50 protein-coding genes and 3 pseudogenes (2 of these 53 running past the window's edge) are annotated in these 56,878 nt (G+C 66.6%); 28 read left to right on the top strand and 25 right to left on the bottom strand.

Annotated features, from left to right (window positions below):
• The 9 genes and pseudogenes from P8627_RS16545 to P8627_RS16505 all read right to left on the bottom strand — a co-directional run.
• Positions 1-472 carry the beginning of a restriction endonuclease subunit S gene (locus tag P8627_RS16545; RefSeq protein ID WP_279965351.1) on the bottom strand. 845 nt of this gene lie to the left of the window's left edge, so only the first 472 of its 1,317 coding nucleotides appear in the window; the start codon lies at positions 470-472; the stop codon falls past the left edge of the window.
• 17 nt (positions 473-489) lie between these two features.
• The gene (locus tag P8627_RS16540) at positions 490-2,670 is read right to left on the bottom strand and encodes a type I restriction-modification system subunit M (protein ID WP_279965350.1); all 2,181 of its coding nucleotides are present in this window, start codon (positions 2,668-2,670) and stop codon (positions 490-492) included.
• A 156-nt stretch (positions 2,671-2,826) separates the two neighbouring features.
• Positions 2,827-3,207 carry a hypothetical protein gene (locus P8627_RS16535; protein ID WP_279965349.1) on the bottom strand — a complete coding sequence of 127 codons (381 nt, stop codon included), beginning with the start codon at positions 3,205-3,207 and terminating at the stop codon, positions 2,827-2,829.
• Positions 3,204-4,526 carry a recombinase family protein gene (locus P8627_RS16530; protein WP_279965348.1) on the bottom strand — a complete coding sequence of 441 codons (1,323 nt, stop codon included), beginning with the start codon at positions 4,524-4,526 and terminating at the stop codon, positions 3,204-3,206. Before P8627_RS16530 ends, P8627_RS16535 begins: the two co-directional genes overlap by 4 nt.
• The gene (locus tag P8627_RS16525) at positions 4,523-4,981 is read right to left on the bottom strand and encodes a DUF2924 domain-containing protein (protein WP_279965347.1); all 459 of its coding nucleotides are present in this window, start codon (positions 4,979-4,981) and stop codon (positions 4,523-4,525) included. Before P8627_RS16525 ends, P8627_RS16530 begins: the two co-directional genes overlap by 4 nt.
• Before the next feature lie 214 nt (positions 4,982-5,195).
• Entirely contained in the window at positions 5,196-5,399 is a 204-nt protein-coding gene (locus P8627_RS16520) for a helix-turn-helix domain-containing protein (protein ID WP_279965346.1), read from the bottom strand.
• A gap of 205 nt (positions 5,400-5,604) precedes the next feature.
• Positions 5,605-7,482, bottom strand: a complete 1,878-nt coding sequence (locus P8627_RS16515; RefSeq protein WP_279965345.1) for an adenine nucleotide alpha hydrolase family protein — start codon at positions 7,480-7,482, stop codon at positions 5,605-5,607.
• Positions 7,475-8,257 (bottom strand): hypothetical protein, encoded by a 783-nt coding sequence (locus tag P8627_RS16510; RefSeq protein ID WP_279965344.1) that lies wholly within the window; start codon positions 8,255-8,257, stop codon positions 7,475-7,477. Before P8627_RS16510 ends, P8627_RS16515 begins: the two co-directional genes overlap by 8 nt.
• A gap of 1,033 nt (positions 8,258-9,290) precedes the next feature.
• Positions 9,291-10,223: pseudogene (locus P8627_RS16505) on the bottom strand (IS5 family transposase).
• Positions 10,224-10,732: 509 nt separating this feature from the next.
• On the opposite strand from P8627_RS16505, the gene P8627_RS16500 reads away from it, so the two are divergent.
• Positions 10,733-11,161, top strand: coding sequence for a hypothetical protein (locus P8627_RS16500; RefSeq protein ID WP_279965343.1), 429 nt, complete (start codon positions 10,733-10,735; stop codon positions 11,159-11,161).
• Between the two features lie 223 nt (positions 11,162-11,384).
• On the opposite strand, the gene P8627_RS16495 is transcribed toward P8627_RS16500, so the two are convergent.
• Complete coding sequence (locus tag P8627_RS16495) at positions 11,385-13,610, bottom strand: calcium-binding protein (protein WP_279965342.1); 2,226 nt, start codon at positions 13,608-13,610, stop codon at positions 11,385-11,387.
• A gap of 963 nt (positions 13,611-14,573) precedes the next feature.
• On the opposite strand from P8627_RS16495, the gene P8627_RS16490 reads away from it, so the two are divergent.
• From P8627_RS16490 to P8627_RS16465, 7 genes and pseudogenes are all read left to right on the top strand, one after another.
• Complete coding sequence (locus P8627_RS16490) at positions 14,574-14,900, top strand: hypothetical protein (RefSeq protein ID WP_279965341.1); 327 nt, start codon at positions 14,574-14,576, stop codon at positions 14,898-14,900.
• 206 nt (positions 14,901-15,106) lie between these two features.
• The gene (locus P8627_RS16485) at positions 15,107-16,078 is read left to right on the top strand and encodes an MBL fold metallo-hydrolase (protein WP_279965340.1); all 972 of its coding nucleotides are present in this window, start codon (positions 15,107-15,109) and stop codon (positions 16,076-16,078) included.
• 986 nt (positions 16,079-17,064) lie between these two features.
• Positions 17,065-18,231 (top strand): site-specific DNA-methyltransferase, encoded by a 1,167-nt coding sequence (locus tag P8627_RS16480; protein WP_279967504.1) that lies wholly within the window; start codon positions 17,065-17,067, stop codon positions 18,229-18,231.
• Between the two features lie 208 nt (positions 18,232-18,439).
• Complete coding sequence (locus P8627_RS16475; RefSeq protein ID WP_279965339.1) at positions 18,440-18,940, top strand: phage terminase small subunit P27 family; 501 nt, start codon at positions 18,440-18,442, stop codon at positions 18,938-18,940.
• Between the two features lie 174 nt (positions 18,941-19,114).
• The gene (locus P8627_RS16470) at positions 19,115-19,627 is read left to right on the top strand and encodes a recombinase family protein (RefSeq protein WP_279965338.1); all 513 of its coding nucleotides are present in this window, start codon (positions 19,115-19,117) and stop codon (positions 19,625-19,627) included.
• Entirely contained in the window at positions 19,605-19,724 is a 120-nt protein-coding gene (locus P8627_RS17040) for a recombinase family protein (RefSeq protein WP_347882281.1), read from the top strand. Before P8627_RS16470 ends, P8627_RS17040 begins: the two co-directional genes overlap by 23 nt.
• Before the next feature lie 24 nt (positions 19,725-19,748).
• A pseudogene (locus P8627_RS16465) lies at positions 19,749-19,922 on the top strand (IS6 family transposase); the annotation flags it as partial.
• Positions 19,923-20,062: 140 nt separating this feature from the next.
• Here P8627_RS16465 and P8627_RS16460 read toward each other — a convergent pair.
• A complete protein-coding gene (locus P8627_RS16460; protein ID WP_279965337.1) occupies positions 20,063-21,916 on the bottom strand; it encodes a sigma 54-interacting transcriptional regulator in 1,854 nt (617 codons plus the stop codon).
• 202 nt (positions 21,917-22,118) lie between these two features.
• On the opposite strand from P8627_RS16460, the gene P8627_RS16455 reads away from it, so the two are divergent.
• The 6 genes from P8627_RS16455 to P8627_RS16430 all read left to right on the top strand — a co-directional run bounded on the left by P8627_RS16455 (position 22,119) and on the right by P8627_RS16430 (position 27,333).
• Positions 22,119-23,501, top strand: a complete 1,383-nt coding sequence (locus P8627_RS16455; RefSeq protein ID WP_279965336.1) for a CmpA/NrtA family ABC transporter substrate-binding protein — start codon at positions 22,119-22,121, stop codon at positions 23,499-23,501.
• A 3-nt stretch (positions 23,502-23,504) separates the two neighbouring features.
• A complete protein-coding gene (gene ntrB, locus P8627_RS16450) occupies positions 23,505-24,338 on the top strand; it encodes a nitrate ABC transporter permease (protein ID WP_279965335.1) in 834 nt (277 codons plus the stop codon).
• A gap of 11 nt (positions 24,339-24,349) precedes the next feature.
• On the top strand, positions 24,350-25,258 hold the full coding sequence (locus P8627_RS16445; RefSeq protein WP_279965334.1) for an ABC transporter ATP-binding protein: 909 nt from the start codon (positions 24,350-24,352) through the stop codon (positions 25,256-25,258).
• 51 nt (positions 25,259-25,309) lie between these two features.
• On the top strand, positions 25,310-25,777 hold the full coding sequence (gene cynS / locus P8627_RS16440; protein ID WP_279965333.1) for a cyanase: 468 nt from the start codon (positions 25,310-25,312) through the stop codon (positions 25,775-25,777).
• Between the two features lie 63 nt (positions 25,778-25,840).
• On the top strand, positions 25,841-26,305 hold the full coding sequence (locus P8627_RS16435) for a nuclear transport factor 2 family protein (protein ID WP_279965332.1): 465 nt from the start codon (positions 25,841-25,843) through the stop codon (positions 26,303-26,305).
• Between the two features lie 503 nt (positions 26,306-26,808).
• The gene (locus P8627_RS16430) at positions 26,809-27,333 is read left to right on the top strand and encodes a pentapeptide repeat-containing protein (RefSeq protein WP_279965331.1); all 525 of its coding nucleotides are present in this window, start codon (positions 26,809-26,811) and stop codon (positions 27,331-27,333) included.
• Positions 27,334-27,405: 72 nt separating this feature from the next.
• On the opposite strand, the gene P8627_RS16425 is transcribed toward P8627_RS16430, so the two are convergent.
• The 3 genes from P8627_RS16425 to P8627_RS16415 all read right to left on the bottom strand — a co-directional run bounded on the left by P8627_RS16425 (position 27,406) and on the right by P8627_RS16415 (position 31,523).
• Positions 27,406-29,364 (bottom strand): bifunctional 2',3'-cyclic-nucleotide 2'-phosphodiesterase/3'-nucleotidase, encoded by a 1,959-nt coding sequence (locus tag P8627_RS16425; RefSeq protein ID WP_279965330.1) that lies wholly within the window; start codon positions 29,362-29,364, stop codon positions 27,406-27,408.
• Between the two features lie 412 nt (positions 29,365-29,776).
• Complete coding sequence (locus tag P8627_RS16420; protein ID WP_279965329.1) at positions 29,777-30,169, bottom strand: cytochrome C-552; 393 nt, start codon at positions 30,167-30,169, stop codon at positions 29,777-29,779.
• Positions 30,170-30,221: 52 nt separating this feature from the next.
• Positions 30,222-31,523, bottom strand: coding sequence for a sulfite oxidase (locus tag P8627_RS16415; RefSeq protein WP_279965328.1), 1,302 nt, complete (start codon positions 31,521-31,523; stop codon positions 30,222-30,224).
• Positions 31,524-31,738: 215 nt separating this feature from the next.
• Between P8627_RS16415 and P8627_RS17095 the strand changes: the two are divergent.
• A pseudogene (locus tag P8627_RS17095) lies at positions 31,739-32,008 on the top strand (IS6 family transposase); the annotation flags it as partial.
• Positions 32,009-32,541: 533 nt separating this feature from the next.
• On the opposite strand, the gene P8627_RS16405 reads toward P8627_RS17095, so the two are convergent.
• Positions 32,542-33,432 (bottom strand): SRPBCC family protein, encoded by an 891-nt coding sequence (locus P8627_RS16405; RefSeq protein ID WP_279965327.1) that lies wholly within the window; start codon positions 33,430-33,432, stop codon positions 32,542-32,544.
• A gap of 114 nt (positions 33,433-33,546) precedes the next feature.
• Here P8627_RS16405 and P8627_RS16400 point away from each other — a divergent pair, with 114 nt between their 5' ends.
• The 3 genes from P8627_RS16400 to P8627_RS16390 all read left to right on the top strand — a co-directional run bounded on the left by P8627_RS16400 (position 33,547) and on the right by P8627_RS16390 (position 38,613).
• Positions 33,547-34,344 (top strand): helix-turn-helix domain-containing protein, encoded by a 798-nt coding sequence (locus P8627_RS16400; RefSeq protein WP_279965326.1) that lies wholly within the window; start codon positions 33,547-33,549, stop codon positions 34,342-34,344.
• A 770-nt stretch (positions 34,345-35,114) separates the two neighbouring features.
• Positions 35,115-37,421 (top strand): catalase/peroxidase HPI, encoded by a 2,307-nt coding sequence (gene katG / locus P8627_RS16395; RefSeq protein WP_279965325.1) that lies wholly within the window; start codon positions 35,115-35,117, stop codon positions 37,419-37,421.
• A 316-nt stretch (positions 37,422-37,737) separates the two neighbouring features.
• Positions 37,738-38,613: a CPBP family intramembrane metalloprotease gene (locus P8627_RS16390; RefSeq protein WP_279965324.1), complete on the top strand. Its 876-nt coding sequence runs from the start codon at positions 37,738-37,740 to the stop codon at positions 38,611-38,613.
• Positions 38,614-38,622: 9 nt separating this feature from the next.
• Here P8627_RS16390 and P8627_RS16385 read toward each other — a convergent pair whose 3' ends face one another.
• Entirely contained in the window at positions 38,623-39,819 is a 1,197-nt protein-coding gene (locus P8627_RS16385) for a cation:proton antiporter (RefSeq protein ID WP_279965323.1), read from the bottom strand.
• Between the two features lie 34 nt (positions 39,820-39,853).
• Positions 39,854-41,032: a cytochrome c3 family protein gene (locus tag P8627_RS16380; RefSeq protein WP_279965322.1), complete on the bottom strand. Its 1,179-nt coding sequence runs from the start codon at positions 41,030-41,032 to the stop codon at positions 39,854-39,856.
• A 163-nt stretch (positions 41,033-41,195) separates the two neighbouring features.
• Here P8627_RS16380 and P8627_RS16375 point away from each other — a divergent pair, with 163 nt between their 5' ends.
• Genes P8627_RS16375 through P8627_RS16330 form a run of 10 tightly spaced genes read left to right on the top strand, consistent with a single transcriptional unit; the run spans position 41,196 to position 48,932 of the window.
• Entirely contained in the window at positions 41,196-42,455 is a 1,260-nt protein-coding gene (locus P8627_RS16375) for a Na(+)-translocating NADH-quinone reductase subunit A (protein WP_279965321.1), read from the top strand.
• Entirely contained in the window at positions 42,452-43,234 is a 783-nt protein-coding gene (locus P8627_RS16370; RefSeq protein ID WP_279965320.1) for an RnfABCDGE type electron transport complex subunit D, read from the top strand. Before P8627_RS16375 ends, P8627_RS16370 begins: the two co-directional genes overlap by 4 nt.
• On the top strand, positions 43,221-44,015 hold the full coding sequence (locus P8627_RS16365; RefSeq protein WP_279965319.1) for an FMN-binding protein: 795 nt from the start codon (positions 43,221-43,223) through the stop codon (positions 44,013-44,015). Before P8627_RS16370 ends, P8627_RS16365 begins: the two co-directional genes overlap by 14 nt.
• A gap of 3 nt (positions 44,016-44,018) precedes the next feature.
• On the top strand, positions 44,019-44,684 hold the full coding sequence (locus P8627_RS16360; RefSeq protein WP_279965318.1) for an NADH:ubiquinone reductase (Na(+)-transporting) subunit D: 666 nt from the start codon (positions 44,019-44,021) through the stop codon (positions 44,682-44,684).
• Positions 44,681-45,295 carry an NADH:ubiquinone reductase (Na(+)-transporting) subunit E gene (gene nqrE, locus P8627_RS16355; RefSeq protein ID WP_279965317.1) on the top strand — a complete coding sequence of 205 codons (615 nt, stop codon included), beginning with the start codon at positions 44,681-44,683 and terminating at the stop codon, positions 45,293-45,295. The genes P8627_RS16360 and nqrE overlap by 4 nt, the downstream gene beginning before the upstream one ends.
• Positions 45,292-46,515 carry an NADH:ubiquinone reductase (Na(+)-transporting) subunit F gene (gene nqrF, locus P8627_RS16350; protein ID WP_279965316.1) on the top strand — a complete coding sequence of 408 codons (1,224 nt, stop codon included), beginning with the start codon at positions 45,292-45,294 and terminating at the stop codon, positions 46,513-46,515. The genes nqrE and nqrF overlap by 4 nt, the downstream gene beginning before the upstream one ends.
• 3 nt (positions 46,516-46,518) lie before the next feature.
• Complete coding sequence (locus tag P8627_RS16345) at positions 46,519-47,487, top strand: FAD:protein FMN transferase (protein WP_279965315.1); 969 nt, start codon at positions 46,519-46,521, stop codon at positions 47,485-47,487.
• A gap of 13 nt (positions 47,488-47,500) precedes the next feature.
• The gene (locus tag P8627_RS16340; RefSeq protein ID WP_279965314.1) at positions 47,501-47,680 is read left to right on the top strand and encodes a hypothetical protein; all 180 of its coding nucleotides are present in this window, start codon (positions 47,501-47,503) and stop codon (positions 47,678-47,680) included.
• Positions 47,677-48,069, top strand: a complete 393-nt coding sequence (locus P8627_RS16335; protein ID WP_279965313.1) for a CBS domain-containing protein — start codon at positions 47,677-47,679, stop codon at positions 48,067-48,069. Before P8627_RS16340 ends, P8627_RS16335 begins: the two co-directional genes overlap by 4 nt.
• A complete protein-coding gene (locus tag P8627_RS16330) occupies positions 48,066-48,932 on the top strand; it encodes a DUF6544 family protein (RefSeq protein WP_279965312.1) in 867 nt (288 codons plus the stop codon). Before P8627_RS16335 ends, P8627_RS16330 begins: the two co-directional genes overlap by 4 nt.
• Positions 48,933-48,962: 30 nt before the next feature.
• On the opposite strand, the gene P8627_RS16325 is transcribed toward P8627_RS16330, so the two are convergent.
• The 8 genes in view from P8627_RS16325 to P8627_RS16290 are tightly spaced (at most 32 nt apart) and all read right to left on the bottom strand, a layout consistent with a single transcriptional unit that may run on beyond the window.
• A complete protein-coding gene (locus tag P8627_RS16325; protein ID WP_279965311.1) occupies positions 48,963-50,096 on the bottom strand; it encodes a Gfo/Idh/MocA family protein in 1,134 nt (377 codons plus the stop codon).
• The gene (locus P8627_RS16320; RefSeq protein WP_279965310.1) at positions 50,093-51,151 is read right to left on the bottom strand and encodes a sugar phosphate isomerase/epimerase family protein; all 1,059 of its coding nucleotides are present in this window, start codon (positions 51,149-51,151) and stop codon (positions 50,093-50,095) included. The genes P8627_RS16325 and P8627_RS16320 overlap by 4 nt, the downstream gene beginning before the upstream one ends.
• A 32-nt stretch (positions 51,152-51,183) precedes the next feature.
• Positions 51,184-52,803, bottom strand: a complete 1,620-nt coding sequence (locus tag P8627_RS16315; protein ID WP_279965309.1) for a dihydroxyacetone kinase subunit DhaK — start codon at positions 52,801-52,803, stop codon at positions 51,184-51,186.
• 20 nt (positions 52,804-52,823) lie between these two features.
• Positions 52,824-53,816, bottom strand: a complete 993-nt coding sequence (locus P8627_RS16310) for an ABC transporter ATP-binding protein (RefSeq protein ID WP_279965308.1) — start codon at positions 53,814-53,816, stop codon at positions 52,824-52,826.
• Positions 53,809-54,906, bottom strand: a complete 1,098-nt coding sequence (locus tag P8627_RS16305) for an ABC transporter ATP-binding protein (RefSeq protein WP_279965307.1) — start codon at positions 54,904-54,906, stop codon at positions 53,809-53,811. Before P8627_RS16305 ends, P8627_RS16310 begins: the two co-directional genes overlap by 8 nt.
• A 4-nt stretch (positions 54,907-54,910) precedes the next feature.
• Positions 54,911-55,189, bottom strand: coding sequence for a hypothetical protein (locus P8627_RS16300; protein ID WP_279965306.1), 279 nt, complete (start codon positions 55,187-55,189; stop codon positions 54,911-54,913).
• Positions 55,186-56,121 (bottom strand): carbohydrate ABC transporter permease, encoded by a 936-nt coding sequence (locus P8627_RS16295; protein WP_279965305.1) that lies wholly within the window; start codon positions 56,119-56,121, stop codon positions 55,186-55,188. The genes P8627_RS16300 and P8627_RS16295 overlap by 4 nt, the downstream gene beginning before the upstream one ends.
• A protein-coding gene (locus P8627_RS16290) for a carbohydrate ABC transporter permease (protein WP_279965304.1) crosses the window boundary here: on the bottom strand, positions 56,118-56,878 show its 3' portion. 184 nt of this gene lie beyond the right edge of the window; the window shows 761 of its 945 coding nt (coding positions 185-945); the start codon falls outside the window, past its right edge; it ends in the stop codon at positions 56,118-56,120. The genes P8627_RS16295 and P8627_RS16290 overlap by 4 nt, the downstream gene beginning before the upstream one ends.

Here is a 56,878-nt window from a genome sequence, read left to right as displayed (position 1 = left end):
ACGCGTTCTTCATTGGGTATTGGCCGAGCCCGTAACGCGTCACCCCGTTCGCTCCGAGCTTGAACTGATCGTTCAACGGATCGGATCGGCAGAGCCAAGCGAGGAACGCGCCGTCCAGATCGGGTCCGGGTTCGAAAACCGACAGGTGATAGCCGCATAGCACATCCGGCATGTCCTCGGTGACAAGTGCAGGAATGCCGATGTCATCCCAGCCCTCGCTGTCCTTGGTGATGATTACCTGGCCGCGCTTGAGCTGGAATTTCTCGATCTCGGATTCAGTCGCGGACCCTTGCATAAACTCCAGATCACGGGTGATCCGATCATTGTAATACACGTCAGTGTAATTGCAGAGCTGAACGGGCTCCTCATCGTCTGAAATTGTCTTGTCGACATTGCTGTTCCGGACGCTTGCATAGAACTTCAATTTTTCCAGATGCCATCCAGCAGGAAGCGACCCATAGGCCTGCTGCACCTTCTCGGGGACGGTCCTCATCTCACGAGCCCCTCAAGCAGCCCGGCAATCTCGCCTTCCAGCCCGGTGATGTCGGCCTCGATCTCGTCCAGCGGGCGCGGCGGCTTGTAGACATAGAAATGCCGGTTGATCGGGATCTCGTAGCCGACCTTGGTCTTGTCGAAATCCACCCAGGCATCCGGCACATGCGGAAGCACCTCGCGCGCCATGTAGTCCTCGATTGTGCCACGGAATGCCGCCACCAGTCGGTCGTTGGGCTTGTCCGGCCCGAACTGCATCGGCAAGGGCAGTGTAGTGCCCTCAGGTAGCGGGATGTTCTCGGTGTCGCGCAACTCCCTGTCGGGTTCGGCCCTGCCTTTGGCATCACGACAGATCTCAGCGTCCGGGTCTCGCTCGCCCAAGGCGGCGAAGATTGCCTTCTTTACAGGGGCTGCGATCTTCACGCTGACCCGCCGGGCGGCGGCTGTCAGATCGGCGTCGAAAACCGCGCGGTCCATGTAGCGACCCCGGCCCTCGAGCGTGGCGAGCACCGCGCGGATCGCCTCCTGCTGCTTCCGGCCTTCCGCGATCTCGCGCGCCGCGGCGGCCTCGTCCTTGCGTTTCTTCGAGGTGGCAAGGTTGGCGAAGGGGGTCTGGTCGTCGAGCTTGGCCAGCCGATCCGGTGTCGCCTCGAAGTTCATGCGCAAGGGTCGCTCCACTGTCACCTTGAGAAATCCGAACTCCCGGTTTTCGAAGATGCGCGAGACGGTGCGTATCTCGGCCTCGCCGGTCTTCTGATCAATGACGACCTCCGCCGTCTCGCCGTCGCGGTGGGCGCCATAGATGCGGGTGAGATGACGGATTTGGTCTTCGGTGATCTCGTTGCGCTTGTTGTTGAGGCTCTTCGTCATGCGCTTGAAGAAGCGCGTCCCGTCTATCAGCTGTACCTTGCCGCGCCGCTCGGGCGCCTTGCGGTTGGTGACGAGCCAGACGTAGGTGAAGATGCCAGTGTTGTAGAAAAGCTGGTCGGGCAGCGCGACGATGGCGTCGAGGAGGTCGTTCTCAATGATCCAGCGGCGGATGTTCGACGGCCCGGACCCGGCGTCGCCTGAGAAGAGCGGCGAGCCGTTGAACACGATCGCGATCTTTGACCCCTCGCCCCCGACCTGAAGCGCCGGGTGCATCTTCGACATCATGTGCTGGAGGAACAGGAACGAGCCATCGTTGATCGCGGGCAGCCCGGCGCCGAAGCGGCCAGAGAAGCCGTGCAGGGCGTGCTCCGCCTCAACGACGGATTTCTGATCCTTCCATTCCACGCCGAAGGGCGGGTTCGCCAGAAGGTAGTGAAAGTGCTCCCCCTCGAAGCCGTCGCGGGTCTTGCCATCGCCCAGCGTGTCGCCAAGGACGATGTTGCTGGTTTCCTCGTCTTTGATCAGCATGTCCGAGCAGCAGATCGCCCAGGACTCGTCGTTGTACTCCTGTCCGAAGAGCGCGAGGTTGGCGCTCTCGTTTTGCGCGAGGATGAACTTTTCGGATTCTGAGAGCATCCCGCCCGTGCCACAGGCGGGGTCGTAGATGGTGCGATATATCCCAGGTGTGTAGACGTCCTGCTCGCCGGTGTAGATCAAGTTCGCCATCAGCCGGATGACTTCGCGCGGGGTGAAGTGGTCGCCGGCCTCCTCGTTGGCCTGCTCGTTGAAGCGCATCACCAGGTGCTCGAACAGGTAGCCCATCTGCAGGTTGTCGATACGGTCCGGGTGTAGGTCGACATCGGCCATCGCCTTCACGATGGTGAAGAGCCGGTTGCTAGCATCGAGCTTCTCGATCTGGTCGGTGAACTTGAACCGCTCGAAGATGCTGCGCGCCGTGGGCGAGAAGCCGTTGATGTAGGCGACAAGGTTTGGCGCGATGTTCTCGGCGTCGCCAAGCAGACGCCTGAATGTGAACGGACTGGTGTTGTACAGGGGATGCTGTCGGCCAGGATCAGCGGCACGGCCGAGCAGCCGTTCCATCGCGCTCTCGGGCATGTTCTGCGCGGTGAGCTTGTCGTACTCCTTGAGCACGGCGTCTTTTGTCGGCTCAAGGACACTGTCGAGCCGACGCAGGACGACCATCGGTAACATGACAAGCCGATACTGGGGCGGACGATAAGGACCGCGCAGGCGGTTCGCGATTTCCCAGATGTGGTTTTTGAGCTGATCGTGAGCCTGCAGATTCATTCCGGGATTGACCTTACTTGCTTTTCAATCTTCGGTTTATCGCGGGTCTTCGATGATCACCATGGATTTTGTTTATATTCTAATGGCATCGGAGGTCGTACCCCCTCCAGCGCCAAGCAGAAACAGAGCAGGTGCGCCCCGTCGAGGCAGCTCAGCCTACCGGAACGTCCGCTGCTCCTTCCATGCCATCGGGAACGGCTTCATCACCGTTGGAAGCGTCAGTGTCCTCGGCTGGCGCCCATCGAGAATCGCCTCGACGACTTCAGGTGCGATCAGCGTTAGCCGAAGAACGCGCGCCATGTAGGTCGACGGGATAGCCTCACGGGCAGCAAGTTCGGCGATGGTGCCGAACTCGCCCGACTCCAGCATCCGCTTCCAGCGGAAGGCGCGAGCCAGCGCTTTGACGAGGGTACTGTCTGTCCGGCGCGGCTGCGCAGCGCCTTCCGGCATCTGCATCTCCTTCCGCCCGCCGCGCTTCACGACGCGGAACGGGACGTGGAGTGTCACGGTGTCGGGGATCGGTGCGCCCCGTGTCATGCGGCGGTTTCGACACCGCCGGCCAGCATTTCACACGCGAGGCCGCTAAGGCCGTCGATGCGTAGTCGAACGTTCAGGCCCTCCGTGCCGATGTCCACGCGCTCGACCAGCAGCGCCGCGATGCGCGCCTGTTCGGCCGGGAACAGTTCGTCCCACAGAGGGTCGAGCTGCTGCAGGGCGCTGCGGGCCCCGGCCTCGGTAATGCCATCAGCGTGGGGACGCCCAGCCTTCCACGTCCCCGCCACGATCTCCGGCTGGCGGAAGACGGCGCGCAGCTGGTCGATGACGGCCGCCTCGATCTCCCCCGCAGGCACGCGGCCAACCGGGCAAGATCCGGCGCCATGCTTCAGCACCGTCTGGCTGACGTAGTAGCGGTAAAGCCGGTCGCCCTTGCGGGTATGCGTCGGCGAGAAGGCCGCGCCATCGGGGCCGAACAGTAGCCCCTTCAGCAGCGCGGGCGTCTCTGCGCGGGTGCGTGCTGCGCGCTTGCGGGGGCTTTCCTGGAGGATGGCGTGAACCTTCTCCCAAGTCTCGCGGTCGATGATGGCGTCGTGCTCGCCGGGGTAGCTCTCGCCCTTGTGGACCGCCTCGCCGATGTAGGCGCGGTTGTTGAGCATCCGGTACAGGTACTTCTTGTCGATCAGGTTGCCCCGCGGCGTCCGGATGCCGCGCGTGCCGACCTCCCGCGCAAGTTCCGTGCAGGACCCGATCTCAAGGAAACGCGCGAAGATCCAACGCACATGCGCGGCGGTGTTCTCGTCGACCAGCAGCTTCCGGCTTTCCACCCGATAACCGAAGGGCGGCACCCCGCCCATCCACATGCCCTTCTTCCGGCTGGCGGCGACCTTGTCGCGGATGCGCTCGGCCGTCACCTCGCGCTCGAACTGGGCGAAGGACAGCAGGATGTTCAGCGTCAGCCGGCCCATAGACGTGGTCGTGTTGAAGGACTGCGTGACCGAGACGAAGGTTACCCCGTTCCGATCGAACACCTCGACCAGCTTGGCGAAGTCGGCGAGCGAGCGGCTGAGGCGGTCGATCTTGTAGACCACGACCACGTCGACCAGCCCATCCTCTATGTCCTCCAGCAGCCGCTGCAGGCCGGGCCGCTCCAGCGTGCCGCCGGAGATGCCGCCGTCGTCATACTGATCGCGGACGAGCACCCAGCCTTCGGAGCGCTGGCTGGCGATGTAGGCCTCGCAGGCTTCCCGCTGGGCGTGGAGCGAGTTGAACTCCTGCTCCAGCCCTTCCTCGGACGACTTGCGCGTGTAGACCGCACATCGGCGCTTGGGAATAACCTTTGGGACAGTCTTGTCGCTCACCGCGGCCTCCTCCGGTGGTTCCTCAGGCCGAAGAACACCCAGCCGTTCCAGCGCGTGCCGGTGATCGCGCGCGCGATGGCCGACAGCGACTTGTAGGGCCGCCCCTGCCACTCGAAGCCATCGGCTGTGACTGTGACGACCTGCTCGACGCCCTGCCACTCCCGGATCAGCCGCGTACCGGTGATCGGGCGGCCGTGATCGGCGCGAACGCGGCTCTTCCTGCGGTCGCCTCCGTCGAGATCCTCGCCGAGCCGCTCAAGCCGCCGGACGGTCTCGGGCTTCAGCCCGCCATAGACGAGTTCCTGAGTGCGGTAGGCCAGCCGGCTCTCCAGGTAGCGGCGGTTGAACGGGGGCGGCTCGCTGTCGAACAGGTCGCGCCACTGCGCCTTCAGGGCCGGGGTCGCGGCGGTCTTCAGCGCGGCCAGGCGCGCGGGGATGGGATCGTGGGTCGTCATGCCATCATCTCCTGAGTTGGAGTTGCATGACCGCTCCGGTGAGCCGGAGAGTGTAGCGGAAGGTCTCCGTCACCGGGGATCTCGATCGCCTCTGTGCGCATCCGGAGACGGATCAAGCCGAGGGCGAGCAGTCGGCAAAGCTCGGCACGACGCTCGGCCGGGGTCAGGTGATGGGGCGCCAGCGGATTGGTCATGCGGGCGCCTTGCCCGGCCATCATTGGCTTCCGCCGCGAACGCAGCGCTCCTCGTAGTCGATGATGTCGGAAAGCCGGTAGCGGATGCTTCCTTCGATGAAGAGGAAGGCCGGACCCCGTCCCTGGCTCCGCCAGCGCTGCAGCGTGCGACAGGAGAGCTGCCAGCGTTTGGCCAGGAGCCCCTCGCTCAGGGTTCCGCCGTGGTCTTGCTCGCGATGTCGCATGGCTCGGTCTCCGTCCGGGCTTGTCGTCTCAAGCTCTATCGTGACGGGGGAACCGCACTTTTTCGCCCTTCCAAGCGTGACGGAAGCCGTGCCATGCGTGACATGCGACCATCACAACTTATTGTTTCTGTTGGCTGTCAAGGTCGCAAGCGTGACATACGCCAAGTATAGCGTGACACTAGGATCGGCGGCCCGGAACGAGCGGTTAGTCGCCGCCTTCGAGATACGCGCTGGCGGGGATCAGGTCGGGGTCCAGCCGATATCCAGCTTTTGGTCTGTTCTGTATAAGGAGCGGAGCAGCCGGCCTTTTGCGGTGCATCGCTTCATAGAACGCCGCCAGTTCCTCTCGGCATCGCTGGACGGCTTTCCGGATGGCTTCCTTTGATAGCTTTTCGCAGTGCTCGATCTCCGATACGCGCAAGTAGCGGTGATGGTCGCCGGAACGGCCGGCAGCACGATCTGCATCAAAGGCCGGCTTTAGCCCATGCGCGACCATCGCGGGCTGCCCCGCCACACGGCCAAGCGAATGCGCCACGATGACGAAGCGGTCGCCTTCCTTGAGGAACGCGACCCGCAATCGGTCGCCTGCATCTTGATCCGCCTCCTCTGAGTACTCAGCCTCCAGGTCGTCGTCATGCAAGATGCCCTCGAACCGAAAGGCCGGCGCGGAGATAGCGCTGATGTCCTGCCTGAGATGCATCGCGAGCAACGAGTCGTCCGGAAGCGCATGGCTGACAATCTCGTCCGAATGCTCGCGGACCGCCTGTGCCAAGACCGAGCGCACTGCTTCGGAATGGCGCCTGTGCATGGCAAGCGTCCTGTCGAGCGCGGCGGCCCCCGACAGGTTCGGATGCCCGCCGGCAATCCGGCTGATCTCCTGCCCGAACTCCGACATGGCGGAGGCCGGATCGAGCTTCGCGAGCCGGAGCGAATGGCGGGTCCATTCGACGGCGATCGTTCGCGACCGCGTCGTTCCCCGCTCTCCCAGCAGAACATCTGTTCCGTAGATCTCGGACGGATCGTGGTCGGCCAGTCCGGCGGCGAGGATCGCGAAGCGGCGATCGAGGCACTGCGTGCAGGCGCCGCAATGGGTGTGGAGGTTCGTCTGTTCGCGGATGCTCGTGCAGCTGACGGCCCTTGGGATCTGGGTTGCCCCGCCCTGCTCGGCGATCCGCCGCACGACCTCGGTCTTGGTCAGCCACTCGTACCGGTTTACGATGCGCGGACGGTCCGGCCAGACCAGCGCCAGCAGATCGTTCACCAGCTTCAGTGACATCGGATGCGTCGTCCGCGTGGCCATCGTGCCGACGATCTGCTGGGTGATCGGAAGGTTGTGACTGACAATGCCGTTCTCGTAGAAGCTCAGCCGCTCGCCCCCGAAGGTCGTGGCCACGGCCTGACCCAAGGCGGCGAAGAGCAGGGTCCGAGACCGCTGCGTCGCGTCCCTCGCCTCCTGCCCTTTGCGGCGTGCCTGTACGTTGATGTGCAGAACGCGGTTCGGAAACCGGTCCCTGAGGTACTGGCCGAGTTCAACCTGCCGCGGAATGACTTTCTGCGCCGAGCGATGGGTGACGAGCACGACGTTCGACGAGGTGGTGGCGAGCGTCTCCAGCGCCCCCGCGAAGGAGTCGAGACCGCCGGAGAACAGGATCACCTGGTCCGCCCGAAACGCCTCACCGCCCGGAACGAGATCGAGATAGGGCTCCCGCGTCGGTTCGGGGTCGGCCGGAACGAAGGCGAAGCGCACGCGATCCTCCGTCAGGAACTCGGTCGCGGCCTCCAGCGCCTCGGTCACATCCGGTCGGGACCAGAGTTCCGGGTTCCGAACCGGGATCCGGAAGACGAAGTCGCGTCGCCAACCTTCTCCCATGCCAACCCGTGTCCCGCCACCCCGGGTCACGGCGCTGTCGGCGGCGAACACGACCGCGGCGATCTCCAGGAAATCCAGTGCGCGTGGGTCGACCTCCGATATGGCGGCGGCGCGGATGATGTCGGACGCCAGAACGAATGTGGGGTCCGGGCCGTTGATCCGGATCACGCGTGGTTCAGCTTCGCCTCCGACCAGGACCTCCGCGTCAGGCATCCGTGCTCCGCTTGAGGCGCAACTCCGCGCTGATCTTCTTCAGGCAGACCGCGCCGAAGCGCGCCGCGTCCTGGGACGAGATGCCCCCCTTGTCGTGCAAGGTCTTCGTGTACCAGCTGCCGGCGAACTCCTTGATGATCCGCGAGGCCTCCTGGGTGTAGGCGCGGAGTTCCGCGTCGAACGCATCCCGGCTTCCCAAGGCGCCAAACCGTCCACCTCTAGCCTCCTGATCCGCCAGGGTTCGCTCCAGCCAGTAGGACAGCGTGGCTTGCGTGATGTTGGCGAAGAACCCACGGGCCAGATGGGACATGCCGCGCGCGGACGAGAGTCTCTTCGCGGCCAGCTGCACATCCTCCGGCGTCGCAGCGAACAGGCCCGGCAGGGCATCACCGATATGCTGGTTCAGGGACGTGGCAAGCGCTCGTCCCGCGAGCTCTCCCAGGTCGGTGCGCCGGATCGTACTGCGTCGGACGGCGTCCAGGCGTGCCGAGGCGGCCATTATGAGGTCGAGGAGTTCGGGACTGTCCCCCGCGGCGAGACCTGCCGCGTCCAGCGCCCCGCGAAAATCTTCGGCGCGAGCGGCTGTCGGGACCAGAAGCAGCAGCCTGACGGCCTCGACGAAGACCGGGTCGTCGGAGGCTCGCAGCAGGCTGGACTCGGCCGCGTCCGCGGTAGCCGCGATCACGGTCGCATCAGGGGCGTCCGTACCCAGCAGATCGACGACCCGGCGCCACCGCACGGATCTTGGGATCACGCCGAGTGTGTTGTGCCCCATGAAATTGGCCTCCCTGCACTCATCAAAACGGGTCCCGTCGGGCCGTGTCAAAGGCCCAGTGCGCGCGCGTCGAAGCGTCACGTCCCGCTTGAACCGCTTGGACACATTCGGGGGTCTCGGGCGAAGGCGACCGGGCAGCTGGCGGCGATTGTCGCCTGATGTCGGAAAGTGTCATTCTTACAATAGCTTAGGGTCCGAAGTACCTTGGAGGCGTCACGGGTTTGGCCGATCGGGCCGCTTCGTGGCCTGGTTCGGCGGAGGGTTTTCATGACCGTGGCGCCGATCGCGGAATGGCACACCACGGGGCGGGGACACATGCCAGGCGCAGTCCGAAAGGCCGAAGCGCGTCCCCCGGCACCACACCCGGTGTCGAAAGTAGCGGCCGACCCCGGAACGCGGGTGATTGCGATCCCGGGGGCCTGAAGCGACGGGGCGGCTCCGACCGACACGGACAGCTGAAGGCAGAGGGGACCGGCTTCGGCACGTGGCCGGGGCTGGTCGTCCTATGCCTTCGCTCTGAGGACTCTCCAACCGACACTGGGGACAACAAGGGAAGTACGCGCGCGCGAGGCGGTCGGGCGGCCGACCCAAAGAATGCGGCTGGGCATCGGATTATCGCCTCGTGGAGACGTTCAAAGGCAACGGGCGCGGTGAGTGAACCTGATCGTCCAGACCCGTTGCAGGCTTTCAGTGTTCTTCCGCCTCATGCTGCCAATTGCACCAATGTCCGCCATGCGGACGAAGTGGACGTTCGTCTAAGACTTCAGGCTGTCGAGAACCTCCCGGCAGAACCGATCCGGCGATTCGACATCGTCCGAACTTGCGATCCAGGTACGGTCCAACTCCAGTGTTCCGACCGGGACAATCTCTTTCGCGATCTCCCTCGGAATGGTCTCGTCGATGCGACCCCCCGCCCAATCATGAAAGGCCGATGAGTATCGGACGACCGCGCCGTCGGTCGACAGGTCGATTGTCCCCCGGCATTGTTGCAGAACCCAAGCCTGAGGCATGACCGCCCCTTACCCCGCTGACGTCAGGCGACGCGAACGACCTCGGCGGTTCCGAGTGCGTTGAAGCGGTTCATGAGTGCGACGCGGATGTGGATTTCGGCGGTCTGGCGGTCGGGGTCTCTTGCCATGATGCGCTCGCCGAAGGATTTCAGGCAGCGCATCTTCGCCTCGATGCGGCTTCGGGCGTGGTATCCCGTCCATCGTTTCCCGAAAGCCTTGCCGTAGTATCGCGTTGCGCGCAGGAATTCGTTTCGGGCGCGTGCCGACGGGCTGTCATCCTTCCAAAGCCGCCCGTTCTTGCGGATCGGAATGATTGGAATGGCCTGACTCGCGAGGATAGCGGTGTGGCAGCGGCGCGTGTCATAGGCGCCGTCGGCAGTCACGGTGCCAATCTGCTCGTCTTCCGGGACCTGCCCAAGGAGGTCCGGTAGCACGGGACTGTTGCCATCACGACTGGGGGTGAATTCCACGGCACGGATGTCGGATGTGGCCGGATCCATGGCCAAGTGGACCTTGCGCCACTGGCGTCGGCCCTGCACCCCATGCTTGCGGGCTTACCATTCGCCATCGCCAAAGAACTTGATCCCGGTGCTATCTACGAGCAGGTTCAGCGGGCCATCTGCGCGGCGATAGGGAACCTGCACGACCAGGGTCTTTTGCCTGCGGCACAGGGTCGAAAAGTCCGGCACGGGCCAGTTCAGCCCTGCAAACTTCAGCAGGCTCGCGACCATGCCGGAAGTCTGGCGCAACGGCAGCTTGAACAGGATCTTGATCGACAGGCAGAACCGGATGACGGCATCGAAAAAGACCGCTGGCCGTCCGGGCCGCCCGTAACGCGGCGCGAGGCAGGCCATGTCCTTGTCGACCCAGATCAGGAGCGACCCCCGCTTCCGAAGCGATGCGTTGTAGCTGGACCAGTTCGTCGTGCGATAGCGGGCGGGAGGTGGTTTGCTCATGCAGCCCGTCTAACCGCTTGGATTCGCGAAGTGAATCCTCAAGGCCATAGTTCTGCAACAACGCCCATCACGACCATAAAACGGCCCCGAGCAAACCTTGACCCAGCCCTAAACCGCTACGCAGTAACACAACAGAAGTGGATCTTGCCCGGACGGCTGTGGATTGGTGGCCTGCTGTACCACCGGAGGTTGCGGCATTGGCGCCCATAAGCAGTCCTTCTGATTCATCTATTTCGCAGAATCGAGCCAAGGAAGTTTCACCGAATGATTCGGCGAGATCCCGCCGATGTCTGCATACCTTCGCATGCAATTCTGAAGTTGCAGCGCAGATTTTGTATGGCGTCACGCCAATGGCGCAATATGAAGGGAAAAATCCAACGCAATAGCGCACTTGCAACATTTTAAGCCTTGGTTAACCGTATCGGCAGGATTGTTCTCTAGTGAATGGCACGAAAAAACGGCACTACGTTGCGCCGACAAATTTTCTTTGGCGTAGAACAGGGGGTTCGATGACTATTCGAAACGATGAGCGCGACCGCAAATCGTCCTGCATAGATGGAAATGCCGCGGGCGATGGGGATGCCACCCAACAGCGGGACTTCTCGCATGATTTCGGCGCCGCAGATTCCGGTCGTGTCGATGAATCCGAGGCCGGTCAAAGTTTCGACGAAAAGGGGCAAGATGCTGAAAGCCACTGGGTCAACACAGTTGGGAAAGATGAGGAAGCCTTCTTCGCAAGAGATCCGCTTTCGACTGTTCAGGACATTGCTGACGAAATGGAACGCTACGGCTTGCAGCCCTTCGCGAATGAATTGCGCGCCATTATCTTTCGCTGGTGGTTCCTGGACTTTGCCAAGATTTCGGATAACAAAATCGTCCTCTGTAGCGACTTCGGTGGGTTTGGAAGCTCGCCAAAAGATATTGATACGTTTTGCTGAGAGACGATTGATGCGTCGGCGCCTAATATCCCTCGGAAAAGTAGCCCTTAGGGCACTCTCTCTGAGAGGCGGTACACTGGAAAATCAAACCTATCCTCAGGACTGGAGTCGTTTAGGCCTGCCCGACCTCAGGGTAAGAACAGGCGACGGATATCGGTTCTGGTGACGATCCGCAAGATATTCCGCCAACCGACTTATTGCCAGGAAACACTCGGCCTAGCTCCTAGAAGAACACGAAATCTGAGTGTTCGAAAGAGCTCTGATCATCGTAATCTTCGATCACGATACCTCCCCAGCTATCAACCTGCTCTCCTGCTTCGTCCTCGAATCGGATCAGAACGGAGGCGCCCCGATCATATGGAATGAAGCGAAGATCTTCCATTCCGTCAATTTCGGGAGCGGAAAGCTGGATACTATCCTCGCCTCTCGTGAAGTCCGTGATCCGGTCAAATCCACGGTCGAGATCCTGGAAGACAAAGATGTCGTTCCCGTGACCTCCTGTCAACACGTCGACACCGCGCCCGCCATTAAGGACGTCATCACCTCGCTGGCCGTCAATGATATCCCGCCCTCCTCCTCCATTGATCGTGTCCTGGCCAACACGCCCGAAGATCGTGTCATGGCCGAGGCCACCATCCAGAAGGTCGCGACCCCAATCACCGATGATGTGATCGTCCCCGGCTTCCCCGTAAATTGTGTCCTCGCCCCGTTTTCCGTTGATCCGATCATTGCCGGCGCCACCCCAAAGGACATCATCTCCGTGGCCGCCCCCGATTTCGTCGTTACCGACGCCGCCATCTATCGTGTCGTCTCCCATATGTCCGAAGATCGTGTCGTCGCCTCCGTTCCCAAAGATCCGGTCATGACCTCCTCGGCCATGAACCTCTTCGGCCAACTCTAGCCCTCGGTAGTGGTCCTCACGCCAGGTCAACTGGACACAGTGCGATACGTAGGGCGTGTCGGAAGGCTCCGGGTTCGCCACATCGCTATCTTCTTCGGGCTCCGAGCTCCCGAATGGTCGCTCGAAGGTTATCTGAACAACCTCATACGGTGCGAGACTGATCTCGCCGATCCCGTCGACCAGATCGTGAGTGTCGATGAGGGAAACCTTTGCATCGCGATGATTGCCGCCAATATCCTCATAACCGATCCGAATTCCTGACGACCCCAAGTAGTCTCCCGAAAATTGGGAAAGATCGATCTGCGTCTCAATCACATCTTCCGAGCGTGAGGACAAAAAGACGATCCTCTCTTCGGCCGCGCCGTTTTCGTCTCTAGCCCGCGACTCGAACGCGGTGACCTCGATTTGATGTGGACCCTGAAGAAAGCTCCAACTCACATCGACCAATTCATGATCGCCCACAGTCTGCCGGATGACATCGAACATAGCGCCGCGAGTTGAGTTTGTGGAGATTTCAAGGCCTGCCACAGAGACAACTTGGATTTCCTCCTCTTTATTCAGAAAAGCGTTCTGTGTGTTGTGGATGAGAGGCCAAACGAAAGCAGTATCAACGTCGGCCTCTACAAGATTTGTATAGTGCTCCAATAGCATAGAGGCGCCGTGCCTCCCGATATCGATCGCGTCGTCTCCTATCGCCAAATTCAGGTTTATGTTGTATTCACCCACCATCTTCTGGAGGTCACGTTGAAGCCAGTCCTCCCAGCCACCGACACCTTCGGAGGCAAGATTTTCAGGAAGCGCTCGATCTTCGCGAAACGCACCACTGTCGTTTTCGAATCCGCCCTCGTCGGGATCCTTCCAGTAGAAGTTTCGAACCACGCCATCCAATTCGTCCGTCGCTCCAGGAACCTGCGAGAAAGCGTTCTGGATTTCTTCGTTCGCCTGCCGCGGATCATTCCCAAAAGCGCCCCTAAGGTTTCCAGACGCTTGTATAAAGATGTTAGCCTCTGCATTGGCGCCGCCTAGGCCCTCAGCGATTGCGTTGGTCGCTTCTGCGGCATTTCTTCCGTAAATCTCCTCCAGACTTGCATCGCCTGACGTCCGCCCCGCCCAATATTCGTTTCCAAGCTGATAGGATTCGACGACCCCGGGAAAACGGTCGGAGACGATAGTGACAAAGTCCTGGAGATCGTCGAGGAACTGATCCCGCGTCTGACCTAGAGGTGCGTCGACCGGTACGACGAAGCTGACGGAAAGACCCTTTGAATCTGCATCCGCCAGGAACGTCGCGATCTCCGGTGCGAGGCCTCCACCTGGAAGCATCCCATCCTCGAACACCTTATCCGGCATGCCACCCGGGAAGCGAACGGCCGTGCTTCCGAAATGATCGAGCGCATTCTCCATCGCGAGGGTAAGCTTACCGTCTGGGTTTTCCGTTTCGGTCGCAAATGACGGCGAACCTGTATGGGCCAAGGGCAGTAGATTGGTGTGGAAATGGTCGGATGAGGAGAAATGGCCCGAAGCGTTTGATGTCTCGATCTTTAACATTGTGAGCCCCAAACTTCCGGCGCGGTCTATCTGTCATTCGCTCGAACCCGGCCCAACCCGAAGGCCTCCGCGCGTGCAGTAGATCATCAGTATGACAGTCTATCGTAACGAACGGTTTCCGCGGCGCGATAAATATGTAAAAATTGAACTCAACTTTATCCCGATCCGCAGGCTCTTCGCAGCCGAGAAACTTGGAGTTCTTCGATGCAGCGCCCACCCTGTAGCTCCTTGGGCCTAGACATCGCCGGATTTCGGACGAAGCCGCAACCAAAAATCCTACAGGTCAATTGCTAGAGTGGTCTCAACACGGTCTTGACGCGGTCCTTGCTCTGAGGAGTCGATGCTTGCCGCTTTTCGCTCTCCGACGGCTTAGACCTCGGCAACCCTCACACACCAAGTTCTCATAGCGGAACTAATTGCCTAATTGTAAGCACTGAAGGAACAAGAATAGGTGAAAACGGCTAGCTCAGGTCGGGCCTAGATTTCCGTAGCAAATTTTTGCTGTGGCAGGCGCTTCCGACGTATGGAATTCTTCCGGCCGCGCTGATGCTGGGGAGTTCCTCCCAGCCAACAGCCTCGCGATCTACCTCCGCAACGACTGGGTCATCCACCGATAGCAGAGCTATGCGGGTAGCCTCGATCGGACGACGCAAGGCCGAATACTCGTAGCAATCCGGGGGATGGCGGAGCTTACGAACAGCAAGCCCTTCGCGCATCTCAATCGCGATAACGCTGCGGGCTTGCGCGAGGCCCTCCGCCGCTCTTTCGCGTCGGAGGGACAGGCCGCTCGTTCGCGTTCGACGGTCTCGCACATTCTGTCGCACCTGCGGGCCTTCCTCGACTGGTTCCTGAAGCGGTCCGAATTCGCCCATCTGCCGCGCGACCTGCCCGGCTACCTCGAACTTTCCCGCAAGGAGTTCTCGGCCGCCCTTACCCCTGCCGCCGCGCGACCATCCGGACATCGTGGAAACCGAGGCAATGCTGCGGGCGATACCCGAGGTCATGCGCAAGGCGCGCCGCGACCGCGCGCACTTCGCGCTCGCCTTGGCAGGACTCGAGTCGTTGGGGATATGGAGGGGCGGGCCGTCCTGCGCGGACGGCCCAAACCAGTCGTTCGAACCGACCGTCGATGCGGCTCGCAGCGTCACCAAAGCGGCCATTTATCGTTGCCGCAGCATTCTCCAAGGGCTGAACGTCGCCTGTGCGGACGAAGTGGACGGACGTTGCACGGACGGCAGCTTTCGGCAAAGGACAGAAACGGTCGTTATCGCCGGTGACAGTAACGGTTGAGTTTTGGCACATTCTTCGGTGCGAAGAAGGTCCGGAAAGAGCCCGAGTTGGGGTGTGCCGCAAATCCGTAAGATGTCCGCTGTTCGTCCGAGGGCCGTTGGTCTGTCCATGCTCTCGGTGGGTGGTCATCTGAAATTCAGACCTATTTGATTGAAAGTATACGATACGCAGAATTGAAGTTCTGCATATGAAACAAGGAATTACTCATGACTTCTTTCGATCCTTCGCGCCGTGGATTGATTCTGGGCGCCGCGGGTGGGGCCGCCCTTCTTGCCGCCGGACGCCCACACCCCCTGCAAGCCGCGGCCCATACAACGGCACCAATTCCAACCTTCTATGATCGTATGGTCGGCAATCTGCGCGTGACGACGTTGCTGGACGGGTATTTCAAGCTCGATCAGAACCTTGTAACGAACCTCGGGGACGAGCAAATCGCGGAAGGAATGAAGGCGGCCTATCTTGATCCTGCGAATCCGATTCCGCTGGCAATCAGTACTCACGTCATTCGCCAAGGAGACCAGGTTAGCTTGGTCGATGCTGGTGCGGGCGGTGCCTTTGGACCAACAGCAGGCAGGCTGCGCACATCGCTGGAGCTGCTTGGCGTTGCACCTGAAGACGTGAACCACATTGTGTTGACTCACATGCACCCGGATCACATCGGGGGATTGATCGGAGATAATGGCCCGGTCTTCCCGAATGCGTCGTTGCATGTCAGCGAGGCCGATCATGCCTTCTGGACGGACGAGATGATCGCATCGGGTGCGCCGGAGTCTTCGCAAGGTTTCTTTGCCCTGGCACGTGCTGTCAGCGAGGCCTACACTCAGCGGACTGAAATGTTTGGCGACAATACCGATCTTGGTGGCGGCCTCACCACTTTGGCAATGCCGGGGCATACCCCAGGACACAGTGGGGTCCGTGTGTCGGATGGCTCTGATCAGTTGATCATATGGGGAGACAGCACAGCTTTGGCGTCGCTGCAGTTTAGCCACCCTGATGCCGGTATCGCCTTTGACGCAGATGGCGTGCAGGCCGCCGAGACGCGCCGCCGTGTCTTGGATATGGTGGTTGCCGACAAGATCGCCGTTGCGGGCACCCATTTGCCGTTCCCTGGTATCGGTCATGTCGAAGAAAAAGACGGGGCCTACGCTTGGGTTCCAGAAGAATGGCAGCACATATAAAGCAGTCGTCCCACCAAGCTGAGAGCTGGTCGCGGATTTTCGGACCGGTTGGTACACTTAGGTAGCTACTAAAGCACTTAGACGAAGATGACGAACCGGACACCCTACGCCTGCTGAATGGCGCTGTCGGACCAATTCCAATTTGTCCGACAGCGCTACTCGGGCGACATCACAGTGACAACTCGGGCGATCTGTCCCTAAGGCTCCGGGCCCGCAAAGTCGCCCCGTCAGGGGATGTCAGATTTTAAAATTCACAAGAATTAGGCAGCACATTGCGCCGCCCCTCTTTGATCCAGCCTGGATTTTCGTCATCCCGTCGGATCTCAATGAAGTGTAGAAAGCCCTCCCTGGGATCTTGTCATCGCCGTGATCTTTTTTTTTGAGCCGGTTGCATATTGGCGAGGAAATCATTGGCATTGGCATTGCCGAAGCGGACAATCGAATTGGTGACGCGAACCGCAGCTTCGTCCGCTCATCGGACACAACCCTCCTCACAATACCTATGCGCCAAAGACGGTCGTTTCTGTCTTTCCGTGAGCGCCTCCGCCCCTTCAACATGTAAGCACGGTCAGAACCCCAGGGCGAAACCCAACTGGTTTCGGCATGTTTGTGCCTGATCCTTCGAGCAGACCTTCGCTGCGCTATGACGAACGTGCAAGTTGGACTCGGAGCAGCCATTCGCCGCTTAGTGGAATTCATAGTCTGAAAATTACGGTAGGGGCGCGGTCGCTTGCAGTAACGGGTCCGCCGCCGTCAGTCATCGATTTCGGAATTGTCGCTCCCCGTCCGGGATTGTCGTGAAATGTCATGATTACAATTATTTACCGCCGGCGCTAGACTGGCGGCGGGCGGCGGACGGCGCCGCGTAATTCGAGGCGGGGGTCGTGACCAAGGCAGTCGCAGCACATTACGGCGGACCGAACGGCGCCCGGTCCATCACCCAGGCCCCCGTGGCGGATCTCGTCCCCTACGCCAGCAACGCGCGCATGCATTCGGACGCGCAGGTGGCGCTGATCGCGGGCTCCATTCGCGAGTTCGGGTTCAACAACCCGGTGCTGGTCGACGGCCAGCGTGGCATCATCGCCGGCCACGGCCGCGTGCTGGCCGCGCGCAAGCTCGGGCTCAAGACGGTGCCGGTGATCGAGCTCGGGCATCTGACAGAGGCGCAGAAGCGGGCCTACATCCTCGCCGACAACCGCCTGGCCGAGCGGGCCGAATGGGATCGCGCCCTGCTGGGTCTCGAACTGGGCGAGCTGGCTGATCTGGGCGTGGAGCTGGGCGATCTGGGCTTCGACGGCGCGGAGCTTGACGCGCTGCTCGGCAGCGGTGCGGCCCGGGAGGGCGAGGAAGCCACGCCCGAGCCCCCTGCCCGGCCCGTGAGCCGTCCGGGCGACCTGTGGCAGCTTGGGTCCCACCGGCTGCTCTGCGGCGACGCCACGGACGCGGCGGCGGTGTCTCGGTTGCTCGACGGCGTCCGGCCGCACCTGATGGTCACCGACCCTCCCTATGGCGTGAATTACGACCCGGGCTGGCGCAACGATGTCGGCGCGGCGAAGACGAGGCGCACGGGCAAGGTCGCCAATGACGACCGGGCCGACTGGCGCGAGGCCTGGGCCCTGTTCCCCGGCGAAGTCGCGTATGTCTGGCACGGCGCGCTGCACGCCTCCACGGTGGCCGAAAGCCTCGCAGCCTCCGGCTTCGACATCCGCTCGCAGATCATCTGGGCCAAGGACCGGCATGTGCTCAGCCGCGGGCACTACCACTGGCAGCACGAGCCGGCCTGGTACGCCGTCCGCGGCACGGGCCACTGGTCAGGGGACCGGACGCAGTCGACGCTCTGGCAGATCCCGAACCGCGACCAGGACGCCGCGACGGTCCACGGCACGCAGAAACCCGTCGAGTGCATGCGCCGCCCGATGCTCAACAACGCGAGTGCCGGACAGGCGGTCTACGAGCCCTTCTCGGGCTCTGGCACCTCCATCATCGCGGCCGAGACGACGGGGCGCGTCTGCCTCGCGATGGAGCTGGACCCGGCCTATGTCGACGTGGCCGTGGCGCGTTGGCAGGACTTCACGGGCCGGCAGGCCACGAACGCGCAGGATGGACAAACCTTCGATGCCGTCGCCCGCGCACGCGAAGAGGCCGCTGCATGAACCCGCCGCCTGCCCTTTGGCGCATCGAAACCGCAACAAGGCTCGTGGCTAATGGTAGTTGGAACGTCGTCGTGCAGGTGCTCGTCTTCCCGATGGCGTGTTTTGACATTCGGGCGCAGCAGGCGCTCGTCGGCAGCCTCGCCTTTGCGGTCGCTTCGACCCGAGGCAGTCCTCTCGTTCGGCGCCTGGTTCCGGGATCGCCAGACTGATGGCGCGGCGTGGACCGAAGCCCCGACCACGCGCGTCTGCGGAACTCAAGGAAGGCGGCCTGCCGCGCTGCCCGGCCCATCTCGATGATGTCGCCCGCAAGGAATGGCGCCGGCTGGCCAGAACCCTCTTCGACGCGGGCATCCTGACCGTCGCCGATCGGGCCGCCTTCGCCGCCTACTGCCAGTCCTATAGCAAGTGGGCCGAGGCCGAGCGTCAGCTGCGCGCGGGTCCGAAGTTGATCAAGACGCCCTCCGGCTATGTCCAGCAATCGCCCTGGATCGGCATCGCCAACAAGCAGCTCGAACTCATGGGCCGGTACATGTCCGAACTCGGGACCACGCCGACCTCACGGGCGCGCCTCCCGGATCGGGCCGGCGCCGGAGACGAGACGACGGTGTTCAGGATCCTGTTCGAAGGCGCCGACGGAAGAACACGCGATGGGAAGGGCAACCTCGTCGAGGGCCACGAGAACGCCGTGACGATCGATCCGCGCCTTTGACCGGGCTCGGGCGCTACACTTCGCGTCCCGTTCGAGCGACGTACAGACCTGCGCAACGAACGTCAGGCAGGTGTGTACATGGCCGCTTCCTCATCTCCGCCCCCTGCCCCGGCCCTGCGGCTCGTCGCCTACGAGCGGGTCTCGACGGCGCGGCAAGGACGGTCCGGGCTGGGAATGGAGGCGCAGAGGAAAGCGATCGACGCCTTCGCGACCTCCCGCCGCGCGGAGGTGATCGGCCGGTTCACGGAAGTGGAGAGCGGTCGGAAGAACGAGCGGCCAGAGCTCGACAAGGCCCTGAACCTCGCCAAGCTGACGGGCGCCACGCTGGTCATCGCCAAGCTCGACAGGCTGTCGCGCAACGCGGCCTTCCTGCTGACGCTGCAATCGAGCGGCGTGCGCTTCCTGGCCTGCGACATGCCCGAGGCGAACGACCTTACCATGGGCATCATGGCCCTCGTCGCGCAAGGCGATCTCACGGCGCACCAGGGAGGCGCTCGCGGCGGCAAAGGCACGCGGGGTGAAGCTCGGAAACCCGAACGGGGCTGCAGCGCTCCGACGGGCTGGCAAGGGCGGGGTCGCGTTACGCGCGGCGGTCGCGGCGAACGCGGACGCCTTTGCGCGGGATCTGGCGCCGGTCATCGCGGCGATCCCCGAAGAAAGGCATATGGCGCTGCGCGCGATCGCTGACGAGTTGAACACCCGCGGAATCCGAACGCGGCGCGGAGGCCGATGGCACGTGTCGAACGTCAGCAATTTGCTGCGAAGGCTGAAGGCGCTGGGGTGATTGGACCACTGGCGCATGCCGATGCGAGAGCAAGCGATGCTTCGCTTCCTGCGCATGCGGTGTCTGCAGAAGTTCGCCGCCGCGAACGCATACGTTTGGAACCACTTCAACCATGAACGCAGCCTCTCCCGACGGGACACCTTCAATGCCAACCGCACCGCCGCTCTGTCCGAATGGCGCGGACTCCGCGCAAACTAAGGGACAGTCATCCTGCCCGAGCTGAGACTGGTTCGAACTTGTCTGACACCACCGCCAACCGCCCCCCAACTTCCCGCCCTCGCCCCTGGAACCAAGTCGCTCTCGGACGCGACGGCCTTTCGCGACGCGGGCCCCGGGCGTCACCCCTCGGCCTGCAGCCCGAGCTTCCGGATGCGGGAATAGAGCGTGGTCGGGCGGATCCCCAGCAGTTCCGCCGCGCCCCCGGGGCCGGACACCTTGCCCCCGGTTTCGCGCAGGCAGGCGATGGTGTTGGCGGTGCGGATCTGGTCCACCTCGGCCTCGGTCAGCAGGGTCGCCGCGCCGCGCACCGCCGGGGCCCCCACCGAGCGGATGTCGACGCGCAACTTGTCGCCGCGCGACACGATGGCCGCGCGTTCGATGACATTGGCGAGTTCCCGGACATTGCCGGGCCAGTCGTAGCGTTGCAGCGTGCGTATGATGCCTTCGGTGATCACCGGCACCGGGATGCCCAGGCGTTTGCAGGCCAGTTTGAGCAGATGCACCGTCAGCGGCGGGATGTCGTCGATCCGCTCTCGCAGCGGCGTGCACTGGATCGGAAAGACATTGAGGAAGAACATCAGGTCCTGCCGCACCCGCCCGGCCTGCACCTCGCGTTCGAGGTTGCGGCTGGTCGAGGCGACGACCCGCAGATCCAGCTCGCGCGGGCGCGTGTCGCCCATGCGGGTGACCCGCCGGCTCTGCAGCGCCTCCAGCAGCATGCCCTGCTGTTCGAGGGGAATATCGGCGAATTCGTCGAGAAACAGCGTGCCGCCATGCGCCAGCTCGAGCTTGCCGGGCTTGTCGCGCAGCGCGGCGGTGAAGGCGCCGCGCACATGGCCGAACAGCTCGCTTTCGATCATGTCGGGGTTCACCGAGGCGCACTTGAAATGGATCAGCGGACGGCGGCGGCGGTCGCTGTCGGCGTGGATGGCCGTCGCCACCATCGCCTTTCCCGTGCCGCTCTCTCCCGTGATCAGGACGTTGGCGTTGGTGCGCGACACCATCTCGATCCGCGCGAGGATCTCGCGGATCGACGGCGACTGGCCGATGATGTCGTGATGCGCCCGCTCGATGTTGATCGCCTCCTGCAGGTAGGCGTTCTCCTGCTCCAGCTTGTCGCGCAGGGCCGCGACCTCCTCCAGCGCCTCGCGCAGCTTCTGCTCGTTTTCCCAGCGCTCGGTGATGTCGCGGAAGATGACGACGGCCCCCGCCAGCACCTTGCCCTCGTAGATCGGGGTCGAGACGTATTCGACCCGGATCGGCTTGCCGTCCTTCCGCCAGAAAACCTCGTCCTCGATGCGGTTCACCTCCTCGAAGCGGAAGGACTGGTAGATCGGGCATTCCTGCGAGGGATAGAGTTCCCCGTCGAGGTGATGGTGATGGATCTTGGAGTGGATGTCCTGCCCCAGCAGGTCGTCCGCGGTCCATCCCAGCATCTCCTGCGCGGCGCGGTTGACGAAGGTGGTCTTCCCGTCGGCGTTGACGCCGTAGATCCCTTCGCCCGCCGCGTTCAGGATCAGCTGGTTCTGCTGCTCCAGTTCGGAAAAGAACGACTGCGCCCGCTGCCATTCGTGCAGCCCGCCGCCGTAAAGCCGCGCCACGCGCGCCGCCTCCGCCCGCGAATCCAGTTCCGCGAGATCGGTGATCTGCAGGACGAGCGCGGCGCCGCGGTCCAGCGCGGCGACCTTGCCGTTGATCTCGCAGTCGAGCGCCTCGCCGTCGCGCGGCGTCACCTGGATCCGCCGGGTCCACGCCATGCCCCGATGCAGCACCTCATCCACGAATACGATCAGCTGCCCCAGGTGTCCGTGGACGAAGGTGGAAAAGCGGTGGCCCGCCAGCGGGGCCTGCCGCAGCAAAGCCTGCGCCTCGGCGGACGCGCCCAGGATGCGGTCGTTCGACAGGTCGATCACCACCGTCGCGCCGAACGCGCCCGCGAGCAGGGAATCGAGTGTGGCTTGATCGACGGACATGCGCTCGAAAGAAGCGCGACGCGGGCTGCGCTTCAATACGAAAATTCGTAATTTATGAATTTTCGTAAACCCGTCGACAGAAGATATGCTCCCAGCACGTTGTATTAATTGATAATTCGGAAAGTTCGCGTTTTCGCCCCGCCCCCTGTTGGTCCGCGACCGCCCCGCTCAAGATCGACGCAGCAACAGGTGGAGATCCCGCATGACCGTTAAGAGCCTCGGAAACCCCTTTTCCGCGAAAACCGACCTTCGGCACGGCGCCGACTGCAGTTGCCACAGCTGCAGCGGCAATGGTGCGGATGCCGATACGAGCGCGGACATCTCGACATCCGACGAGATGCTGGAACGCGCGGTGGAAAGCGCGATCGTCCGCTCCGTCTTCGGGCAGAGCGATATCGGCCGCCGGTCCTTCATGGGGATGATGGGCGGGTCCACGATCGCGGCTGCGCTCGCCTCCGTCTTCCCGATGGACCAGGCCAAGGCCGCGATCCTCGACAATCTCGGGCCGCCGGAGAAGACCGACCTCAACATCGGCTTCGTCCCGATCACCTGCGCCACGCCGATCATCATGGCGCAGCCGCTGGGCTTCTACGAGAAATACGGCCTCAACGCCCAGGTCATCAAGACCGCCGGCTGGGCCGTGGCCCGCGACAAGTCGCTGTCGGGCGAATATGACGCCAGCCACATGCTGACCCCGATGCCGCTGGCCATGACGCTGGGCGCCGGGTCGGTGGCCGAGCCCTACATCATGCCCGCCGTTGAGAACATCAACGGCCAGGCCATCGTGCTGGGCAACCAGCACATGGACAAGCGCGACCCGACGCAGTGGAAGGGCTTCACCTTCGGCGTGCCGTTCGAATACTCGATGCACAACTTCCTGCTGCGCTACTACGTCGCCGAATTCGGCCTCGACCCGGATGTCGACATCCAGATCCGCGTCGTGCCGCCGCCCGAGATGGTGGCCAACCTGCGCGCGGGCAATCTCGACGGCTATCTCTCGCCCGACCCGTTCAACCAGCGCGCCGTCTACGAGGGCATCGGCTTCATCCACATCCTGACCAAGGAGATCTGGGAGGGCCACCCCTGCTGCGCCTTCGCCGCGCCGCTGTCCTTCGCCACCGAGTTGCCCAACACCTACGGCGCGCTGCTGAAGTCGATCATCGACGCCACGCAATACGCCTCGAACCCGGACAATCGGAAGGAAATCTCGGCCGCGATCGCGCCCACGAACTACCTCAACCAGCCGGTCACGGTGATCGAGCAGGTGCTGACCGGCACCTATGCCGACGGCCTGGGCGAGGTAAAGCAGGTGCCCGACCGGATCGATTTCGACCCGTTCCCCTGGCATTCGATGGGGGTGTGGATCCTGACCCAGATGAAGCGCTGGGGCTATATCGAGAACCACATCGACTACAAGGCGGTGGCCGAGCAGGTCTACCTGGCGGCGGACTGCCGGAAGGTGATGACCGAGCTGGGCTACGACGCCCCGGACGTCAGCTACAAGTCGCACATGATCATGGGCAAAAGCTTCGATCCCGAAACGCCCGAAGCCTATGTCGACAGCTTCGCCATCAAGAAGGGATAACCAATGGCCAGCCTCAGCCTGAACGGCCGGGCCGCCCTTCTCTCCGTCGTTCTGCTGCTGGTCGGCCTCCTGATCTGGGAGGCCGCCATCCCGGCGCAGAAGGCGGTGGGCGAGCTCACCGAATACGAACGGCTCACCGGCGGCGGCGCGCCCAAGGCGGGCGTGCCCGCCCCGAGCCAGGTCTTCGCCAAGGCGTGGGAAGAGTTGAGCAACCCGTTCTACGACGCGGGCCCCAACGACAAGGGCATCGGCATCCAGATCGGCTATTCGATCTACCGCGTCCTGTCGGGCTATTTCCTCGCCGCCATCGTCGCGATCCCGCTGGGCTTCCTCATCGGGATGAGCCAGGTGGCGTTCAAGGCGCTGAACCCCTTCATCCAGGTGCTGCGGCCGATCTCGCCGCTGGCCTGGATGCCGCTGGCGCTGTTCATCATCCAGGATTCCGAGGCCTCGGCCATCTTCGTGATCTTCATATGCTCGATCTGGCCGATGCTGATCAACACGGCCTTCGGCGTCGCCGGGGTCCGCGGGGACTGGGTCAACGTCGCCCGGACGCATGAACTAGGGCATCTGCGCACCGCGCTGACCGTGATCCTGCCCGCCGCGGCGCCGACCATCGTGACCGGCATGCGCATCTCCATCGGCATCGCCTGGCTGGTGATCGTCGCGGCCGAGATGCTCGTGGGGGGGACCGGCATCGGCTACTACGTGTGGAACGAGTGGAACAACCTCGACCTCACCTCGGTGGTCTTCTCGATCCTGATGATCGGCATCGTTGGCATGCTGCTGGATGCGGCCTTCGGCACGCTCCAGCGCGCCGTGGCCTATGTGGAATAAGGAGTGAACCGATGCCCAAACCGTTCCTGAGCGTCGAGAACCTGACGCAGATCTATCCCGATGGGCAAGGCGGCGATCTGACTGTGTTCGAGGACGCCACCTTCGGCGTCGAGAAGGGCGAGTTCGTCGTGATCCTGGGCCATTCCGGCTGCGGCAAATCGACGATCATGAACATTCTCGCAGGCCTCGCCGATCCGACCAGCGGCGTGGTCAAGATGGACGGCTACGAAGTCTCGGGCCCCAGCCTCGACCGCGGCGTGGTGTTCCAGAACTACTCGCTGCTGCCCTGGCTCAGCACGCTCAAGAACGTCACCTTCGGCGTGGCCGCCCGCCATCCCGAATGGTCCAAGGCGCAGGTGATCGAGCATTCGAAGAAGTACCTGGCCATGGTCGGGCTCGAAGGCGACGTGATCCACCGCAAACCCTCGCAGCTGTCGGGGGGCATGCGCCAGCGGGTTTCGATCGCCCGGGCCTTCGCCAACCACCCGAAGCTTCTGCTGCTGGACGAACCCTTCGGCGCGCTCGACGCGCTGACCCGCGGCACCATCCAGGACGAGTTGCTGAAGATCTGGGGCGGCACCGAACAGACGGTCTTCATGATCACCCACGACATCGACGAGGCGATCCTGCTGGCCGACCGCATCCTGCTGATGTCGAACGGCCCCTTCGCCCGGGTGGCGGAATCGGTCGACATCACGATCCCGCGCCCGCGCAGCCGGACCGAGATCGTCGAGCATCCGAACTACTACGCCATCCGCAACCACCTGGTGCATTTCCTCGGCCAGCGCTCGCGGGAGATCTCGGGCAACGCGGAAGGGTCCGGGCCGAACCGCCCGGCGACCGTGCATATCGACAAGACCACCCCGCCGCCCGACGCGCCCGGCGATGCCCCCAGTCGGCTACGCGCGGTCAACCTCTGAGCATCGCCGCACGAGAAACGGCACCCGAACCCAAGGAAAGGAACGACAATCATGAAAGACCAGTACGCCATGACCGAGATGACCAAAGAAGACGTGACCGCCATGATCCTGTCGGCCAAGAAGCAGGCCGGCATGACCTGGGAGGGCATCGCCGAAAAGATCGGGATGTCGCCGGTCTGGACCCATTCCGCCTGCATGGGCATGAACGCCTTCCCGCCCGCCAAGGCGGAGATGCTGACCAAGGCGCTCGGCCTGCCGCAGGAGGCCGCATCGGTGCTGGCCGAAAGCCCCACCAAGATCTGGGAACAGGCCGTGCCGACCGATCCCTGCATCTATCGCTTCTACGAGATCGTCGGCGTCTACGGCCCGACGCTCAAGGCCCTGATCCAGGAGAAGTTCGGCGACGGCATCATGTCCGCCATCGATTTCGACATGACCGTGACGCGCGTCGAGAACCCCAAGGGCGACCGGGTGAAGGTCGAGATGTCGGGCAAGTATCTGGGCTACAACAGCTGGTAAGTCCCGTCCGGGGGGGGGCGCGTGCGGTGTCCCCCCGAACGCCCGGCAAAGGGCCAGACCGAGATGACACGCCTTCCCGTCCCGCCCTTCGGCTTCGACGATGCCGTGCGAAAGGTCCGAATTGCCGAAGACGCCTGGAACACCCGCGATCCGGTCCGGGTGGCGCAGGCCTATACGCCCGACACGCGCTGGCGCAACCGCGCCGAATTCCTCGATGGCAGGGCGGAGGTCGAGGCGTTCCTGACCCGAAAATGGGCGGCGGAGCGCGGCTACCGGCTCATCAAGGAGCTCTGGTCGCATGGCGAGACCCGCTTCGCGGTCCGGTTCTGCTACGAATACCACGACGGGTCCGGCCAGTGGTTCCGCGCCCATGGCAACGAGAACTGGGAGTTCGATCCGGCCGGCTACATGGCGGTCCGCCACGCCTCGATCAACGACGTGCCGATCGGGGAGGCGGACCGTCTTTTCCGCTGGCCTCAGGGCCCCCGCCCCGACGATCACCCCGGTCTGACGGAGCTTGGCCTCTGAACCCGTCGCCGGCCCTGTGTCGCGTCAACAAGATTTACGCACGGGGTCGCCGGGACGCGCGCGCATGCCCCGTCCCGCCGACCGGGCGCCGATCGCGGGACGAACGCCGCGTCCGCGACCCGTTCGCACGCGTGCTTCCCACGGTTTGCCTGCGCCGCGGTGGCGCCTGACGGGGTCACTGCCCCGCCGCGACGGACCCCGTTCCCGGGCCGGAGCGGTTGGGCCCCCGGCGGATTTTTCGACCTCGCCCTTGAAGCGCGACCGCGCGACCCGATTTCGGTGGGGAGGTCCGGGGCGCGTTATGGCGGGCGCCCATCAGGATGTCCGGCCCCACCCTTCCGCCCGGTGTCTTCGTCGCGATGATGCGCCTCTGACCGCCCTGGCGCGATGCCGAGAGGTCACGATCTTCGACGCTTCGGCTGGCCCGGAACACCGGGCCTCGGCCACCTCACATCCGGTCGGTCATCCGACGACCCAATCCGCGTCAAGACCCATCACCCGCCATGACGTTCCATCTTCTGGGGATCCCCATGCCAAACCCGACACTCACCGCGATTATCCTGGGCCTGGCCCTGCCGGTCGCAAGCCCCGCCGTCGCGCAGCCCGTGGCCCCCGATGGGGACATGCGGGCCCTGGGCCACTGCGAGGCGTGCCAGATTGCGAACAAGGACTACACCGACGACCGGCTGACCGGGATCGACCTTGGCGCGGCCCGGATCGAGTCGGTCACTTTCGACGGTGCGGGTCTCGGGATCGCCGTCTTCGAAGGCGCGGTCCTGCGCGATGTGAGCTTCGCCGGAGCGGACCTGCGCGGCGCGAGCTTCGTCGATGCGCAGCTCACCGATGTCGATTTCGCGGGGGCTGATCTGCGCGGCGCGGTGTTCGAGGGCGCGGTCCTGACGCGGACCGACCTTCAGGAGGGTCTTCTGTGCAACACGCAGATGCCCCGCGACGAGCTCGACAATTCCGACTGCGCGGGCAGCGCCGCGCCGGCACTCCCCGGCCAGTCCCCGGACGCGGGGAACTGACACGCGGGGCCGCGCGCCGCGAAACGGGCCCCGCCGGTGACGGCAGGGCCCGTGTTTCCCCTTTGCGGGGGCTCAGAGCGCGATGCGGTACCGGAAGAAGCCGTCCTGCGCCGCGCCCAGGGGTTCGATCTCGACTCCCTGCACCTGATCCGCGTAGCGCGTGCCGAGCGGCCCGGTCTCGAACAGCACGGTCGTGCCCTCCAGCGGCGCGAAGCTCCAGTTCGCGTCGGCGCGCGGGCTGACGGTGCCGTGCTCGACGATGTAGCGCACGATCACGTCGCGGTTCGTATCGGGCGCCTCGAAGACGGTCGTCTCTGGCGAGGCGCCGGGAAAGTTGCCGCCGCCGCCCGCGCGGTAATTGTTCGTGGCGACGATGAATTCCTGCGCGGGATCGATCGGGGCCCCGTCGAAGGTCAGGTTCTTCACCCGGTTCGCGTCCGGATTGGCGAGGTTGCCGTCGCTGTCGTATTTCGACGGCCCGCTCAGGTCGAACTGATAGGTCACCCCGTCGATCACGTCGAAATTGTAGCTGGGGAAATCCGGGTTCAGCAGGTCCTGATCCGCCTCGCCCGGCGTGATCTGGTTGAAGATGCCGGCGCTGCGTTCCAGCCATTCCCTGACCTCGGCGCCGGTGATGCGCACCGCCCGCACCGTGTTGGGGTAGAGGTAGAGATCGGCCACGTTCTTGATGGCGATATCGCCCGCCTTGACGTCGGTATAGTAGTCGGCACCGGCCCGCCCCCCGGCCTTGAAGGGGGCCGCGGCCGACAGGATCGGCAGGGCGGCATGCTCCGTCCCGGCCATCATCTGTTCAATATACCAGGTCTGCGCGTTCGACACGATCTGGACCGAGGGGTCGTCGGCCACCAGCGCGAAATAGCTGTGAAGGGGCGCGTCGCTCTTGCCCACGGCACGGCGGACGTAGTCGAGCGTCTCCTGATGCTCCTGCTCGACGGAGGCGAGCACCTCCGGGTCCGACTCGACCGTCGGCGTGATCGAGCGGTCCTCGCCCCGCAGGTAGATCGGGCGCGCCTCGCTTTCATGCGAGACGATGCGCCAGGCGCCGTCCGCGCGTTCCAGCAGCAGATCGACGAGGCCCATATGGCTGCCCCAGAAGCCCGCCATCACGGCGGGCTTTCCCGCGATCGTGCCCGCGGCCGCGTCGACGCCGGGCGTCCCCTCGTAATCGGGCCCGGGGAAGACCCGGTGGTGATGCCCCGTCAGGACCGCGTCGATCCCGTCCACGGCGGCGAGCGGGACGCTCGCGTTCTCCATGCCTTCCGTCCATTCGGCCTCGCCGATGCCCGAATGGCTGAGCGCGACGACGATATCGGCCCCCTCGGCCTTCATCCGCGGGACCCAGGCGCGGGCCGCCGCGACGATGTCGCGGGCCTCGACCCGGCCTTCCAAGTGCTGGCGGTCCCAGTTCATGATCTGCGGCGGCACGAAGCCGATGACGCCGATGCGGATGGGATGCGCTTCGCCCGCGCCGTCGGTCAGCGACCGTTCCAGGATGACATAGGGCGGAACCAGGGTCTCGTCCTCGGTCGGGCCGGACCCGAGCTGTGTCGCGACATTGGCCGAGACGACCGGGAAGGCGGCGCCCGCGACGGAATTCATCAGGAAGGGCAGGCCGTAGTTGAATTCGTGGTTGCCCAGCGTCGCGGCGTCGAACCCCAGCGTGTTCATGGCCTCGATCACCGGGTGCATCGCGCCGTCGGGCATGCCGCGTTCATAGGCGATGTAATCGCCCATCGGGTTGCCCTGCAGGAAGTCGCCATTGTCGAGCAGGAGCGCGTTCGTCGACTCGGCCCGGACCCCGTCGATCAGCGAAGCCGTGCGCGCGAGGCCGACGGTGTCGATCGGCTTGTCGGCATAATAGTCGTAGGGGAAGACGTGGACGTGCAGATCCGTCGTCTCCATCAGCCGCAGATGGGCCTGGTTGGCCTGCGCGCGGGCCGAGAAGGGGTGGAGCGCGACGAAACCCGCGCTGCTAGCGAGGAAGGTCCGTCGGCTGAGTTGGATGGGCATGAGTCGCTCCCGCATGATCGTGATGTCCAAAGGCAGGAGCCCGCGTTTCGCGGTTCGGCACAAGGGGAAGGGTCGCGGCAATCGGCGAAGGCAGGACTGCGCGCAGGGTCGGACGGGGCGCGGCTGCCGGACAGGCGCGGCGTCCCGGCCCGTCTCGGGGATCCGACATCCCGGGGCTCCCGCGTCGCGCCGTCGATGACGGCGCGCCGCCTCGCTTGCAGGATCGGGCGCGGGCCGGGACATGCGATCAGGCTATGGCCCCCGGCTCGCGCGGGGGCCCGGGCACGCCTCGCGCATGAACGCCCCGCAAAAAACGTCGTGCCGCCGGGACATCGGCTTGCCCCCCTGCCCTACGGCGACGACTCAATCGCAGCCGGTGATCGGGGCTGGAACGGCGCTGGTTCGGCGCGCGCTAACGCTCGGACGAAAAATGCGTCTTGAGGTAGGCTAGGATCGCGTCTTTGACCTCGGGTTCGGTCTCTTGCATGCCCTGCTCCTCGACCATCCAGGTCCAGAGATAGTCCCACCGCGCGTCGGTGAGATGTTGCTGGCGGATGATCGCGGTCGAATGGCAGGCGACACATTGGTAGTATGTGTCCTCCATCCCGGGTCCGGGGGGCAGGTTGCCGAATTCCGGATCGCCCTCCTGAGCCGAAGTCTGACCGGCAAGAGGCGCCGCTCCGGGCAGCGCTGGCGAGCCGCGTGCGGCGGCCATAGGATCGTAGTCCCCCTGCGGGGCGGCGGGCCCGGATGCTGCGGCCAGCACGGCAGCGGTGACCAGGACGGCGAAATACGGGCGGATCATCGGATATCTCCAAGATTCGGGGCCGCCCGTCGCGGGGCGGCCCTTCGGGTATTCAGCTCGCGATCAGGGCGATCCGGTGCTGCATGTTGTTGCCGTAGCCGCGCGGGTTCCACCCAGGCACCACCGGCGGCTGCATCGTTCCGTCCATGTCGGTCGCCCGCGCCCAGACCTCGTAATACCCGGCTTCGGGCAAAGTCACGTCCGCGCGCCAGCGCTGCCAAGCGTATTTGTTGGGCGCGGGCTCCAGCGTGGCAGGCTGCCAGGTGGCGCCAAAATCGGTGGACACGTCCACCGCAGCGACATCGCCCTTGCCGGACCAGGCATGGCCGCGCACCTCGCTCGCGGTGCCGGCAGCGACCGAGGTGCCGGATTGCGGGAAAGTCACCAGCGATTTCACCGGCATCGTCTCCATTACGACCATGTCCTCTTCGGGAACCTCGGTGCCAGGCGCGACCGGGTAGGCCGGCAGCCGGTAGGAATATCCCGTCATCTTGGAGCCGTCATGCTGCTGGTCCCGCACCCAGATCCGGGTGAGGTATTTCTGCGAGGCGGAGCCCGGATAGCCCGGCACGATCAGCCGCAGCGGGAAGCCGTGCAGCGCGGGAACGGGCTCGCCGTTCATGGCCCAAGCGATGATCGCGCCGTCGTCTTCCAGCGCCTTGTCGATCGGCACCCCGCGCGAGATCACCTCCTTCTCGGGATCACCGGACAGGTGGACGTCGTTGCCGTAATGCCCGGTATAGACAGCGCTGTCCTTCACCCCGGCTGCCGAAAGTACATCGGCAAGTCGCACTCCGGTCCATTCAGGGCAACCGACGGCGCCGGTTGTCCACTGGTTTCCGGACGCACCAGGCTGGAAATAGGCGCGCCCGTTGCCGCCGCATTCAACCACGAGGCGGACGGTCACGGTCTCGAACCGCTCCTGCAGATCGGCGATCGACAATTCGAGTGGGTCGTCGACCTCGCCATCGATCGTGAGGGTCCAGCCTTCGGCATCCATGTCGAGCGCCGAATCCGGCACGAGGCCGTTGTTGCGGACGAACATGTGCTCGTATGGCGTGACGTCGTCGTCGAGCAGGTGGGCCGGAGTCTCGGCGTTGATCGGGCGGTCGCCCAGCAGCACAAGCCCCTCCTTCGCGGCCATCAGGTCTTCTTCCATCCCCTGTGCCGCCGCGACGGGGATGAGGCCTGCCGGCATGCGGGCTTCGAATGGGATCGTCATCCCCACCATCGCGCCGAGCGTCGAAAGGCTCGTGTTCCTCAAGAACCGGCGCCGTCCCGCATTCAGCGTTCCTTCATCTGACAGATGCAGCTCATCCGTGTCCGTATCGATCCGTGCGGTGTCACCCGTCATATGTCGATCCTCCCTGTAGCGCTCCGTCTGGGCACGCACCGCAGGATACCACGCCAGCCCCATTCCCGAAGGATATCGTGACTTGGCCTGTTTCTTTCGCTATATCAGGGCGTTGAGGGAGCCTGTTGGTTGGTCGAGGAAACGAAAAGGCCGCGAGGGGGCACTGTTAGGGCAACTCTTCTTGAGCCGGGGAGCCGGCCTCCCTACCCTGCCGCATACCTAGGAGTTCTTCTTTCAAGTACTTCAAGACATCGCCCGAGATCATCCGCCTAGCGGTCATGCTCTCCGTCCGCTTCCCGCTGTCGCTCCGGAACGTAGAGGATCTACTGCATGAGCGTGGCATCGACGTCAGCCATGAGACCGTCCGGTTCTGGTGGCAGCGTTTCGGCCCGATGTTCGCGGCAGAGATCAGAAAGCGCCGGATCGAAGGGATGCGATCCAGCCTCTGGCGGTGGCACCTCGATGAGATGTTCGTGATGATCAGCCCCCACCAGAATGGCCGCTGACGGCTATCGCTCGAAGGCGGACACCTCAACTTGCGCTGCGGGTTATCCTATTGGCCTGAAACACTTACCTCCGCCGATCACCATGCCTTGCGGAACAGAGAAGGTTCGACGTCAGGCCCATCCCCTCCGCCACCCACCCCTGCAAAAGCGTTCTGCCAATCCGGGGCCAGACGCGATCCGGCTATGCCCAACTGACAAGCTCGTCCGACGCGCTGGCTCGAAGCCCTTCGGTTTTCCATTTCGGCTTAGGACCGGCGGTCGAAATCCGCTTGAAAACTCCATTGTCCCTTTCAGGGATCGTCGACTTCCTCCCATGCTCTCGAAGACCGACCGCCTGACCCCGACGATCCCGGGAGTCGAGATATAGTGCGAGCCCCGTGTGCGCGGGCGCAGATGGCGCTCGCGTTCGAACCCGTCCACGGCACACCGCCCGCGGGCGACGTCACGAAGGTGCCCTCCGCACGCACAATGCCCGGCGCGGCGCGACCGCCGCCGAACACCGAGCTGCGCGGCTAGCCCCGTGCCTCGCGTTCCATCCGGGCGGCCCAGGCATCCGCGAGGTCCGAGAGGACGCATTTGAACTGCCGCTTGGCCGCCGTCTTGAACAACGTCTGCGTCAGGAAATCCCCCTTGGGGCGCGCCTCGATGGCGATGGCGAATTTCGAACCCTCGCCATCACGCGCGACGGACCATGTCCCGTGCAGATCCGATATCGGGTAGGGATAATCGTCGGCTTCCGTGTGGATGCGGAAGCCGAAGGCGCGGCCGTCCTCGTAGAGATCGCAGGTCTCCAGCCAGTTCTCGCCTTTCGGGCTGTAGCACCGGCGCTGCATGCCAAGGCCCTCGCCCCTCACGACCTCGACCTTGGAGATGTTGTCGGCCACGTCGGCATAGCCCGGGTGATCGGTCATCACGCGCCAGACGACATCCTGCGGTGCGTCGACGGCGCGGCTCACGCTCGCCCGGATCTTGCCCCCGGCGATCGTGACGGAGGCCTGGCTCAGCGGCGGTTCGATCCGTCGCGCCCCGACGAACTGGCCGATCGCGAAGACGGCCACGACGCCGGCGACCGCGAGAATGACGGCTTGGCCGAAGCCGGAGAACAGGCCGCCACCCACGAGCAGCAGAAGCGCGCTCCCGAGGATCCAGCCGATATCCATCATCGTGATGACCAGGACCTGCCCGGCGGTCAGGAACCGGTCCCGCGCCATCAGGATGAGAGCTGCGCCGAACAGGATCAAGCCGGCCCCGAGGAGGCGCAACGCGGCGGGCTGCCACGATGCGGATTCCCGGAAAAGCAGATCGGCCGAGACGTTCGGCGCGATCAGGAGACCCGCACCCATCGCGAGCGAGAATGCGGCGTTCAGCCCGAGATAGGTTCGGGCGGTCCTGGAGGTGTCCATGATGAGGGGCCTTCGCGTCTGGTGGCATTCGCCGCAATTCCCGACATTTGCCCGACCCAGATCAATTACATCGCAGGTAATCGCCCCGATCGCCCGCGTCTGGTAACACGTGGCATGCGCTACGATCCCTCCGTGTCCGATCCGGCATTTCCCGTATTCCTGAAGAATTGGCGAAAGCGCCGCCGGCTGAGCCAGCTCGAATTGTCGCTGCAATCGGGCATGTCGCAGCGCCATATCAGCTTTCTGGAAACGGGACGGTCCAATCCGAGTCGGTTCGCGATTTCGCAGCTTGCAGAAGCCCTGGAAATGCCTGCGGCCGAGATCGACGTGATGCTGGTCTCGGCCGGCTTCGCGGCCCGGTCATCCCGCGGCGGCTGGGATGATGCGACGCGCAAAGCCATCGACGCCTCGATCGATCACGTCCTGCAGGGCCATGCGCCCTATCCGGCCGTTTCGATCGACCGGATCTGGAACCTCGTCAAGGCCAACGACCCCGCGCAACGCTTCTTCGCGCGCGCGGGGGCACGGGGCGACGGCAACCTGCTGCGGGAGATACTGGCCCCGGGATCCCTGCGCGACAGGATCGTGAATTGGGAGGACACGGCCCGGTCCCTAATGCGGCTCTTCGAGCTGGAGGTCGCGCGGCGTCCGCATGACGGCGAAGCGCATGCGCTTCATGCGGACCTCCTCGCGCTGGAGGGCGTGCAGGCGCTGATGAGCACGCCGCCGAGCACTCCGAATGCCCCGGTTCTCGCGATCCAGATCCGCATGGGGCCCGACATCCTGGAGCTGTTCTCCCTCATTGCAACGATCGGCATGAGCGCGGACGCGACCCTCGACGATCTCCGCGTCGAGACCCTATTGCCGGCGAACGACGCGACGCGCGCGTGGTTCGAACGGACGTTCGCGTGAGGCAGCAGTCGCCGCGCGGGTTTGTCTCAGACCTAATTCAGGTCTGACGGAAACCATCTCGCAATTCGAAGCCTTCGAAACAGAAGGATCGAAAAGGTCGGACGTCGTGATGGTGTCGGAGACGTTGGAGCCGTTCCTTCTCTGGCTGACTGGAAACAGGCCTTCGTCTTCGACGAGGCGACCATGACCTGCAGCGCCGCGAAGGGCGCGTCTTCTCAAAGGGCTACGGCTTTGCCAACTAGCTGATCGGGGTGCCGATACCGCCGGGCCCGGTCGTCCGCGCGCTCGTGGCCGATGATCCTTCGGCTGGCGCATCGCGCGGGGTTCGCGCCGGCGTTCCTCGCCCTTTCCGCCGGGCATATCTCGGACGAATGGCGCGGCAGCTGCGCCTGCCGCCCGCCGGGGCGATCCGCCGGGCCTTGCCGATCACGGCGGTCACGCTCGCCGGATCGGGCTGGCGGGCATGGTCCTGCTGGGGCGCGGTGTGGCGGCCGATGGCGAAGGCCTGTCGGGCGACTTCATCTCCCTTTCCGCCCTGACCATCCTCCGCATAATCCTGATGGACCGGTTTCACCACGCGTGACCTGCGCGGAGGAGCCGACGAGGTCTCACCATCACCCGAAAATCTACCGTGCGGCTCGTCGCGCGCGCGCCGCACGCTATCCTTCTCCTCACGCGCGCGTGATCACCCCGCGCGCATCGACGATCCCGGGTCCGACCGCAGCGCCACGAGGCACGCCGGGACCCGACGCGCACAGGAGGCGAACCCCATGAAAGATCACGCTGCCACACAGGGCGCCTGCCCGTTCCGCGGCACCCGCATCGGCGGGGCCGCCGGCTCCGAGCCGGGGCTGGACCATTGGTGGCCCAATCGCCTCAAGGTCGAACTCCTGAACCAGGATCCGCCGCAGGCGAACCCGCTGGGACGCGACTTCGACTATGCAGCGTCGATCGAGACGCTGGATTACGACGCGCTGAAAGCGGATGTGCGCGCGCTGCTGCACAGCTCGGTCGAGTGGTGGCCGTCCGATTACGGCCATTACGGCCCGCAGATGAACCGCATGTCCTGGCATTCCGCCGGCACCTACCGCATCGCCGACGGGCGCGGCGGCTCGGCCGAGGGGATGCAGCGCTTCGCGCCGGTCAACTCCTGGTGGGACAACGGCAATACCGACAAGTCGCGGCGCCTGCTTCTGCCGATCAAGCTGAAATACGGCAGCCAGGTCAGCTGGGCCGACCTGATGATGCTGGCCGGGACCATCGCGCTGGAGGATATGGGCCTGCCGATCCAGGGCTTCGCCTTCGGGCGCGAGGACGCCTGGGAGGCCGACCGCGCCACCTATTGGGGGCCCGAGGGCTGGAATGGCAAGGCGCCGACCGAGGTGCCCGCCGCACCGCAGGCGGGGCATCCCGATCAGATGGTCAATCGCGGGTTGCGCTGGCAGGGCGGCCCGAAGGACGAGCATTACGATCTCGAAAACCCGCTCGGCGCCTCGCACCAGTCGCTGATCTATGTCGACCCCGAGGGGCCCGGCGGCAACGGCGACCCGATGGACGCGGCGCGCGACATCCGCGAGACCTTCGCCCGCATGGCGATGAACGACGAGGAGACCGTGGCGCTGGTGGCCGGCGGCCACGCCTTCGGCAAGTCGCATGGCGCGGTGCCCGCAGACCGGATCGGCGGCGCCCCCGAGATCGCCGAGATGTCCGCCGCGGGCTTCGGCTGGCACAATCCCGAAGGCTCGGGCAATGCCGAGAACACCATGACCAACGGGATCGAGGGCTCCTGGACGCCGAACCCCACGCGCTGGGACAACGACTATCTGACGAACCTCTTCAAATACGAGTGGAAGCAGACCAAGAGCCCCGCCGGCGCGCTGCAATGGGAACCGGTCGACCCCGATGCGCCCAAGACCCCGGACGCGCATGTCGAGGGTCAGATGAACCCGCTGATGATGATGACCACCGATCTCGCCTTCAAGGTCGACCCGGACTACCGCAAGGTCTGCGAGAAATTCCTCGCTGATTTCGACTATTTCACCGAGGCGTTCTCAAAGGCGTGGCACAAGCTGATCCACCGCGATCTGGGGCCCGTCTCGCGCTGGCTGGGTCCCGATATCGGCGGCACCTTCATCTGGCAGGACCCGACGCCGCCGGTTGATCATCCGCAGGTCGATGCGGGCCAGATCGCCGATCTGAAGGCCCGCGTGCTGGGGACCGGGCTCTCCGTGCCGGATCTCGTGGCGGTGGCCTGGGCCTCGGCTTCGACCTATCGCGACAGCGACAAACGCGGCGGCGCCAATGGCGCGCGCATCCGGCTGGAGCCGCAGCGCGGCTGGGCGGTGAACGACCCTGCCCGGCTCGACCGCGTGCTGGACCAGCTCGAACAGGTCAAGGCCGCGTTCGACGGCGAGGGCGCGGCGAAGATCTCGATGGCCGACCTGATCGTGCTTGCCGGCTGCGCGGCCGTCGAGAAGGCTGCGAAGGATGGCGGCCACGATGTCGAGGTGCCCTTCGTGCCCGGCCGGACTGACGCCACCGCCGAATGGACCGACGCGGAGAGCTTCGACTGGCTGAAGCCCGTGGTCGACGGCTTCCGAAACTACATCGACGCGGCCGTGGGCTACCACGTCGCGCCCGAGCGGATGTTCCTCGACAAGGCGGCGCTGCTGAAGCTCACCGCGCCGGAATGGACGGCCCTGACCGGCGGGCTGCGCGTGCTGGACCAGAACTGGGACGGCTCGGATCGAGGCGTCTTCACCGACCGCAAAGGCGTGCTGTCGAACGACTTCTTCCGGGAACTCGTCTCGATGGACTACGCCTGGACCCCAGAGGACGCCGACGAGGCGCGCTTCGCGCTCGTCGAGCGCGACAGCGGCAAGACGCGGTGGACGGCCACGCGCTGCGACCTCGTTTTCGGCTCGAATTCGGAGCTGCGGCAGGTGGCGGAATACTACGCCGGAGCCGATGGCGAGGCCGCGCTGGTGCGCGACTTCGTCAAGGCGTGGCACAAGGTGATGATGCTCGATCGATTCGACGTGAAGGCCGAGCGCAAGGCCGCCGTCGCCTTCTGCTGACCCCCCTGCCCCGGCGCGGCGACGCGCCGGGGCGTCCCTCCCGTTGCCTGCCGGACCTTGGCGGCGCCGAATGGTCGCGGCGCGAGAGCTTCCGGCACCGCGCCCCCACGGCCGCCCCGCGCGTTCCTCGATCGTTGGAGGCTGCATCCGGTCGGGTGGGGATCCCGGACAGGCCAGATCCGCCCGCCCGTCCTCGGCGCGCCGATCGCGGGCCCACGGCCCAGGCCGGAACCCGGCGCCCCAACCTCATGATCCCCGTCAATGCGAGGCGCCCCTGCCCGGCCCATGGTCGCGGCGACAACGGAGAGTGGGTGACATGACGAACCCGGGCGGCGACCGGCACGCGCAAAGCGCGCGCGAGATCGCGGTGGCGGCGCCGTCCGATCTGCCGACCCGCACGCTATGGCCATTCCTCGCGCTGACCTTCGGGATCACCTGGGGGATCACGGGGGCCTACATCTTCCTTCCCGGGCCGACGACCGCCCTGTTCGGTCCGATCGGCCCGACCCATCCGCTATTCTTCATCGCGACCTGGGCGCCGGCGCTCGCCGCGGTGCTTCTCGTCGCGCGCCGCTGCGGGCGGCTCGGCCTCGGCCGGTTCCTGTCGCGGCTGCTCCGGTGGCGTGCCCCCGCAGGCTGGACGGTCTTCGTTCTGCTGGGTCTGCCCCTCGTGTTCGTCCTGGGCTCCCTGTTAAAGGGCGGGCCCCTGCTGGCGCCCCGACCGCCCGAGGGTGTCGGCGGCATGATCGCCCTCCTCGGGATCATGCTTCTTCTCGGCCCGGTCGAGGAGCTGGGCTGGCGCGGCGTGCTGCAGCCATTGCTGCAGCGGCGGCTCGCCCCGCTGGCGTCGGGCCTCGTCATCGGCACGATCTGGGGGCTATGGCACCTGCCCGCGTTTCATCTGGCGGGTACCTTGCAGAGCGACTGGAGCTTCTGGCCCTTCTTCATGGGCAATGTCGCCCTTGCCGTCCTCCTGACCGCGCTGCTCAACGCCAGCGGCGGCAGCCTGTTCTGGCCCGTGCTGTTTCACTGGCAACTCATCAATCCGTTCTGGCCGGACGCGCAGCCCTGGGACACCTGGCTGCTGGTCGCGATCGCCGCCGCTATGGTCTGGCGCGACCGGGAGAGGATGCTGACGCGCGACAGCGGCGTCACGGAGGTGGTGCCAAGGCGCCCTGACGCGAGGACCTGACCCCGGGGCTCAGGACGCCCGCCGGCGCGGTCCGGTTCCTGCGCCCCGGTCGGTCCTCCGCGCCACGCGGTGGATCGCGGCCATGGTGACGGGCGGACCCAGGATCTCGAAGACGACCGCCGCGGCGATCGCGAGGGCCATGATCGTCGTCCCCCAATCCGGCAGGCTCTCGGCCGCGACCAAGGCCATCCCGACCGCCACGCCCGCCTGCGGCAGCAGCGCCGGGCCGTAGAAATGGCGCTCGGCATCGGGCACCCGGCCCAGCCGGGCCCCGATTTCGCCGCTGATCAAGCGCGCGGCGATCCGCAGGCCGACATAGGCCGCCGTGATCCAACCCAACGACCAGAGCGCCGCGATCTCGAGCGAGGCGCCGGCCAGCAGGAAGAACAGGATCATGAAGGGCAGCTCGATGCGCTCGATCTCGTTGAAGGCGTGGTCGTGGTGGCGGGCGAGATTCGCGATCAGCGCGCCCGCGGTCATGCCCGCGATCAGGAAAGACACCTCGAGCCAGAGCGCGAGACCCGCGGTCAGGAAGACGATGCCGAAGGCCTCGGTCTGCAGCGGCTCGCCGGGTTTCAGCCGGCCGGTCAGGTAGGCGGCGGGCGCCCCGATCGCGCCGCCAAGAAGGACCGCGCCGCCGATTTCGCGGCCGGCACTGACCAGGGGGCCGGTCCAGACCGCCGACTGATCGACCAGCGCGAGGCAGAGGCTGAAGATCAGCAACCCCCAGACGTCGTCGATGGCCACGACACCGGCCAGCGTTTCAGTGAAGCCGTTATGCACGCCCGACTGGCGGATCACGTCCGCGATCGCGGCGGGCGCCGTGGCCGAGGCGATGGCGCCGAGCAGGAGCGCAAGCCCGGGATCGAGGCCCAGGGCCGCCAGCCCGCCGGCGACGATCGCGGTCGTGCCGAGGACGACGAGAAGCGAGATCGACAGGATCGCCCGGCCGTGCCGCGCCAGGTTGCGCCGTGTCAGGTCGGCGCCCAGCAGGAAGGCCACCATGGTGAGCGCGAGGACGGAGATCACCTCGAACCAGTCCCCCGCCTGCGGCGGCAGCAGGTCGAGCCCCGAGCGCCCCACGACGAGGCCGAGCAGCAGGAGCATCGTGACCCGCGGCAGGCGGGTCATGCGGCCGAGGTGATCGGCGCAGAGCCCGACCAGGAACAGGGCGCCGAACGTCACCAGAGGCAGCGCGTGTTCCATCACCCCGGGTTCCGGACGCCCCGCCGCCCGACCGTCAGCGCAGCAGTCCGAGCGCGTCCATGTCGATGCCGAGCGGGCCGCTCAGATCCGCGATCGAGTCGTAGAGAAGCTCGAGCGAATATTGCGGGTTATGGGCGTAATTGCCCGGGTCGGCGGTCACGAGCTTCCAGTTGAAGGCCGTGCGCAGGCTTCGCGGGGTCCAGTCGCCGTAGACCACCGGGGCGCCATCGACCATGTCGATCGCGCCGTCCCCGTTCGCATCCGAGAAGAAATAGGGATAGCGCGTGCCGTCGAAGATGACCGGCGCGCCCGCGACCTCCTGCGTATAGGCGACGAGCATGTCCATCAGCCGGTCGGCATTCGCCTCGATATCAGAGCGGATGCCCACCGAGGTGTCGCCGCTGCCGTCATAGCTCTGGCGCGCGATGCGGATGTCTTCGGGCGCGTCGGCCTGGTGGCACGTCAGGCAGGGCTCGAATTCGACCTCGAGCGTGTGCGGCTCGTGGCAGGAATTGCAGCTCGCGACCGGGCGGGCATGGAAGAACCGGCCCGAATAGTCGCGCCCGTCGTAATGGTAGCCCGCCGCGCCGTAGCCGCCCAGCCAGGTGGCGGCGGCGGTGGCGTAATGCGGATTGATGAAGCGCAGCTCGGCATTGGGCTCGTCGACCGGCAGCCCGGCCGTCGCCTCGGTGACGTCGATGCCCGCTGTCCGGCCCTGGTGACAGGTCAGGCACGAGGCCTCGACCCCCTGGACCGGGTGGACCAGGCCGCTCGGAAAGGTGATCTCGGTGATATCCGCGAGACCGGAATTGTGGCAGGTGCCGCAATCGACGACGCCGCCCACATCGATCGTGCCGTCGACGACGCCCGCCTCGGTCCCGTCGAGCCCGTGGAAATCGCGGAACCCCTCGCCGGAATGGCAGGTGGCGCAGGCGGCGCGGATCTCGCCGTCGTCGTCCCAGTGGCGGAAAGCCTCCGCCGCCGCGTTGGCATGGGCCGAACGGAACCAGTCGGCGATGGCCTGGTCGTTGTCGATATCGATCTCGGCGGGGGTGAAGGGGCCCGATTGCGGCAGCGCGAAGGGAATCACCGCCTCCGCCTCCTCCTCATCAGTGGCGCTCTCCTGCGCGGCGACGGGACCCGCGAAGGCCCAGGCGGCAAGGCCCGCAATGAGCACCCCGGACAGGCGCGAAGCGGTTGGCGGAAACGGCATGGTCGCTCTCCCGTGGCTGAAATTGCCTTGGTCGGAGCCTATTCCGCCCGCCATGCGCGCCACATTGATCTGGCGCATATTTCGGCGCGGAATCTCGCGCTACGGTCCCGGCGACGACTATCGACGCCCGGCCGCGGATCGCGGCGCGTTGGACGGGGACGCAATGGCATTTCTCAGATCCGGAGCAGGGCTGACGCTCGACCTCCCGTCCCCAGCGGAGGCGGCCGAGATCACCGCCATCGAGACCGAGGAAGCGGCGGTGCAGACGCCTGTCGGCGCATCGCTGCGCGTCACGCCGCTGGTGCGGGAGGGCGAGCTCGTCCCCCGGGGCGGCGCCGTGGCCTGCCTGCGGCACGCGCCCGATATCTGCTTCGTCGCCCCGCTCGCGGGCCGGGTCGCGCGGATCGACCTGTTGCCGGGGCGGCGGCTGTCGGAAATCGTGCTGTTCCGCGAGGCGGGCGGCGGGATCGAGCGCCACGACACCGCACCCGCCGAAACGCCCGCCGGGCTGCGCCGCCTGATGCAGGGCGCGGGGGTCTGGCCCCTGCTGCGCCGCCGGCCCTTCGGCGGCATGCCCGCACGCGACGAGACGCCCGCCGCCATCGTCGTCATGGTCATCGACACGCGCCCCTTCGCCCCGTCCCCGGCACTCGCGATCGAGGGACGCGAGGAGGATTTCGCGCGCGGGCTCTCGGCGCTCGAGCGGCTGACGGACGGGCCGGTGCTCGTCTGCCAGCCGGCGGACGCCCCGGTGATCGGGGCGGCGCGGGGCCGGGTCCGCGGCGTCGGATGCGGCCCGCGGCACCCGCAAGGCAGCGCGGGCATCCGCATCCATCAGACCTTCCCCGCCGGGCTCGACATGCCGGTCTGGGATATCCATGCCGAGGATGTCGCCGCGCTGGGCGCGCTTCTGGCGACCGGCGAGCTGCCGATGACGCGGCGCGTCCACATCGCCGGGGCCGCCTTGCGCGAGGCGCAGGTCCTGCACACCCATCCCGGCGCGGATCTGCGCCAGCTGACACGGCGCATCCTGCAACGCGGGCCGCATGACCTGATCTCCGGCTCGCCGCTCGACGGGCATTCGGCGCAATGGCTGGCCCCGCGCCACCGGCAGGTCACCGCCCTGCCCCGCGACGCCGCCGCCCCCCGCCGCCACTGGCTGATCGCGGCGCTGACCCGGTCGGGTCACGCGCCCGCGATCCCGACCGCCGCGCTGACGCAGGCCTTTGGCAAGGCGCTGCCCGCCGCGCCCTTCATCCGCGCGCTCAGCGCGGGCGACGACGAGACGGCGATGAAGCTCGGCCTCCTGTCCCTTCTGGAGGAGGACGTGGCGCTGGCCGATTACGTGCTCAGCCAGGGCGGCCGGCTCGGATCGCAGCTTCGCGCCATGCTCGACCGCGTCCAGGCGGAGTTCGCCGCGTGACCCGGGGCCTGTGGAGCCGCGAGACCGTGGCGCTGATGCTGCTCGCGTCGCTCCTGCCGCTTGCGCTGTTCTGGCTCTGGTTCGGCGGGGCCGAGGCGGTGGCGCGGCTGGGCCTGTGCCTGCTGGTCGTCGCGATCTGGCACCTCGCCTTCATGCTGCTGCGGGCGCAGCCGCCCTCGCTCGCCGCCGCGATCACCGCGCTCGCCATCGCGATCCTCGCGCCCGAGGGGCTGGGCGTGTTCCGGCTTGCGTTGGGCATCAGCTTCGGCGTCGTGATGGGCGAGCTCATCTTCGGCGGCTGGGGCCGGAACATCGTCCATCCAGCGACCGTGGCCCTGTCCTTCCTGGGCTTCGGCTTTCCGGCCTTCCCCTGGCCCGAGTTCGACGCACCTATTGCCTGGGCCGCGATCCCCGCGGCGCTGATCGGCATCGCGACCGGGGCGGTGCCCGGCGCGGTGCTGGCCGGCGCGGGGCTGGTGGCGGCCGCGGCCTTCGCCGGCGGGATCCTGTCCGAGTCGGTCCTCTTCGCGGCCGCGATCGCGGCGGTTCTGCTCGTGGCCGACCCGGTCACTAGCGCGGCGACCGCGCTGGGCCGCTGGGTCTATGGCGGGCTCTACGCGGCGCTGGTCGTGATGTTCGCGAATGGCTGGGCCGGGGCCGCGCCCGCGCAAGTCGCTGTAGCCGCGGCGCTTCTGGCCTCGCTGGCCGCGCCGCTTCTGGACGAACTCGCGCTCGCGATCTGGATCGCGCGACGCCGGAGGCGCCATGGCCGGACCTGACCGCAACCCCTGGCGGCGCCTGCTGGCCCTGCCCAACGAAAGCCGCGCGAAGACCGTGCTGGTGGCCTTTCTCGTTTCGGCCGTCTGCGCCGCCCTCGTCAGCGGGGCGACGGTCCTGCTGCGGCCGATCCAGGCCGCCAACCGCGCGGCGGAGGAGCGCGCCCAGATCGCCGCGCTGGTACAGGGCATTCCCGGCATGGCCGACCTGCTGGCGCAGTCGGGCGGCACGCTGTCGACCGCAGTGATCGCGCTCGAAAGCGGTCGCGCGGCGGCGGATGTGACGCCCGCGACGCTGAACGCCACCCTCGCCGATCCGGCGAACTGGACGGCGCTTGCCCCGGGCGCGGACCTGGCCGGGCTCGGCCAGCGGCCCGATTACGCCCAGGTCTTCCTGCTGCGAGACGGCGACGCGGTCTCGCTGGTCCTGCTGCCGCTGAGCGGCCGGGGCTATGGCGGGCGGATCGACGCGATTCTGGCGCTGCGCGGCGACATGAACACCATCGCGGGCCTGGCCGTCACCCAGCATTCCGAAACGCCCGGCCTGGGCGCCCGGATCGAGGAACGCTCCTGGCAGGCCAGCTTTCCAGGCACCGAGCTGCGCGATGGCCGGGGCGAGATGCGCTTTCGGGTGGCGCGCGGCCCGGCCTCGGGCGTGCACGAAGTCGACGGCATCACCGGCGCCACGCGGACGGGCAGCGGCGTGACCGGGATGGTGCGCTTCTGGCTCGGGCCCGACGGCTACGGCCCGTTTCTCGACGCCATCGCGCGCGGGGAGTTCTGAGCCATGGCCGAGCGCGTGGACTATGCCGCCATCCTGACCGAGCCGCTGATCCGGCAGAACCCGGTCACGCTGCAGATCCTCGGGATCTGCTCGGCGCTCGCCGTCACGACGACGCTCGCGACCGCGCTCACCATGTCGATCTCGCTCACCGTGGTGCTGACCCTGTCGGCGGGCCTGATCAGCGCGATCCGCCGGCATATCCCCAACACGATCCGCCTGATCGTCCAGATCGTCATCATCGCCGCGCTGGTGATCGTGATCGACCAGGTGCTGCAGGCCTATTTCGCCGAGATCAGCCGGGCCCTGTCGGTCTATGTCGGGCTCATCACGACCAATTGCCTCGTACTCGGCCGGACCGAGGCCTACGCGCGCCACCACGCGCCACCGGCGGCCATGGTCGATGCCTTCGGCAACGGCCTGGGCTATTCCCTCGTTCTCCTCGTGATCGGCGGCCTGCGGGAGCTTTTCGGCAAGGGCGAGCTGTTCGGCGCCCAGGTCCTTCCGCTGGCCGATGCCGGGGGGTGGTTCACCCCGCTCAGCCTGATGCTGCTGGCGCCCTCGGCCTTCTTCCTGCTGGGCCTTCTGGTCTGGGCCGTGCGCAGCCGGGTGCCCGAGCAGATCGAGCCCCCCGAGCACACGCCGCCCCTGCGGACGGAGCCGGCGGAATGACCGGGCTCTGGTCCCTCTTTCTGACGGCGGCCTTCGTCGACAACATGCCGCTGATCCTGTTCCTGGGTCTCTGCACCTTCCTCGCCTTGTCCAAGCGCCCGGAATCGGCCTTCGGCCTCGGCGTGGCGATGACGGGGGTACTGGGCGTCACAGTGCCGCTCAATCACCTCATCTATACCGGGCTGCTCGCGCCCGGGGCTTGGGCCTGGGCGGGGCTGCCGGCGCTCGACCTGTCCTACCTGTCGCTCATCGCCTTCATCGGCGTGATCGCCGCCTCCGTGCAGGTGGTCGAGATGGTGCTCGACCGGTTCTTTCCCGCGATCCACGCGGCCTTCGGGGTGTTCCTGCCGCTCCTGACCGTGCAATGCGCGATCCTCGCCGGCAGCCTTTTCATGGTGGAGCGCAGCTACGATCTGGCGCAATCGGCGGTCTTCGGGCTGGGCAGCGGCGTCGGCTTCGCCATCGCGGTCTCGATGCTGGGCGCGATCCGGACGCGGCTGGACTATGCCGAGCTGCCCGCGGGCCTGCGCGGGCTGGGGATCGCCTTCATCCTCGCGGGCCTCATGTCCCTCGGCTTCGCGTCCTTCGCACAGATGGCGGCGGCGCAATGACCGAGGTTCTGCTGGGCAGCTTCGTCATCGTCGCGCTGGTCGTCGGGCTGGCGGTGGCGCTGGTGGGCCTGCGGCGGCGCCTGATCCCCGCCTCGGGGCTCGACGTGGCGGTGAACGGCGCGCTGCATCTCGCGGCGCGGCGCGGCGACACGCTTCTGGACGTACTGCAGGATGGCGGCATCCTCATCCCGGCGGCCTGCGGCGGATCGGGCACCTGCGGGCTCTGCCGCGTGACGGTGCCCGGCCCCGGCGCGGGCGATCCGCAGGCGACCGAGCGGGGCGTCCTGTCGCCCCGCGACCGCCGCGCCCATATCCGCCTCGCCTGCCAGGCGCGGCTGCGCGGCGATTGCGCGGTCGAGGTGCCCGAGGATGCGCTCGGCGCGCAGGGCGGCTTCCTGGGCACCGTCACCTCCGCCCGGATGCTGGCGCCGCTGATCCGCGAGATCGTGGTCGATCTGCCCGCCGACCACGCCTCGGCGTTCGAGGCGGGCGCGTTCATGCAGATCACCGCCCCGCCCTTCGGGCTCGATTTCGCCACCCTCGACCTGCCGCCGGCCTTTCGCGACGACTGGGAGATCGCGGGCTGGCGGTCGATGCGCGTGGCCTCCGAGACCGAGGTCACCCGCGCCTATTCGCTGGCCAGCCGCCCCGAGGATGCCGGGCGCGCGGTCTTCGTCATCCGCCTCGCCGTGCCGCCGCCGGGGCAGGAGCACGAGCTTCCGCCGGGGCTCTGCTCCTCCTGGCTCTTCGCGGTTCAGCCGGGCGAGGAGATCCAACTCTCGGGCCCCTTTGGCGACTTCCACGTCCAGCCCAACGACCGCGAGATGGTCTTCGTCGGCGGCGGCGTCGGCATGGCGCCCTTGCGCGCGATGATCCACCAGGAGCTTGCGCGCGGCAGCACGCGGCGCATCCGGTATTTCTACGGCGCACGGTCGGCGGCCGATCTGTTTTATGCCGGGGAATTCGCGACCCTCGCGGCGGCCCATCCCAATTTCAGTTGGACGCCTGCTCTGTCGGACCCCGCCCCGGGCGACCGGTGGACCGGCGCCACGGGCTTCATCCATGAGCAGTTGCGCGCCGAGATGCGGGACCACCCGGCGCCCGAGGAGTGCGAATACTATCTCTGCGGCCCGCCGGTGATGGTTTCGGCGGTGCTGGCGACCCTGGATCGGCTGGGCGTCGAGCCCGGGTCGATCTTCTACGACGATTTCGGAGCTTGAGCGATGCGGACAGGCACAGGACATCTCACCCGGCGCGGCGCCCTCGGCGCGATGGGCGCGGCGCTTCTGACGCCGCGCGTGGGCTTCGCCGGCGGCGTCGAGACCCTCGCCGGCGCGGCCTTCGGGACGCGCTGGCGGATCGTGGCGCGCGAAGGCGCGGATCTCGCGCGGCTGAGGCCCGGGATCGCGGCACTGTTCGACGGGATTGACCGCGTCTTCTCCCCCTGGCGCGCGGGTAGCGCGATCAGCCGGTTCAACGCCGGGACCGGCCCGGCGCAGGACCCGGCGCTGCGCGCGGTGACGGGCGCGGCGCTGGCGATCGCGCGCGCGAGCGACGGCGCCTTCGATCCGACGGTCGGCCCCCTCGTCGCGCGCTGGGGCTTCGGGCCCATCGCGCGGGGCGGCGCGCCGGATTGGCGCGCACTGTCGCTCGGCGCGCGGTCGCTCGCGAAGGCGCGCGCGGACCTGACCCTCGACCTCTGCGGCATCGCCAAGGGCCACGCGCTGGACCGCGCCGCCGAACTGATCCGCGCCGCGGGGTTCGACGATCTGCTGTTCGAGCTCGGTGGAGAGTTCCTCGCGCTGGGCCGGCACCCGGACGGGCGCGACTGGCGCGTGGCGGTCGAGGGCCCGCCCACGCGGCCGGCCCCAGCCGCGCTGCGCCTGCCCGCGGGCGCCGCGGTCGCCACCTCGGGGGTCTGGACGCAGAGCTACCGCCGGAACGGACGCCTCTACAGCCATATCGTCGATCCGCGGACCCGGGCGCCCGCCGCGGGCGGGCTGCGCGCGGTGACGGTGGTGGCGGAGGACGCGACCCGCGCGGATGGCTGGGCCACCGCGCTCTGTGCCGCGGGCGAGACGGCCGGACCCGACATCGCCGCGACGCGGGACATCGCCGCGCTGTTCCTGATCGAGACGGATGGCGGCCTGCGGCAGGTCCGGACCGGCGCGATCGCGGATATGATCCTGTGAGGAGGGCACGACCATGATCGAACTCCTCTTCGCCATCGCGGTGGTCTCGCTGGCGGCGGGCGGGATCGGGCTGGGCCTCGTCTTCGGGCGCGCGCCGGTCCGCAGCAGCTGCGGCGCCGCCGACCGGCTGCCGGACGCGCGCTGCGCCGATTGCCCGCTGCGCCGGCGCGCCGCGCGGGGGACGCCGCCATGACCGAATACCGCGTCGGCGCGATCATGCGCCGCGACATCCCGACCCTCTCGCCCGAGACGCCCATTCGCCGGGCCGTCGCCGTGCTGGTCGATGCCCGCGCCGCCGCCGCGCCGGTTCTGGGCGAAGACGGGCACCTCGTCGGGATCCTGACTCAGAAGGACTGCTTCCGCCCCGCGCTGCACGCCAGCTATCATCGCGAATGGACCGGGCGGGTGGCCGATCACATGTCGCAGAATGTCATCGCGGTCGATAGCGAGGACGAGGTGATCCGCGTGGCCGAGATGTTCATGGAGCATCCCCACCGCGTCTTTCCCGTCCTCGAGGGCGGCCGGGTGGCGGGTCTTCTGCACCGCGCCGACGTGCTCGCGCTTCTGGCGAGGTTCGGGTGACGGCCCGCCGGCTGGCCTTGGGGCTCGCCGCGCTGCTGGCCCTCGGGGCGGGCGCCGCGCTGGCGCTGCGGGCCGCGGATGCCCGCGCCGAAGGGGCGCTCAGGGCGGCGCTCCTGAAGGCCGGGCGGGACGCGCCCGCGCCGGCCTTCCATCCCGCGATGCTCGACGGGCTTCCCGCCCCGGCGCGGCGCTTCTTCCGCTTCGCCATCGCGCCGGGCACGCCGCTGCGGATCGCGGCCACGATCGAGATGGGCGGCACGCTGAGCCTCGGCCCGCGGGACGACGCAAGGGACCAGCCCATGACCGCCCGCCAGATCCTCGCGCCGCCGCACGGCTTCCTTTGGCAGGTCGAGACCGGCGGCGCGATGCGGCTGACCGGCTCGGACGCACTGGGCGCCGGCACCAGCTCGACGCGGTTCCGCCTGCTGTCGGCGCTGCCCGTGGTGCGGGTGGCCGGCGATCCCAATCATTTCCGCTCCGCCTTCGGGCGGATGGTCGGCGAAGGGCTGTTCTGGACGCCAGCCGCCTTCCTGCCGCAGGCGCAGTCCGGATGGGACGCCCTCGCCTGGGAGGCCGTCGATGGCGACACGGCGCGCGTCGTCGTGGCGAAATACGGCCTCGAACAGGCGGCCGAGATCACCGTCGATCCGGAGGGCCGCCTGCTGCGGGTCGTCTTCCGGCGCTGGAGCAACGAGAACGCGGCGCGCCGATACCGGCTTCAGCCATTCGGCGGGGACGTGTCGGGTTTCGCGCGTTTTGACGGCTTCGGGCTGCCCACGCGCGTGACGGGCGGAAACCATTACGGGACGGAGCTTTACCACCCGTTCTTCAAGGCGAAGGCGACCCGCATCACCTTGCGCTGATGCCGCGGGCGCGGGACCGGACGCGGGGGGCTACCGCAGCGACACCCAGGCCGCGTCGCGCTTCGACGACCGCACGCAGGCATCGACGAAGCGGACACCGTCGAGCCCGTCATGGACCGTCGGCAGCAAGTGGTCCGGCGCCGCGCCCTCGCGATGCGCCTCGATCAGGTCGGCGGCCTGCGCGTAGATATTCGCGAACCCCTCCAGGTAGCCCTCGGGATGGCCGGGCGGGATGCGCGCGCCGGTCGTCTCGGTGAACCCGGCCCCGCCGCGCGTCAAAAGGCGCTTCGGCTCGCCATGGGGCGTGTGCCAGAGCAGGTTCGGATCCTCCTGCGCCCATTCCAGCCCGCCGGCTTCGCCGTAGACGCGCAGCCGCAGCGCGTTCTCGTTGCCGGGCGCGACCTGGCTGGACCAGAGCAGACCCCGCGCGCCGTCCGCGTAGCGCAGCATGACATGGGCGTTGTCGTCGAGGCGCCGGCCCTCCACGAAGCTCTGCAGGTCGGCGGCGAGGCTTTCGGCGCGCAGGCCGGTGACGAAGCCCGCGAGGTTGTAGGCATGGGTGCCGATATCACCCACGCAGCCGCCCGCGCCGGAGCGTTCGGGATCGGTGCGCCATTCGGCCTGCTTGAGGCCCTCGCGCTCCATCGCGGTGGTCAGCCAATCCTGCGGATACTCGACCTGGATCACGCGGATCCGGCCCAATGCGCCGCGCGCGACCATGTCGCGGGCCTGCCGGACCATGGGATAGCCGGTGTAGTTGTGAGTCAGCACGAAGAGCGCGTCGGCGCGTTCGACCGCCTTCACCAGCTTCCGGGCATCGGCCAGCGTCGCGGTCAGCGGCTTGTCGCAGATCACGTGGATGCCGCGCTTGAGGAACTCGCGCGCTGCTGCGTAATGGACATGGTTGGGCGTGACGACCGCCACCGCCTCGATCCCGTCCTTCAGCCGCGCCTCGCGTTTGGCCATGGCGGTGAAGTCGTCATAGCTGCGCGCCGGGTCGAGGCCCAGTGCCGCGCCCGAGGCCCGCGCCTTCTCGGGCGTCGCGGAGAGCGCGCCCGCCACCAGCTCGTAGCGGTCGTCGAGCCGGGCCGCGATGCGGTGGACGCCGCCGATGAAGGCGTCGTTGCCGCCGCCCACCATGCCCAGACGGATGCGGCGGGTCATCGGTCCAGCCCCAGCATCGCGCGGTTGGCCGCGTCATCCGTGCCGCCGGCGGCGAAATCGTCGAAAGCGGTCTCGGTGACGCGGATGATGTGATCGCGCACGAATTGCGCGCCCTCGCGGGCGCCGTCTTCGGGATGCTTGAGCGCGCATTCCCATTCGACCACGGCCCAGCCGTCGAAATCATTGGCCGCCATCTTCGAGAACACCGCCCCGAAATCGACCTGGCCGTCGCCCAGGCTCCGGAACCGGCCGGCCCGGTCGACCCAGGACTGATAGCCGCCATAGACCCCCTGCCGCCCGGTCGGATTGAACTCCGCGTCCTTGACATGGAACATGCCGATCCGGTCGCGGTAGATGTCGATATTGTCGAGATAATCCAGGCATTGCAGCACGTAATGGCTCGGATCATAGAGCATCATCGCGCGCGGATGGGCGTCGACGCGGTCGAGGAACATCTCGAAGGTGACGCCGTCATGCAGGTCTTCGCCGGGGTGGATCTCGTAGCAGAGATCGACGTCCATCTCCTCGGCATGGTCGAGGATCGGGCGCCAGCGCGCGGCCAGCTCGTCGAAGGCGGCCTCGATCAGCCCCGCGGGCCGCTGCGGCCAGGGGTAGACATAGGGCCAGGCCAGCGCGCCCGAGAAGGTCGCATGCGCCCCGATCCCGAGATTGCGCGACGCGGTCAGCGCCTTCTTCACCTGATCGACTGCCCATTCCTGCCGCGCCTTCGGGTCGCCGCGGACGGACGGATCCGCGAAGCCGTCAAAGGCCGCGTCATAGGCGGGATGGACCGCGACGAGCTGGCCCTGAAGATGGGTCGACAGCTCGGTCACCGCGACGCCGTTTGCCGCCGCCTGTCCCTTGAACGTGTCGCAGTAGTCTTTCGACTCCGCCGCCGTCGCCAGGTCGAACAGCCGCGCGTCCCAGCTCGGCACCTGCACCCCCTCGTAGCCGCAATCGGCGGCCCATTTCGTGATTGCGTCCCAGGAGTCGAAGGGCGCTTCGTCGCCCGCGAACTGCGCCAGGAACAGCGCCGGACCCTTGATCGTCTTCATGGTCTCTCCTCCCTAGGGCGGGGCATCGGTTTCTATTCGGCCAACCCCTCGAACAATCGCGCCACGGCCTCGGCGCCGGGGTCGACGTTACCACGCAGCTGTCCCTCGCCCACATAGGCGGCGCGGCCGGCCCGGGCGCGGGTCAGCGTGGCGGTATGCGCGGCGCCTTCGCGGGCGGCGGTCGCGGCCGCGCCCATGCCGTCCGGCAGCGCATCTAGCGCCGGCGCGAGCGCGTCGATCATGGTGCGGTCGCCGGGCTCGGCGCCGCCGATCTCCTGCATGCGGGCCAGCCCCGCGCGCAGCGCGCCGATCATGTCGTGCCCGCCCGCCGCCGCGTCGCCCGCGGCGGTGAAGAAGATCGCGAGCAACACCCCGGACGAGCCGCCCATGGTCTGCGACAGTTCCTGCCCGATTGCGCGCAGAAGCTGGGTGTGATCGGCCAGCGGCATCCGGCCCAGGGCGCCCGTCATGGCCCGCGCCGCACCCGCGAGCGTGGAGCCGGTATCGCCGTCGCCCGATTTTGCGTCGAGCGCGTTCAGGTCCGCCTCGGCCGAGATCAGAAGGTCGCAGCAGCGGCGCAGGAAGGCCTCGGTCTGCGGGTCCGAGGACGGCTCGGGCGCGATCGGGGCCAGCCCGTCGGGCAGGGCGTCGATGCCGACCTCGCCCAGCGCGTCGCAGCCGGGCCAGGCGGTCATCGGCACGGGCGTGGACAGCGCGGCGATCTCCTCGGCACTGGCGGGATAGACCGAGACCGAGAAGCCCCGCATGTCGAGCGAGGTCATTAGCGAGGCCGGCCCGATCACATGTCCGATCCGCGCGCCGATCTCGGAGGCGGCGAGGTCGCGCGCCAGGATCGCCATCTCCAGCTCCGAGGTGCCGCCGAGATTGTTGAGAAGCGCGACATGCGGCCCCTCGCCCATCGCCGTCTTCAGCTTGGCCGCGACCGCCGACATCGCCGCCGCCGCGCCCTCGTAGGCGACTTGCTCGACCCCCGGCTCGCCATGGATGCCGAGGCCCAGCTCGGCCTTGCCCGCGGGGATCCGCTCCTCGCGCGGCGAGCCGGGGACCCAGCAGGTATCGAGCGACATGCCCAGCGACCGCGTGCCCGCGATCACCCGCTCGGCGGCGGCCTTGACGGCATCGAGATCGGCGCCGGCCTCCGCCGCCGCGCCGGCGATCTTGTGAACGAAGAGCGTGCCCGCCACGCCGCGCGGGCTCGGCAGGTCGGGCAGCGCGATGTCGTCGTCGACCACGACCATCTCGACGCGCTTGCCGAAGGCGCGCGCGCGCTCCGCCGCGAGGCCGAAATTGAGCCGGTCGCCCGTATAGTTCTTCACGATCAGCAGGCAGCCGGCGGCGCCGGTCACCGCGAGGATGCCCGCGAGGACGGCATCGACCGACGGCGAGGCGAAGACGTCGCCGCAGACCGCCGCCGTCAGCATGCCGGGGCCGACGAAGCCCGCATGGGCCGGCTCGTGCCCCGACCCGCCCCCGGAGACCAGCGCGACCTTGCCGCGATCCCAGTCGCCGCGGGTGACGACCCGGATATGCGGATAGCCGTCGAGGCGGCGCAGCCGCCCGCCCGAGCTGCGCACGAGGCCGTCGATGGCGTCGGTGACGATGGCGTCCTTGGCGTTGACGAACTGTCCCATGTTCCCTCCCGTGGATGGCGTCAGATGCGGCGGCCGTCGGCGTCGAACCAGAAGGGCCGTTCCGGCCGGATGGCCAGCGCCTCGCCGCCGCGCAGCGGCGTGTGCGGATCGGTGACGGTGACGATCGGATGGCCGGCGAATTCGAGATGCAGCCGGGTCTGGTCGCCCAGCCGCTCGACCCGCTTCACCGTGGCGTCGGACCCCTCGCCCTGCCGGATCTGCTCGGGCCGCAGGCCGATATGCCGAGCCCTCGGCGGGGCGCCCTCGAACAGGTCGGCGGGAAGGATGTTGATCCGCGGCTGGCCCAGCCGCGCGGCGGCATAGAGGCTGACCGGATCCTCGTAGATCTCGCGCGGGGGGGCGAACTGCACCAGGCGTCCGTGATCGAGCACGCCCACATGCGTGGCCATGGTCATCGCCTCGATCTGGTCGTGGGTGACGTAGATCAGTGTCGCGCCCAGGTCCCGCTGGATGCGCTTGAGCTCGATCCGGAGATCGGCGCGCAGCTTGGCGTCGAGCGAGGATAGCGGCTCGTCCATCAGGAAGACCTGCGGCGTGCGCACCAAGGCCCGCCCGATGGAGACGCGCTGCATCTCGCCGCCCGAAAGCTGGGTGGCCTTGTTGTCGAGCTTGTGGGAGATGCGCAGCGTCTCGGCGATCTCCGAGACGCGGGCCGCGATGGCGTCCTTCGGCGTCTTCAGGATCGGCGACTTCAGCGGGAATTCCAGGTTCTCGCGCACCGTCAGATGCGGGTAGAGCGAGTATTGCTGGAACACCATCGCCACGTCGCGCTGGGCGGGCGTAAGACCGGCCATGTCGCGCCCGCCGATGCGGATCGATCCCGCGTCGATCGGATCGAGGCCCGAGACCGCGCGCAGCGTCGTGGTCTTGCCCGCACCCGTCGGCCCGAGCAGCACCACGAAGGAGCCGTCGGGCACGGTCATCGTCACGTCGTCCAGCGCGCGCGTCTCGCCGAAGCGCTTGGTCACGCCGTCCAGGATGACCTCAGCCATGGCGCAGCACCTCCGCATTCGCCTCGGAGAGCAGCGCCCGGCCCGTGACCTCGTCGAAGAGCGTGAGCGTGCGCGCGTCGAAGCGCAGCCCCGTCCGGTCGCCGATGGCCGCCGGCTGGTCCGAGGACAGCCGCGCCTTCAGCGGGCCGCAGGGCGTCGCGAAGCTGACGATCTGCGTGGTGCCCAGATACTCGACCGCGGTGACCTCGCCGCGGTAGTCGGAGGTCGGGTCGGGTGCGACGTGTTCCGGTCGAACCCCCAGCGACAGCCGGCCCGCACGGCCCGCCCGCTGGGTCGGGACGCCGATCTCGACCCCGTCCAGCGTCACCGAACGCGCGCCCTCGGCCACGCCGCCGTCGAAAGGCAGCACGTTCATCGGCGGCGAGCCGATGAAGTCGGCGACGAACTTGGTCGCGGGCCAGTCGTAGATGTCCTGCGGCACGCCGAACTGCTCGACGACGCCATGGTTCATCACCACAATCTTGTCGCCCATCTGCATCGCCTCGAGCTGGTCGTGGGTGACGTAGACCGTGGTCGCGCCCATCCGGTCGTGCAGCGCGCGCAGCTCCTCGGCCATGTGCTCGCGGAACTCGGCGTCGAGCGCGCCCAGCGGCTCGTCCATGAAGAAGGCCTTGGGATCGCGTACGATCGCCCGGCCCAGCGCCACGCGCTGGCGGTCGCCGCCCGACAGCCCGCCCACCGGCCGGTCGAGGATATCCTCGATGCCGAGGATACCCGCGACCTCGGCCACCTTCTCGCGGATCTGGGCGCGCGGGAGGCCTTGCGACTTCAGCGGGTAGGAGATGTTCCCCCGCACGTTCATGTGCGGGTAGAGCGCGAACATCTGGAAGACGAAGGCGATGTCGCGTTCGGCGGCGCGGCGCATCCCGACCTCCTCGCCGTCGATATAGATCTCGCCCGCGGTCGGCAGCTCCAGCCCCGCCATCATCCGCAGCGTCGTCGTCTTGCCGCAGCCCGAGGGGCCCAGCAGCATGAAGAACTCGCCGTCCTCGATGGTGAAGCTCGACGACTGGACGGCGGTGAAGTCGCCGAAATCCTTGCGGAGGTTCTCGATGCGGATCTGGGCCATGGGGTCAGTCCGGAAAATGGCTGACGACGATGAACATCACCGTGCCCACCAGCGTGACGAGGAAGGACCAGGTGTAGAGCACCAGCACGAAGGGCTGCATCAGCATCAGGACCCCGGCGGCGATCAGGACGGTGGCAACCATCTCCATCGGCCCGCGCCGCAGGAGGCCGGGCCAGCGGCGGCCGTCTCGCTCCGCGCCGCCCAGTCGCGGTGCGGGCGCCTCGAAGAGGCCGGCGTCATCCTCGGGCGGCACACCGCCATATCCGGGTCCCGAATGGGTCATTTGCGCACCGCTCCAAAGGTGATGCCGCGCAGCAGGTGCTTTCGCAGCAGGATGGTGAAGACCATGACTGGCACGAGGAACAGCGTCGCGCCCGCCGCGACGGCCGGCCAGTCCTGGCCGCCCACGCCGATGATAGTGGGGATAAAGGGCGGCGCCGTCTGCGCCGTGCCCGAGGTCAGCAGGACGGCGAAGGCGTATTCGTTCCACGCGAAGATCAGGCAGAAGATCGCGGTCGAGGCGATGCCCGTCGCGGCCTGCGGCAGCACCACCTTGTAGAAGGCCTGGAACCGCGTATAGCCGTCGATCATCGCCGCTTCTTCGTATTCGCGCGGGATCTCGTCGATGAACCCCTTCAGCAGCCAGACCGACAGCGACAGGTTCACCGCCGTGTAGAGCAGGATCATCCCCGCATGCGTGTCGCTGAGCCCGATCTGCCGGAACATCAGGAAGATCGGGATGGCGACGGCGATCGGCGGCATCATCCGGGTGCTCAGGATGAAGAACATCAAATCGTCCTTCAGCGGCACGCGGAAGCGGCTGAACGCATAGGCCGCGGTCGTGCCCAGCAGGATGGCGAGGAAGGTCGAGCCGAAGCCGATGATGACCGAGTTCAGGAAACGCTCGCCGTAACGCGACGGCCCGACGATCACCATGTCGTACTGGCGCACGATGCGATCGTACCAGGTCTCGGGCGGGTTGGCGGCGAGGAAGTCCTCGGTCTGGCGCGTGCGCTGGGTGAAGAGGTTCACATAGCCTTCCAGCGTCGGCTCGAAGACCATCTTGGGCGGGTAGGCGATCGCGTCGGAGGGCGATTTGAACCCGGTCGCGATGATCCAGAGCAGCGGCAGGATCGTGATGACCGCATAGAGCACGACCAGTACGCCCGCGGTCCATTTCTGGCGGGCGGAGGGGGCGGTGACGGAGAAGTTCATCGGTCCTTCACCTTGTTGAGGGCCTTCACGTAGATCGAAGCCAGCCCGAAGACGGTGACGAACAGGATGACGGCATAGGCCGAGGCATAGCCTGTGCGCCATTTCTCGAAGGCTTCGCGCTTGAGGTTGATCGAGGTGAGCTCGGTCACCGAGCCCGGCCCCCCGCCGGTCAGCTGGACCACGAGGTCGAACATCTTGAAGTTCTCGATGCCCCGGAACAACACCGCCAGCATCAGGAAGGGCAGCACCATCGGCACCGTGATCGTCCAGAACTGGCGCCACTTGCTCGCGCGGTCGCATTCCGCCGCCTCGTAGATCGAGTCCGGGATCGAGCGCAGGCCGGCCAGGCAGATGAGCATCACGAAGGGCGTCCACATCCAAGTGTCCACGATCACGATCGACCACGGCGCGAGATCGACCGAGCCGATCATCGAGAAGGAGGACGGGTCGGCCCCCGTGAAGAAGGCGACCGCGTAATTGAACAGCCCGATCTGCGGCTGGTAGAGGAAGGTCCAGAAATTGCCGACCACGGCGGGCGACAGCATCATCGGCAGCACGATCACCGTCGTCCAGAAGGCGCTGCCCTTGAAGTTCTTGTTGATCAGGTAGGCCAGCGCGAAGCCGATCAGGACCTGCAGCACGATGGTCCAGAACAGGAAATGCGCGGTGGCCTGCATCGTCAGCCAGATATCCTCGTCGGTGAGGATCCGCTCGTAATTGCGCAGCCCGACCCATTCCGCCTCGCGGTTCCGGTTGG

It is taken from the genome of Jannaschia sp. GRR-S6-38, assembly GCF_029853695.1.
Lineage (GTDB): Bacteria > Pseudomonadota > Alphaproteobacteria > Rhodobacterales > Rhodobacteraceae > Jannaschia > Jannaschia ovalis.
This window is presented reverse-complemented; position numbering and strand designations above follow the sequence as displayed.

Excerpts from the sequence above, each read along its gene's own strand:
- P8627_RS16420 (WP_279965329.1), bottom strand. The coding sequence starts at position 30,169 with ATGATCCGCCCGTATTTCGCCGTCCTGGTCACCGCTGCCGTGCTGGCC.
- P8627_RS16315 (WP_279965309.1), bottom strand. The coding sequence starts at position 52,803 with ATGGGACAGTTCGTCAACGCCAAGGACGCCATCGTCACCGACGCCATC.
- P8627_RS16525 (WP_279965347.1), bottom strand. The coding sequence starts at position 4,981 with ATGACGACCCACGATCCCATCCCCGCGCGCCTGGCCGCGCTGAAGACC.
- P8627_RS16300 (WP_279965306.1), bottom strand. The coding sequence starts at position 55,189 with ATGACCCATTCGGGACCCGGATATGGCGGTGTGCCGCCCGAGGATGAC.
- P8627_RS16390 (WP_279965324.1), top strand. The coding sequence starts at position 37,738 with ATGACGAACCCGGGCGGCGACCGGCACGCGCAAAGCGCGCGCGAGATC.
- P8627_RS16500 (WP_279965343.1), top strand. The coding sequence starts at position 10,733 with ATGACTATTCGAAACGATGAGCGCGACCGCAAATCGTCCTGCATAGAT.
- P8627_RS16335 (WP_279965313.1), top strand. The coding sequence starts at position 47,677 with ATGACCGAATACCGCGTCGGCGCGATCATGCGCCGCGACATCCCGACC.
- P8627_RS16460 (WP_279965337.1), bottom strand. The coding sequence starts at position 21,916 with ATGTCCGTCGATCAAGCCACACTCGATTCCCTGCTCGCGGGCGCGTTC.
- P8627_RS16510 (WP_279965344.1), bottom strand. The coding sequence starts at position 8,257 with ATGGGGCACAACACACTCGGCGTGATCCCAAGATCCGTGCGGTGGCGC.
- nqrF (WP_279965316.1), top strand. The coding sequence starts at position 45,292 with ATGACCGAGGTTCTGCTGGGCAGCTTCGTCATCGTCGCGCTGGTCGTC.
- P8627_RS16325 (WP_279965311.1), bottom strand. The coding sequence starts at position 50,096 with ATGACCCGCCGCATCCGTCTGGGCATGGTGGGCGGCGGCAACGACGCC.
- P8627_RS16405 (WP_279965327.1), bottom strand. The coding sequence starts at position 33,432 with ATGGACACCTCCAGGACCGCCCGAACCTATCTCGGGCTGAACGCCGCA.
- P8627_RS16470 (WP_279965338.1), top strand. The coding sequence starts at position 19,115 with ATGGAGGCGCAGAGGAAAGCGATCGACGCCTTCGCGACCTCCCGCCGC.
- P8627_RS16435 (WP_279965332.1), top strand. The coding sequence starts at position 25,841 with ATGACACGCCTTCCCGTCCCGCCCTTCGGCTTCGACGATGCCGTGCGA.
- P8627_RS16515 (WP_279965345.1), bottom strand. The coding sequence starts at position 7,482 with ATGCCTGACGCGGAGGTCCTGGTCGGAGGCGAAGCTGAACCACGCGTG.
- P8627_RS16385 (WP_279965323.1), bottom strand. The coding sequence starts at position 39,819 with ATGGAACACGCGCTGCCTCTGGTGACGTTCGGCGCCCTGTTCCTGGTC.
- P8627_RS16375 (WP_279965321.1), top strand. The coding sequence starts at position 41,196 with ATGGCATTTCTCAGATCCGGAGCAGGGCTGACGCTCGACCTCCCGTCC.
- P8627_RS16520 (WP_279965346.1), bottom strand. The coding sequence starts at position 5,399 with ATGCGACATCGCGAGCAAGACCACGGCGGAACCCTGAGCGAGGGGCTC.
- P8627_RS16345 (WP_279965315.1), top strand. The coding sequence starts at position 46,519 with ATGCGGACAGGCACAGGACATCTCACCCGGCGCGGCGCCCTCGGCGCG.
- P8627_RS16480 (WP_279967504.1), top strand. The coding sequence starts at position 17,065 with ATGCATTCGGACGCGCAGGTGGCGCTGATCGCGGGCTCCATTCGCGAG.
- P8627_RS16340 (WP_279965314.1), top strand. The coding sequence starts at position 47,501 with ATGATCGAACTCCTCTTCGCCATCGCGGTGGTCTCGCTGGCGGCGGGC.
- P8627_RS16380 (WP_279965322.1), bottom strand. The coding sequence starts at position 41,032 with ATGCCGTTTCCGCCAACCGCTTCGCGCCTGTCCGGGGTGCTCATTGCG.
- P8627_RS16535 (WP_279965349.1), bottom strand. The coding sequence starts at position 3,207 with ATGACACGGGGCGCACCGATCCCCGACACCGTGACACTCCACGTCCCG.
- P8627_RS16360 (WP_279965318.1), top strand. The coding sequence starts at position 44,019 with ATGGCCGAGCGCGTGGACTATGCCGCCATCCTGACCGAGCCGCTGATC.
- cynS (WP_279965333.1), top strand. The coding sequence starts at position 25,310 with ATGAAAGACCAGTACGCCATGACCGAGATGACCAAAGAAGACGTGACC.
- P8627_RS16425 (WP_279965330.1), bottom strand. The coding sequence starts at position 29,364 with ATGCCCATCCAACTCAGCCGACGGACCTTCCTCGCTAGCAGCGCGGGT.
- P8627_RS16495 (WP_279965342.1), bottom strand. The coding sequence starts at position 13,610 with ATGTTAAAGATCGAGACATCAAACGCTTCGGGCCATTTCTCCTCATCC.
- P8627_RS16485 (WP_279965340.1), top strand. The coding sequence starts at position 15,107 with ATGACTTCTTTCGATCCTTCGCGCCGTGGATTGATTCTGGGCGCCGCG.
- P8627_RS16400 (WP_279965326.1), top strand. The coding sequence starts at position 33,547 with ATGCGCTACGATCCCTCCGTGTCCGATCCGGCATTTCCCGTATTCCTG.
- katG (WP_279965325.1), top strand. The coding sequence starts at position 35,115 with ATGAAAGATCACGCTGCCACACAGGGCGCCTGCCCGTTCCGCGGCACC.
- P8627_RS16445 (WP_279965334.1), top strand. The coding sequence starts at position 24,350 with ATGCCCAAACCGTTCCTGAGCGTCGAGAACCTGACGCAGATCTATCCC.
- P8627_RS16430 (WP_279965331.1), top strand. The coding sequence starts at position 26,809 with ATGACGTTCCATCTTCTGGGGATCCCCATGCCAAACCCGACACTCACC.
- P8627_RS16415 (WP_279965328.1), bottom strand. The coding sequence starts at position 31,523 with ATGACGGGTGACACCGCACGGATCGATACGGACACGGATGAGCTGCAT.
- P8627_RS16295 (WP_279965305.1), bottom strand. The coding sequence starts at position 56,121 with ATGAACTTCTCCGTCACCGCCCCCTCCGCCCGCCAGAAATGGACCGCG.
- nqrE (WP_279965317.1), top strand. The coding sequence starts at position 44,681 with ATGACCGGGCTCTGGTCCCTCTTTCTGACGGCGGCCTTCGTCGACAAC.
- ntrB (WP_279965335.1), top strand. The coding sequence starts at position 23,505 with ATGGCCAGCCTCAGCCTGAACGGCCGGGCCGCCCTTCTCTCCGTCGTT.
- P8627_RS16475 (WP_279965339.1), top strand. The coding sequence starts at position 18,440 with ATGGCGCGGCGTGGACCGAAGCCCCGACCACGCGCGTCTGCGGAACTC.
- P8627_RS16455 (WP_279965336.1), top strand. The coding sequence starts at position 22,119 with ATGACCGTTAAGAGCCTCGGAAACCCCTTTTCCGCGAAAACCGACCTT.
- P8627_RS16540 (WP_279965350.1), bottom strand. The coding sequence starts at position 2,670 with ATGAATCTGCAGGCTCACGATCAGCTCAAAAACCACATCTGGGAAATC.
- P8627_RS16365 (WP_279965319.1), top strand. The coding sequence starts at position 43,221 with ATGGCCGGACCTGACCGCAACCCCTGGCGGCGCCTGCTGGCCCTGCCC.
- P8627_RS17040 (WP_347882281.1), top strand. The coding sequence starts at position 19,605 with ATGGCGCTGCGCGCGATCGCTGACGAGTTGAACACCCGCGGAATCCGA.
- P8627_RS16305 (WP_279965307.1), bottom strand. The coding sequence starts at position 54,906 with ATGGCCCAGATCCGCATCGAGAACCTCCGCAAGGATTTCGGCGACTTC.
- P8627_RS16310 (WP_279965308.1), bottom strand. The coding sequence starts at position 53,816 with ATGGCTGAGGTCATCCTGGACGGCGTGACCAAGCGCTTCGGCGAGACG.
- P8627_RS16320 (WP_279965310.1), bottom strand. The coding sequence starts at position 51,151 with ATGAAGACGATCAAGGGTCCGGCGCTGTTCCTGGCGCAGTTCGCGGGC.